The organism is Pseudomonas jessenii, assembly GCF_002236115.1.
GTDB classification, from domain to species: Bacteria; Pseudomonadota; Gammaproteobacteria; order Pseudomonadales; family Pseudomonadaceae; genus Aquipseudomonas; species Aquipseudomonas jessenii.
On sequence record NZ_NIWT01000010.1, the window covers coordinates 114352 to 171008 of the forward strand.

The 56657-nt window shown below is 61.3% G+C and carries 53 protein-coding genes (1 of these 53 running past the window's edge); 24 read left to right on the forward strand and 29 right to left on the reverse strand.

Annotation, left to right across the window (positions count from 1 at the left end):
- A protein-coding gene (locus PSJE_RS28995) for an MFS transporter (RefSeq protein ID WP_090451520.1) crosses the window boundary here: on the forward strand, positions 1-609 show its end. It extends 642 nt beyond the left edge of the window; only the last 609 of its 1251 coding nucleotides appear in the window; the start codon falls outside the window, past its left edge; it ends in the stop codon at positions 607-609.
- A gap of 6 nt (positions 610-615) precedes the next feature.
- Here the strand turns inward: PSJE_RS28995 and PSJE_RS29000 are convergent, their stop codons facing one another.
- Both PSJE_RS29000 and PSJE_RS29005 read right to left on the reverse strand, forming a co-directional pair.
- Positions 616-1167 carry a DJ-1 family glyoxalase III gene (locus PSJE_RS29000; protein WP_090451522.1) on the reverse strand — a complete coding sequence of 184 codons (552 nt, stop codon included), beginning with the start codon at positions 1165-1167 and terminating at the stop codon, positions 616-618.
- Positions 1168-1234: 67 nt separating this feature from the next.
- Positions 1235-1681: a DUF4879 domain-containing protein gene (locus PSJE_RS29005; RefSeq protein ID WP_057716560.1), complete on the reverse strand. Its 447-nt coding sequence runs from the start codon at positions 1679-1681 to the stop codon at positions 1235-1237.
- Positions 1682-1903: 222 nt separating this feature from the next.
- Here PSJE_RS29005 and PSJE_RS29010 point away from each other — a divergent pair, with 222 nt between their 5' ends.
- Together PSJE_RS29010 and trmA are read left to right on the forward strand one after the other, a co-directional pair.
- Positions 1904-3199 carry an NCS2 family permease gene (locus tag PSJE_RS29010; RefSeq protein ID WP_008050771.1) on the forward strand — a complete coding sequence of 432 codons (1296 nt, stop codon included), beginning with the start codon at positions 1904-1906 and terminating at the stop codon, positions 3197-3199.
- The gene (gene trmA / locus PSJE_RS29015; protein WP_090451524.1) at positions 3196-4275 is read left to right on the forward strand and encodes a tRNA (uridine(54)-C5)-methyltransferase TrmA; all 1080 of its coding nucleotides are present in this window, start codon (positions 3196-3198) and stop codon (positions 4273-4275) included. Before PSJE_RS29010 ends, trmA begins: the two co-directional genes overlap by 4 nt.
- Before the next feature lie 30 nt (positions 4276-4305).
- Here trmA and PSJE_RS29020 read toward each other — a convergent pair whose 3' ends face one another.
- On the reverse strand, positions 4306-4776 hold the full coding sequence (locus PSJE_RS29020) for a DUF2442 domain-containing protein (RefSeq protein WP_090451526.1): 471 nt from the start codon (positions 4774-4776) through the stop codon (positions 4306-4308).
- Positions 4773-5201 carry a DUF4160 domain-containing protein gene (locus PSJE_RS29025; protein WP_090451528.1) on the reverse strand — a complete coding sequence of 143 codons (429 nt, stop codon included), beginning with the start codon at positions 5199-5201 and terminating at the stop codon, positions 4773-4775. Before PSJE_RS29025 ends, PSJE_RS29020 begins: the two co-directional genes overlap by 4 nt.
- Before the next feature lie 226 nt (positions 5202-5427).
- Here PSJE_RS29025 and PSJE_RS29030 point away from each other — a divergent pair, with 226 nt between their 5' ends.
- The 3 genes from PSJE_RS29030 to PSJE_RS29040 all read left to right on the forward strand — a co-directional run bounded on the left by PSJE_RS29030 (position 5428) and on the right by PSJE_RS29040 (position 7780).
- Positions 5428-6339 carry a LysR family transcriptional regulator gene (locus PSJE_RS29030; RefSeq protein ID WP_090451530.1) on the forward strand — a complete coding sequence of 304 codons (912 nt, stop codon included), beginning with the start codon at positions 5428-5430 and terminating at the stop codon, positions 6337-6339.
- Positions 6340-6479: 140 nt separating this feature from the next.
- The gene (aroQ, locus tag PSJE_RS29035) at positions 6480-6920 is read left to right on the forward strand and encodes a type II 3-dehydroquinate dehydratase (protein WP_090451531.1); all 441 of its coding nucleotides are present in this window, start codon (positions 6480-6482) and stop codon (positions 6918-6920) included.
- 5 nt (positions 6921-6925) lie between these two features.
- Positions 6926-7780, forward strand: coding sequence for a shikimate dehydrogenase (locus PSJE_RS29040; RefSeq protein WP_057716559.1), 855 nt, complete (start codon positions 6926-6928; stop codon positions 7778-7780).
- Between the two features lie 44 nt (positions 7781-7824).
- On the opposite strand, the gene PSJE_RS29045 is transcribed toward PSJE_RS29040, so the two are convergent.
- Positions 7825-8502, reverse strand: a complete 678-nt coding sequence (locus tag PSJE_RS29045) for a TetR/AcrR family transcriptional regulator (protein ID WP_057713206.1) — start codon at positions 8500-8502, stop codon at positions 7825-7827.
- 102 nt (positions 8503-8604) lie between these two features.
- Positions 8605-10506 carry a 3-dehydroshikimate dehydratase QuiC gene (gene quiC / locus PSJE_RS29050; RefSeq protein WP_090451533.1) on the reverse strand — a complete coding sequence of 634 codons (1902 nt, stop codon included), beginning with the start codon at positions 10504-10506 and terminating at the stop codon, positions 8605-8607.
- A 505-nt stretch (positions 10507-11011) separates the two neighbouring features.
- Between quiC and PSJE_RS29055 the strand changes: the two genes are divergently transcribed.
- Positions 11012-12349 (forward strand): MFS transporter, encoded by a 1338-nt coding sequence (locus PSJE_RS29055; RefSeq protein WP_057713204.1) that lies wholly within the window; start codon positions 11012-11014, stop codon positions 12347-12349.
- Positions 12350-12461: 112 nt separating this feature from the next.
- Here PSJE_RS29055 and PSJE_RS29060 read toward each other — a convergent pair whose 3' ends face one another.
- The 4 genes from PSJE_RS29060 to PSJE_RS29075 all read right to left on the reverse strand — a co-directional run bounded on the left by PSJE_RS29060 (position 12462) and on the right by PSJE_RS29075 (position 16319).
- Positions 12462-13340, reverse strand: coding sequence for a DMT family transporter (locus tag PSJE_RS29060; protein WP_090451535.1), 879 nt, complete (start codon positions 13338-13340; stop codon positions 12462-12464).
- Between the two features lie 149 nt (positions 13341-13489).
- Positions 13490-14305: a sugar phosphate isomerase/epimerase family protein gene (locus PSJE_RS29065; RefSeq protein ID WP_090451537.1), complete on the reverse strand. Its 816-nt coding sequence runs from the start codon at positions 14303-14305 to the stop codon at positions 13490-13492.
- A gap of 2 nt (positions 14306-14307) precedes the next feature.
- On the reverse strand, positions 14308-15363 hold the full coding sequence (locus PSJE_RS29070) for a Gfo/Idh/MocA family protein (protein WP_090451539.1): 1056 nt from the start codon (positions 15361-15363) through the stop codon (positions 14308-14310).
- 179 nt (positions 15364-15542) lie between these two features.
- The gene (locus tag PSJE_RS29075) at positions 15543-16319 is read right to left on the reverse strand and encodes an IclR family transcriptional regulator (protein WP_090451541.1); all 777 of its coding nucleotides are present in this window, start codon (positions 16317-16319) and stop codon (positions 15543-15545) included.
- Positions 16320-16494: 175 nt separating this feature from the next.
- Between PSJE_RS29075 and PSJE_RS29080 the strand changes: the two genes are divergently transcribed.
- The 4 genes from PSJE_RS29080 (at position 16495) to PSJE_RS29095 (ending at position 21140) form a co-directional block, all read left to right on the forward strand.
- A complete protein-coding gene (locus tag PSJE_RS29080) occupies positions 16495-18243 on the forward strand; it encodes an FAD-dependent oxidoreductase (RefSeq protein WP_090451543.1) in 1749 nt (582 codons plus the stop codon).
- On the forward strand, positions 18227-19060 hold the full coding sequence (locus PSJE_RS29085; protein ID WP_090451545.1) for an aldo/keto reductase: 834 nt from the start codon (positions 18227-18229) through the stop codon (positions 19058-19060). Before PSJE_RS29080 ends, PSJE_RS29085 begins: the two co-directional genes overlap by 17 nt.
- A gap of 226 nt (positions 19061-19286) precedes the next feature.
- Positions 19287-20180, forward strand: coding sequence for a KPN_02809 family neutral zinc metallopeptidase (ypfJ, locus tag PSJE_RS29090; protein WP_090451547.1), 894 nt, complete (start codon positions 19287-19289; stop codon positions 20178-20180).
- Entirely contained in the window at positions 20181-21140 is a 960-nt protein-coding gene (locus PSJE_RS29095) for an alpha/beta hydrolase (protein ID WP_090451548.1), read from the forward strand. It begins immediately after the preceding gene.
- 143 nt (positions 21141-21283) lie between these two features.
- On the opposite strand, the gene PSJE_RS29100 is transcribed toward PSJE_RS29095, so the two are convergent.
- From PSJE_RS29100 to PSJE_RS29110, 3 genes are all read right to left on the reverse strand, one after another.
- Positions 21284-21877 (reverse strand): HAD family hydrolase, encoded by a 594-nt coding sequence (locus tag PSJE_RS29100; protein ID WP_008052432.1) that lies wholly within the window; start codon positions 21875-21877, stop codon positions 21284-21286.
- Positions 21874-22743 carry an acyl-CoA thioesterase II gene (tesB, locus tag PSJE_RS29105; RefSeq protein ID WP_090451550.1) on the reverse strand — a complete coding sequence of 290 codons (870 nt, stop codon included), beginning with the start codon at positions 22741-22743 and terminating at the stop codon, positions 21874-21876. Before tesB ends, PSJE_RS29100 begins: the two co-directional genes overlap by 4 nt.
- Before the next feature lie 106 nt (positions 22744-22849).
- Complete coding sequence (locus PSJE_RS29110; protein WP_090451551.1) at positions 22850-23419, reverse strand: GNAT family N-acetyltransferase; 570 nt, start codon at positions 23417-23419, stop codon at positions 22850-22852.
- Positions 23420-23498: 79 nt separating this feature from the next.
- Between PSJE_RS29110 and PSJE_RS29115 the strand changes: the two genes are divergently transcribed.
- Together PSJE_RS29115 and PSJE_RS29125 are read left to right on the forward strand one after the other, a co-directional pair.
- On the forward strand, positions 23499-24419 hold the full coding sequence (locus PSJE_RS29115; RefSeq protein WP_090451553.1) for a histone deacetylase family protein: 921 nt from the start codon (positions 23499-23501) through the stop codon (positions 24417-24419).
- A 292-nt stretch (positions 24420-24711) separates the two neighbouring features.
- Positions 24712-25953, forward strand: coding sequence for a TIGR03862 family flavoprotein (locus PSJE_RS29125; protein WP_090451557.1), 1242 nt, complete (start codon positions 24712-24714; stop codon positions 25951-25953).
- A 117-nt stretch (positions 25954-26070) separates the two neighbouring features.
- Here the strand turns inward: PSJE_RS29125 and rhlE1 are convergent, their stop codons facing one another.
- Together rhlE1 and yedA are read right to left on the reverse strand one after the other, a co-directional pair.
- The gene (rhlE1, locus tag PSJE_RS29130; RefSeq protein ID WP_090451558.1) at positions 26071-27411 is read right to left on the reverse strand and encodes an RNA helicase RhlE1; all 1341 of its coding nucleotides are present in this window, start codon (positions 27409-27411) and stop codon (positions 26071-26073) included.
- Positions 27412-27476: 65 nt separating this feature from the next.
- The gene (gene yedA, locus PSJE_RS29135) at positions 27477-28418 is read right to left on the reverse strand and encodes a drug/metabolite exporter YedA (protein ID WP_090451560.1); all 942 of its coding nucleotides are present in this window, start codon (positions 28416-28418) and stop codon (positions 27477-27479) included.
- A 165-nt stretch (positions 28419-28583) separates the two neighbouring features.
- On the opposite strand from yedA, the gene PSJE_RS29140 reads away from it, so the two are divergent.
- Complete coding sequence (locus PSJE_RS29140) at positions 28584-29036, forward strand: Lrp/AsnC family transcriptional regulator (RefSeq protein ID WP_090451562.1); 453 nt, start codon at positions 28584-28586, stop codon at positions 29034-29036.
- Positions 29037-29165: 129 nt separating this feature from the next.
- Here the strand turns inward: PSJE_RS29140 and PSJE_RS29145 are convergent, their stop codons facing one another.
- The 3 genes from PSJE_RS29145 to PSJE_RS29155 all read right to left on the reverse strand — a co-directional run bounded on the left by PSJE_RS29145 (position 29166) and on the right by PSJE_RS29155 (position 31167).
- Positions 29166-29771 (reverse strand): 3'-5' exonuclease, encoded by a 606-nt coding sequence (locus PSJE_RS29145; RefSeq protein WP_090451563.1) that lies wholly within the window; start codon positions 29769-29771, stop codon positions 29166-29168.
- Between the two features lie 22 nt (positions 29772-29793).
- Complete coding sequence (locus PSJE_RS29150; protein ID WP_007990686.1) at positions 29794-30273, reverse strand: LabA-like NYN domain-containing protein; 480 nt, start codon at positions 30271-30273, stop codon at positions 29794-29796.
- Positions 30274-30393: 120 nt separating this feature from the next.
- The gene (locus PSJE_RS29155; RefSeq protein WP_090451564.1) at positions 30394-31167 is read right to left on the reverse strand and encodes a DUF2076 domain-containing protein; all 774 of its coding nucleotides are present in this window, start codon (positions 31165-31167) and stop codon (positions 30394-30396) included.
- A gap of 178 nt (positions 31168-31345) precedes the next feature.
- Between PSJE_RS29155 and PSJE_RS29160 the strand changes: the two genes are divergently transcribed.
- Positions 31346-32020, forward strand: coding sequence for a YciC family protein (locus PSJE_RS29160; protein ID WP_057713185.1), 675 nt, complete (start codon positions 31346-31348; stop codon positions 32018-32020).
- 66 nt (positions 32021-32086) lie between these two features.
- Entirely contained in the window at positions 32087-33166 is a 1080-nt protein-coding gene (locus tag PSJE_RS29165; RefSeq protein WP_090451566.1) for an endonuclease/exonuclease/phosphatase family protein, read from the forward strand.
- A 144-nt stretch (positions 33167-33310) separates the two neighbouring features.
- On the opposite strand, the gene PSJE_RS29175 is transcribed toward PSJE_RS29165, so the two are convergent.
- From PSJE_RS29175 to PSJE_RS29195, 5 genes are all read right to left on the reverse strand, one after another.
- A complete protein-coding gene (locus PSJE_RS29175; protein WP_090451570.1) occupies positions 33311-34144 on the reverse strand; it encodes an ABC transporter ATP-binding protein in 834 nt (277 codons plus the stop codon).
- Positions 34132-34935: an ABC transporter permease gene (locus PSJE_RS29180; protein WP_007990681.1), complete on the reverse strand. Its 804-nt coding sequence runs from the start codon at positions 34933-34935 to the stop codon at positions 34132-34134. The genes PSJE_RS29175 and PSJE_RS29180 overlap by 13 nt, the downstream gene beginning before the upstream one ends.
- A gap of 8 nt (positions 34936-34943) precedes the next feature.
- Positions 34944-35930, reverse strand: a complete 987-nt coding sequence (locus tag PSJE_RS29185; RefSeq protein WP_090451572.1) for an ABC transporter substrate-binding protein — start codon at positions 35928-35930, stop codon at positions 34944-34946.
- A 390-nt stretch (positions 35931-36320) separates the two neighbouring features.
- Positions 36321-37691, reverse strand: coding sequence for an aspartate aminotransferase family protein (locus PSJE_RS29190; protein ID WP_090451574.1), 1371 nt, complete (start codon positions 37689-37691; stop codon positions 36321-36323).
- Between the two features lie 21 nt (positions 37692-37712).
- Positions 37713-39203 (reverse strand): aldehyde dehydrogenase, encoded by a 1491-nt coding sequence (locus PSJE_RS29195; protein ID WP_090451576.1) that lies wholly within the window; start codon positions 39201-39203, stop codon positions 37713-37715.
- A gap of 227 nt (positions 39204-39430) precedes the next feature.
- On the opposite strand from PSJE_RS29195, the gene PSJE_RS29200 reads away from it, so the two are divergent.
- On the forward strand, positions 39431-40351 hold the full coding sequence (locus tag PSJE_RS29200; protein ID WP_057713179.1) for a LysR family transcriptional regulator: 921 nt from the start codon (positions 39431-39433) through the stop codon (positions 40349-40351).
- 128 nt (positions 40352-40479) lie between these two features.
- Here the strand turns inward: PSJE_RS29200 and hrpB are convergent, their stop codons facing one another.
- On the reverse strand, positions 40480-42996 hold the full coding sequence (gene hrpB / locus PSJE_RS29205) for an ATP-dependent helicase HrpB (protein WP_090451578.1): 2517 nt from the start codon (positions 42994-42996) through the stop codon (positions 40480-40482).
- 109 nt (positions 42997-43105) lie between these two features.
- Here hrpB and PSJE_RS29210 point away from each other — a divergent pair, with 109 nt between their 5' ends.
- Together PSJE_RS29210 and PSJE_RS29215 are read left to right on the forward strand one after the other, a co-directional pair.
- Complete coding sequence (locus tag PSJE_RS29210; protein WP_057713177.1) at positions 43106-43525, forward strand: hypothetical protein; 420 nt, start codon at positions 43106-43108, stop codon at positions 43523-43525.
- A gap of 42 nt (positions 43526-43567) precedes the next feature.
- Complete coding sequence (locus PSJE_RS29215) at positions 43568-44464, forward strand: cation diffusion facilitator family transporter (protein WP_057713176.1); 897 nt, start codon at positions 43568-43570, stop codon at positions 44462-44464.
- On the opposite strand, the gene PSJE_RS29220 is transcribed toward PSJE_RS29215, so the two are convergent.
- Positions 44458-45501, reverse strand: coding sequence for a DUF6515 family protein (locus PSJE_RS29220; RefSeq protein WP_090451580.1), 1044 nt, complete (start codon positions 45499-45501; stop codon positions 44458-44460). The genes PSJE_RS29215 and PSJE_RS29220 overlap by 7 nt on opposite strands.
- Before the next feature lie 437 nt (positions 45502-45938).
- Between PSJE_RS29220 and PSJE_RS29225 the strand changes: the two genes are divergently transcribed.
- Both PSJE_RS29225 and PSJE_RS29230 read left to right on the forward strand, forming a co-directional pair.
- Complete coding sequence (locus tag PSJE_RS29225; RefSeq protein WP_007937367.1) at positions 45939-46418, forward strand: Lrp/AsnC family transcriptional regulator; 480 nt, start codon at positions 45939-45941, stop codon at positions 46416-46418.
- A gap of 213 nt (positions 46419-46631) precedes the next feature.
- Complete coding sequence (locus PSJE_RS29230; protein ID WP_015096955.1) at positions 46632-46841, forward strand: DUF2788 domain-containing protein; 210 nt, start codon at positions 46632-46634, stop codon at positions 46839-46841.
- On the opposite strand, the gene PSJE_RS29235 is transcribed toward PSJE_RS29230, so the two are convergent.
- The 4 genes from PSJE_RS29235 to PSJE_RS29250 form a co-directional block, all read right to left on the reverse strand.
- The gene (locus PSJE_RS29235; RefSeq protein ID WP_057713174.1) at positions 46836-47471 is read right to left on the reverse strand and encodes a pseudouridine synthase; all 636 of its coding nucleotides are present in this window, start codon (positions 47469-47471) and stop codon (positions 46836-46838) included. The two genes, PSJE_RS29230 and PSJE_RS29235, sit on opposite strands and share 6 nt — an antisense overlap.
- A 72-nt stretch (positions 47472-47543) precedes the next feature.
- Positions 47544-49043: an AMP nucleosidase gene (gene amn, locus PSJE_RS29240; protein ID WP_191622263.1), complete on the reverse strand. Its 1500-nt coding sequence runs from the start codon at positions 49041-49043 to the stop codon at positions 47544-47546.
- Between the two features lie 164 nt (positions 49044-49207).
- Positions 49208-50857, reverse strand: a complete 1650-nt coding sequence (locus PSJE_RS29245) for an acyl-CoA dehydrogenase family protein (RefSeq protein ID WP_090451582.1) — start codon at positions 50855-50857, stop codon at positions 49208-49210.
- 74 nt (positions 50858-50931) lie between these two features.
- Entirely contained in the window at positions 50932-53316 is a 2385-nt protein-coding gene (locus PSJE_RS29250; RefSeq protein ID WP_090451584.1) for a hybrid sensor histidine kinase/response regulator, read from the reverse strand.
- 395 nt (positions 53317-53711) lie between these two features.
- On the opposite strand from PSJE_RS29250, the gene PSJE_RS29255 reads away from it, so the two are divergent.
- Genes PSJE_RS29255 through hemL form a run of 3 tightly spaced genes read left to right on the forward strand, consistent with a single transcriptional unit; the run spans position 53712 to position 56458 of the window.
- Entirely contained in the window at positions 53712-54509 is a 798-nt protein-coding gene (locus PSJE_RS29255) for a hydroxymethylpyrimidine/phosphomethylpyrimidine kinase (protein WP_057713171.1), read from the forward strand.
- Between the two features lie 31 nt (positions 54510-54540).
- Entirely contained in the window at positions 54541-55164 is a 624-nt protein-coding gene (thiE, locus tag PSJE_RS29260) for a thiamine phosphate synthase (RefSeq protein WP_057713170.1), read from the forward strand.
- A gap of 10 nt (positions 55165-55174) precedes the next feature.
- Positions 55175-56458: a glutamate-1-semialdehyde 2,1-aminomutase gene (gene hemL, locus PSJE_RS29265; RefSeq protein WP_056728829.1), complete on the forward strand. Its 1284-nt coding sequence runs from the start codon at positions 55175-55177 to the stop codon at positions 56456-56458.
- Positions 56459-56657: the final 199 nt, after the last annotated feature.

The following is a 56657-nucleotide window of genomic DNA, read 5'->3' on the forward strand; positions in this document are numbered from 1 at the left end:
ATCCGCAGTCGTCCGGACATTCTCGGGGCGATCTCCCTCGATCTGTTTGCGGTGCTATTGGGTGGCGCCACAGCGCTGCTGCCGGTGTTCGCCAAGGACATTCTGCTGACCGGCCCGTGGGGGCTTGGCCTGCTGCGCTCGGCGCCGGCGGTAGGCGCGCTGCTGATGTCGCTGTTCCTGGCGCGGTTTGCCGTGGAACGCAACGTCGGACGGGTGATGTTCACGGCCGTGGGCATCTTCGGCGTGGCAACCATCGCCTTCGGCCTGTCGACATCGTTCTGGTTTTCCCTGGCGGTGTTGGTGGTGTTGGGCGCGGCAGACATGATCAGCATGGTGATCCGCGCCTCGTTCGTTCAACTGGAAACACCGGACGAAATGCGCGGTCGGGTCAGCGCCGTCAATGGACTGTTCATCGGTGCCTCGAACCAGTTGGGCGAATTCGAATCGGGACTGACTGCCCACTGGTTCGGCACCGTGCCAGCGGTGGTCATGGGCGGGATCGGCACGCTGGTGGTGACCGGGGTGTGGGTCAAACTGTTCCCGACCCTGGCCAGCCGCGATCGCATGCACGTGGCTAAAGATGAAGAGAAGGAAGAGGCGAAGGTCTGACACTCTCTAAACGAGCAACTCCCCCGCCACTGCCATACGAGTGGCTTTACCGCAGAGTTGCTCCACCAGCGCCAGGGCAAATGCCAATGCGCCAGCCGAGCCCTGGGCGGTGATGCAGTTGCCGTCGACCACCACCGGTTGATCGACGAAGGTACAGCCCAGCAGTTGATGGCTGGCCGAGGGCAGGCAGGTCATGCGCCGCTGACGCAATACGCCAAAGGCCTGCAGTGCCACGGCGGGCGCTTCGGCGATGCCGGCGAACAGGCGACCGGCCGCCGCCTGATCCTTGACCAATTGTTGCAGGGGTTGGTGGGCAGCCAGGTGCTGCGAACCCACCGCCCCACCGGGCAAGGCGATCAGGTCGAAGGGTTGCGCCAGCAAGTCCACCAGCATCGCATCGGACGTCAGGCGAGTGCCGCGGGCGCAGGTGAGCATGCGCCGTCCTTCGATACTGGCCACCACCACTTCTATTTTGGCGCGGCGCAGTACGTCGATCAGGGTCACGGTTTGCAGGTCGTCGGTGCCCTCGGCAAGGGCAATCAAGGCTCTAAAGGTCATCGGGTACTGTCCACGGAATGATCTTTTAAGCGTAGTCAGCTTTCTGACCCTTGTTCGATACGTGCGGTTACTGGATATAAAGCTGCGTCGACATCGTATTGCCGGGCGCGTTGATCGAGGTATTGCTGAAGGTCAGCGTGCCTTCCTGCTTGCCCGCCAGATCGAGGGCATACAAATAGCCGACGGTTTTTTCCCCGGGAGTGCAGCTGGTCAGGTTGCCGTTCTTGAACGCACAAACTGGTGTGCGGGTGCCATTCACCTCGAAACCGTCCAGGGCGACATGGGCCTCACGCCCATAACCCACTTCCAGCAAGTAGACCATGATGTTCGGGCCAATGTGATCGCAGCGAGTTCGGGTTTGCCCTTCGTCGATGCTCTCGACACCACAGGACGGCGACGCGACCTTGAGCACTTTCAATTGCGTCAGAGGTGGAGCCGAGGCCGCCACGGCCGTTTGCGCCCCGAGAAACAACGCCCCCCCTATTCCGAGGGCGGCAACCAGACGCTTTTTCATGCAGGACCCATCCACCCCAAAAAACCAGCGCGCAGTATGGCGCACTTGGCTTTGTCGCAAAACATCGACGACGATCACCGCCAAAGCAGCCATATTCCCAAGCTACTGGTATGATGCGCGGCTTTTTCCGGCCCACAGTAATTTCCAGGCGCGTTCTGCTGCCTGTGCTTTGCTGTTGAGGTCGATACATTCACGGCGCCCGGCGCGCCACGGGGAGCAGACATGCTGGAAAGGCTGTTTCAACTCAAGGCACACAACACCAACGTGCGGACCGAGATTCTGGCGGGCGTCACGACCTTTTTGGCCATGGCCTACATTCTGTTCGTCAACCCGAGCATCCTCGGCGAGACCGGCATGGACAAGGGCGCAGTGTTTGTCGCCACCTGTCTGGCAGCGGCCATCGGCTCGACGACCATGGGCCTGATCGCCAACTACCCGATCGCCCTCGCACCGGGCATGGGACTGAACGCCTTTTTTACCTACACCGTGGTCCTGCACATGGGCCATACCTGGCAAGTGGCGCTGGGCGCGGTGTTCATCTCGGCGGTGTGCTTCTTCCTGCTGTCGATCTTCCGCATCCGTGAATGGATCATCAACAGCATCCCGTTGCCGCTGCGCTCGGCGATTGCCGCCGGCATCGGCCTGTTCCTGGCGCTGATCGCCCTGCACAACGCCGGCATCGTGGTCAGCAACCCGGCGACCATGGTCGGCCTCGGTGACCTGAAACAACCGGCCCCGATCCTCGCCACCCTCGGTTTTGCCCTGATCGTCGCCCTCGAAGCCCTTGCCGTGCGCGGCGCAGTGCTGATCGGCATTCTGGTGGTGACCATCATTTCCATCGTGATGGGCTTCACCCCGTTCGGCGGCGTGATGTCGATGCCGCCATCGCTGGCCCCGACCTTCCTGCAACTGGACATCAAGGGTGCACTGGACATCGGTCTGGTCAGCGTGATCTTCGCCTTCCTGTTCGTCGATCTGTTCGACAACTCCGGCACCCTGATCGGTGTGGCCAAGCGCGCCGGTCTGATGCGCAAGGACGGTCACATGCCGAAAATGGGCCGTGCCCTGATCGCCGACAGCACCGCCGCCATGGCCGGTTCCCTGCTGGGCACCTCGACCACCACCAGTTACATCGAATCCGCAGCTGGCGTGAGTGCCGGCGGCCGCACCGGCTTGACCGCCATCGTGGTGGCGTTCCTGTTCCTGCTGGCGCTGTTCTTCTCGCCACTGGCCGCCAGCGTTCCGGCCTTCGCCACCGCGCCGGCACTGCTGTTCGTCGCCGTGTTGATGACATCCGGCCTGGCCGAAATAGACTGGGACGACATTACCGTCGCCGCGCCGGTGGTGATCACCGCGCTGGCAATGCCGTTCACTTACTCCATCGCCAATGGCATCGCCTTCGGTTTCATTTCCTGGACCGCCATCAAGCTGATGTCCGGTCGTGGCCGTGAGCTCAACCCGGCGCTGGTGATCCTGTCGATTCTGTTCGTGATCAAGCTGGGTTGGTTCAACGCATGACTTTTGATTCCCAGGCCTACGCCGTTCAGCTCGAAGAAAAGGTCACGCGTCTGCGTGACCTGCTGGCCCCGTTCGATGCACCGGAGCCAGCCGTTTTCGATTCGCCGCTGAAAAACTTCCGCCTGCGCGCCGAGTTCCGCCTGTGGCGCGAGGCCGGCGAGCGTCACTACGCGATGTTTTCCCAGGAAGACAAACGCACGCCAATCCTGATCGAAGAGTTCCCGATTGCCAGCCTGCGCATCAACCAGTTGATGCCGCAGCTGAAGGCAGCGTGGCAAGCCAGCGCGCCCCTGAGCCACAAGCTGTTCCAGGTGGAGTTCCTGACCACTCTGGCCGGCGACGCGATGATCACCCTGTGCTATCACCGCCCGCTGGACGAGCACTGGCATGCAGCGGCGTCGAAACTGGCGACGGACCTGAACGTCAGCATCATCGGTCGCTCCAAGGGCAAGCGCGAAGTCATCGGTCACGATTACGTGGTCGAGAAGCTGGAAGTCGGCGGCCGCACCTTCAGCTATCGCCAGCCTGAAGGCGCGTTCACCCAGCCCAACGGCACGGTGAACCAGAAGATGCTCAACTGGGCATACGATGCGCTCGGCGATCGCTCCGATGATTTGCTGGAGCTGTACTGCGGCAACGGCAACTTCACCCTGCCCCTCGCCACCCGCGTGCGCAAGGTGCTGGCCACCGAAATCAGCAAGACCTCGGTCAACGCGGCCTTGAGCAATCTCAGCGAAAACGCGGTAGATAACGTCACCTTGGTGCGTTTGTCCGCCGAAGAGCTGACCGAAGCCCTGAACGAAGTCCGTCCGTTCCGCCGCCTGCACGGTATCGACCTCAAGAGCTACGAGTTCGGTAGCGTCTTCGTCGACCCGCCCCGCGCCGGCATGGACCCGGACACCTGCGAGCTGACCCGGCGCTTCGACAACATCCTGTACATCTCCTGCAACCCGGAGACCCTGGCAGCCAACATCACCCAACTGCACGACACCCACCGCATCAGCCGATGCGCGATGTTCGACCAGTTCCCGTGGACCCACCACATGGAATCCGGGGTGATGCTGACCCGGCGTTGATGACACCTGCCAGGCACAAAAAAGCCGTCTTCACGACGGCTTTTTTGTGGGTACCGGCAAGACAACATCGACCTTGCGCGGGCGCCCGCCCTTCTTGCCATTGGCCCGCGCAGCTTCAGACTTTGCGGCGCTGCTCTGGCGACCATTGCGCGAAGCAACGACCGACGCCGCCATGGCCATCAGGGGCTTGCTCGCAGAAATCAACCCGGCAATAGATACATGCAGGTCCTTGCCTTCATGGCACAGGGCAGTACCCGCGTAGCCGACAGTCAGACTGGCAAGTTCCTCGCCCTCAAAATCATCGAACTCCGGATAGTTGGCTACGGGCAACAATACGCCGCTGCCGTCTTCGAAGCTGACGGCCAGACAGGGGGGCAGGTAGGTAACCGCCGTCGCTTGCAGGCTATTTTTTCTACGTAACTCGCCACGTTCAATGGCTTTGTCCAGGCTGCTTTCCGTTACGGGATTATCGGCCTGAACCTTGGCTTTTATCGTTTTCATAACTCGATCTCTACACTTTCCTGTGTGCCTATCAGGGACAGCAACGTCTTGTTCGATTCAGGTTCGTAGCAAGCCGACCCAATCATGTTGGTCGTACTGACAACCCTTTTCACCACAACGACTTCGTTGCTTTGCCAGTCCCATAATTGATTATCAAGACAAGCCGTTTGCAATTTTCGCCACCAGATGCCCCGGGCGCGCCGCAAATGGGCAGGCTGCTGGAGCGATTGGCGCAATCCCTCAAGCACTGCCAACGATGGCCGACGCGAAAGCGGAACTACATCCCAGAGCTCGACACCGTTGTGCCAAAAGCTGAACCTGAACCTCGCACTCCATGTACCCGCCTCCACATGCGCATGAGGCGGACAATGCTCGTCTCGCAACATGATCACCACCGACAGTCCCTTGTGATTACATACCTTCATGCTAACCCATCCGTTAGGTTTATGAGTCCGAGGATTCGACATTCCCTGGAGAATCCGACCGCTGGTATTGGCCGTCGAATCAATTCTTGCGTCCTCAGACTAGCGTCCTGGCGTTACCCGGCCCTGAGGAACACCGCGCGCAATGGTAAGAAATCCTTTCATTACGACGCTGGCACCTGATAAATACTGGTCCAGTTTCTTCATCTGATCCCCGGTGTAATCAATCATGCAGCGACAATTCGACGATCTTCAGTTGGGCAGCATCGAGCTGTTTTGCCTGGCCGCCGAGGCCGGCAGTTTTACTGCCGCGGCGCTGGTGGCCGGTGTCACCCCCGCTGCCGTGAGCCGTTCGGTGTCGCGCATGGAAGAACGCCTTGGTGTGCGCCTGTTCGCGCGCACCACGCGTAGTGTGAAGCTGACCGACAGTGGTCGCCGTTATTACGAAGAATGTCGCCAGGCCCTTGCTCAACTGGTCGAGGCCCAGCGCGAGGTGATGGGCCAGCAGCAAGTGCCGTCCGGTACGTTGCGCATCAGTATTCCGACCACCTACGCGCATCATCGAATTCTGCCGCTGTTGCCCGAATTTCGGGCGCGTTATCCGGCGGTGAAGGTCGAGTCGCACATCAGTAATCGCAACATCGATTTCGTCGGCGAAGGCTACGACATGGCGATTCGCGTGCGAGCCATCCCGGATTCCGGCCTGATCGCCCGACCGTTGGAAGATGCCGCCCTGGTGATGATCGCCAGTCCTGATTACCTGAAACGGGCCGGCACTCCGCAAACCCTCGACGACCTCGAAAACCACGAATGCATCCAGTACGAATTGCCCAGCAGCGGCCGACGCATTGCCTGGCTGTTCAACGATGAAGGCGTGCCCCGGGAGATTCTGGCCGAGGGCAACCTCAGTTGCTCCGACGATGTGCTGGGCGGTGTGACCTTGGCCAAACACGGGGCGGGGTTGTTTCAGACCTACCGGTTTATCGTGGAAAAGGAACTGGCCGACGGCTCGCTGGTGGAAGTGCTCAAGCCCTATGGCGGGCGCTCGCGGCCGTTTACCTTGCTGTATCCGCAAAGTCGCCATGTACCGCTGCGCTTGAGGGCGTTTATCGATTTCCTCGTGGAGCACCTGCCGCGCTGACCTGCGAAAGTGTCCGATCACCGCCCACAAACAGCCGGCATACCTTCACTTCAATTGACCAAATTAACCAGTTAGTACAATTTATCTCCACAGGCTGAAGCCCTCGGCCGATTCCAAAAATAACAAGTGGAGAGATTCCGATGCCCCCTATCGTTCTGGTGCTCAACGGCCCGAACCTGAACCTGCTCGGCACCCGTGAACCGGCGACTTACGGCCACGAAACCCTGGCAGACATTTCGGCCCTGTGCGCACGCGCCGCCGAAGAGTTCGGCCTGGCGGTGGAGTTTCGCCAGACCAACCATGAAGGCGAATTGCTCGACTGGATTCACGCCGCCCGCGGTCGCTGCGCCGGGATCGTCATCAATCCTGCCGCGTGGACCCACACCTCGGTCGCCATCCGCGACGCCCTGGTCGCCAGCGAACTGCCGGTGATCGAAGTCCACCTGTCCAACGTGCACGCCCGCGAGCCCTTCCGCCACCATTCGTTCGTATCCGCCATTGCAACGGCGGTGATGGCCGGTTTTGGCAGTCATGGCTATCGCCTGGCGCTGGAACACTTCAGTCATCGTTTGAAGGGGTGATCGCCGTGACTCAGAACCACGTGATACTGGCCGGGCTGATTGGCGCCGGCATCCAGGCGTCCCGCACACCGGCCATGCACGAGCATGAAGGCGATGCCCAGGGGCTGCGCTATCTGTATCGCCTGATCGATCTTGATCAGTTGAAGCTCGACAGCAACGCCCTGCCCGACCTGTTGATGGCTGCCGAGCGCATGAACTACACCGGGCTGAACATCACCTTTCCATGCAAGCAGGCGATCATCCCGCTGCTCGACGAACTCTCGCCGGAGGCCCGCGGTATCGGTGCGGTCAACACGGTGGTGCTCAAGGATGGCAAACGCATCGGCCACAACACCGATTGCCTGGGCTTTGCCGAGGGGTTTCGCCGAGGTTTGAAAGGCGTTGCCGTTGAACGTGTCGTACAGATGGGCGCTGGTGGCGCAGGTGCAGCGGTGGCCCACGCGTTGTTGAGCGAAGGCGTACAACAGCTGAGCATTTTTGACGTGGACATCCGCCGCGCCCAGGATCTGGCTGACAACCTCAATCAGCATTTCGGCGTCAGTCGGGCGGTGGCCGGGTATGACCTGCCCGATGCCATGGCACAGGCTGACGGCCTGGTGAACACCACGCCGATGGGCATGAAAAAACTGCCGGGCATGCCGGTGCCAGTGGAGCTGCTGCGGGCCGAATTGTGGGTGGCGGAGATCGTTTACTTCCCACTGGAAACCGAACTGCTGCGCAACGCCCGCGCCCTCGGTTGCCGGACACTGGACGGCGGCAACATGGCGGTGTTTCAGGCGGTCAAAGCATTCGAGCTGTTCAGCGGCGTAGTCCCGGATGCCCAGCGGATGCTTGAGCACTTCCAGAGCATGAATGACTGAATGACTGAATGAGTGAAGTGAGGGGGCAACCCCCTCACCTCGCCTCAGGCTTGCAGGTACCGCAGAACCGACTCGCAAATCATCTCCCGATGACGCTGCTTGATACGTTCGTCCGGCAGGTCGATCTGAAAAATCTCACCAAAGGTGTGGCGGTTCGAGACGCGATAGAAGCAGAACGAACTGATCAGCAAATGCACGTCCAGCGGATCAAGCCCGGTACGGAAAAGCCCCTGCTCGGCGCCGCGACGCAGAATCTCGCCCAGTGAATCGAGGATAGTGTTGTTCATCGCCTTGATCGCATCGGAGCGCTTCACGTACTCGGCGTTGTGAATGTTCTCGATACTGACGATGCGCACGAAATCGACGTTGCGATCATGGTGATCGAAGGTGAACTCCACCAGCCGCCGAATGGCTTCGACCGGCGCCAGCTCTGCCAGGTGCAGGCGATTTTCGGTGTTGCGGATATCGCCGTAGAGTTTCTCCAGCACCTCGACGTAGAGCTGCTCCTTACTGCCGAAGTAGTAATAGATCATGCGCTTGGAGGTGTGGATGCGCTCGGCGATGGCATCGACGCGGGCACCGGAAAGCCCCTGCTGGACGAATTCGACAATCGCCTCCTGCAGGATGTTTTCGCGGGTCTTTTCCGGGTTGTTCTTGCGACTCTTGCGCGGCTCGGCACCAGGTTCTACGGAGGCTGCGGGGAGTTCTGAAGTCATTGTCATTGCGGGCTCACGGCCATCACTGCACAGGCTGGCGATTATGGGCTGCGCGGCACAGTGAAGGAAGCCGCGCGGCCCACGTTTAATCCCGCGTTTACGAATTACCTACAACTTCGCCTGGCGCAATGCACCGCTACGGGATTTGGCCATGGCCGCCAGGCGCACCGCGACGTTGGCCGCGCCGTAGCCGGCATAACCGTTTTTACGCTGGATGATCTCGAAGAAGAACCGCCCCTCGAACGGCTCGGTATACACATGAAACAGTTCACCGCCCTGGGCGTCGCGGTCGTACAACACATTGTAGTAGGCCAGTTCACTGAGGAACTCGTCGTCGAAATCGAACCGCGCCGCCAGGTCATCGTAGTAGTTGAGCGGAATATCCAACAGCGGCACGCCCGCCTCTTTTGCACGGCTGACCTGGGCAAAGATGTCATCACAATCAAACGCGATGTGGTGCACGCCGGAGCCGCGATAACTCGACAGCGCGTGTGAGATCGCGGTGTTGCGGTTCTCGGAAATGTTCAGTGGCAGGCGGATCGAACTGTCCCGGCTACGCAAGGCACGGCTCTTCACCAGACCATAAGGATCCGGCAGCACGACTTCATCGTCTGCCTCGAAATCCAGCAGGCTCTTATAGAACAGCACCCAGCTGTCGAGGCTGTCGGCCGGCAGCGCCATGGCCATGTGGTCGATGCGCTTGAGGCCACCGCTGACCGGTGCATCCGCCAGCAGATTGAAGTCGGTACCGTAGACGTCGGCATCCTGGTCCACCAGATAAATCAGGCTGCCATCCGGCGCACGCACCGCCGCCAGTTCCAGTTCATTGGGGCCCACCAGCCCGCGATAGGGTTGACCCTTGTAGGCCACGGCTCGGGCCAGCGCACTGGCGCTGTCCTTGACCCGCACGGCGGTAGCGCACAACGAAGGGCCGTGGGCTTCGAAAAAGCTGTGGCCGAAGGAGTAAGGTTCGGAGTTGAGGATCAAATTGATATCGCCCTGGCGCATCAGGCTGACGCTCTTGGAACGATGCTGCCCGGCCTTGACGAAACCCAGTCGCTCAAGCCAATGCGAGAGCTTGGCGCCGAGGCTTTCGTCCACGGCGAACTCGAGAAACTCGATGCCGTTGTACTCACTGGCCTTGGGCGTTTCGAACAGAATTTCAGAGTTGGCCGCAGGCCTGGCTTCCTGGGCCAGACGCTCGCGGGTTTTCTCTTCCAGATACAGCAACGAACGCAAGCCGTCGGCGGCGTTGGCTCGTGGCGGCGCGGCGCGGAAGCCATCGTTGAAGATTTCCAGCGACAGAGGCCCGGTGTAGCCACTCTTGATGATCGGCGCGAGGAACCCCGGCAAGTCGAATTCACCCTGGCCCGGGAAGCAGCGAAAATGCCGGCTCCACTCCAGCACGTCCATGGCCAGGATCGGCGCGTCAGCCATTTGCACGAAGAAAATCTTGTCGCCAGGAATCTCGGCGATAGCACTTGGATCGCCCTTGAGCGACAGGGTGTGAAAGCTGTCCAGCAACACGCCGAGGCTTGGGTGATCGGCCTGACGCACGATGTTCCACACCTGTTGCCAGGTGTTCACATGCCGGCCCCAGGCCAGCGCTTCGTAACCGATGCGCAGGCCACGTGCCCCGGCGTGCTCGGCCAGAAGTCGCAAGTCGTCGACCAGAACCTGTTCATCACCGATGGACTCGGCCGAGGCATTGCTGCACACCAGCACCAGGTCAGTGCCCAGCTCCTGCATCAGGTCGAATTTGCGCTCGGCGCGTTCCAGGTTGCGCGACAGGCGATCGCGGCGGCAGCCTTCGAAATCACGGAACGGTTGAAACAGGGTGATGGCGATCCCGAGATCGGCGCACATCTGTTTAATTTCCCGTGGACTACCGTCGTAGTAGAGAAGGTCGTTCTCGAAAATCTCGACGCCGTCGAACCCGGCGGCGGCAATGGCTTCGAGTTTTTCCGGCAGGGTACCGCTCAAGGATACGGTGGCAATGGAACGCTGCATGTTTCGGCTCCCGATGGAGGCTTCGGCTACAGGGAATTTGCGCCGCTTTTGAAAGAGTGGACGGATTATTGAGCTGGTCGATGCATTGAGCAATTTAAAGTGTACTACCCAGTTAGTTTTGCGTGCGATTATCGAACACAATGGCCGATAGCGAATTGACGATTTTTTGTTCACTGCGCAACATCAACACCACATTGGGTCCGGTCTTGAAATCGTCGGCCCCGGTCAACAAGACCCAGAACACCACATAAAAATTTCAAAAAACGGGTATACGCTCATGCGCTCATTCAACGCCTTGCTCACTCGCTCTACCGTCATTACGCCTTGCCTGGCGTCCATCCGAACCCCGCGCTCCGCCGGCACAACCGTGCCGCTCGCTGAATAACCCGTCAGCCGACGAACACAGCCGATCAGCCCTTTCGCGCACGCCGCGACAGACCGATTGATCACGCGCCCTTGAAGTCACGACGAGCCCCGCTTGTCAGTCATTGAACGGATGGCACACATGATTCCTTCTCAAAGTTCTCGCATGGCACCTGCCATGAGCACCGCCACAGGTGGCATCGGCGACAAAATCCGCGGCGCCATGGCAGTCGGCAAAACCCGTTGGGGCATGCTGGCACTGGTGTTTTTCGCCACCACCCTGAACTACATCGACCGCGCCGCCCTAGGCGTGATGCAGCCTATCCTGGCCAAGGAAATGAGCTGGACGGCGATGGACTACGCCAACATCAACTTCTGGTTCCAGGTCGGTTACGCCATCGGTTTCGTGCTGCAAGGCCGTTTGATCGACCGGGTCGGCGTCAAGCGCGTGTTCTTCTGCGCCGTGCTGCTCTGGAGCCTGGCGACCGGTGCCCACGGCCTGGCCACTTCGGCGGTCGGCTTCATGGTCTGCCGATTCATCCTCGGCCTGACCGAAGCGGCCAACTACCCGGCCTGCGTGAAAACCACGCGCCTGTGGTTCCCGGCCGGTGAACGTGCGGTAGCCACCGGTATTTTCAATGCCGGGACCAACGTCGGCGCGATGTTCACGCCGATGCTGCTGCCACTGATCCTGCACGTCTGGGGTTGGCAGGCCGCGTTCCTGTGCATGGCATCACTGGGCGGGATCTGGCTGTTGTTCTGGGGTTTGAAGTACTTCAACCCGGAAGACCACCCGAGCGTGAAACAGTCGGAGCTGGACTACATCCAGAAAGAAGTCGAGCCGGAACAAACCCGCGTGCCGTTCTCGAAAATCCTGCGCATGCGCGGCACCTGGGCCTTCGCCCTCGCCTACTCGATCACCGCACCGGTGTTCTGGTTCTACCTGTACTGGCTGCCGCCGTTCCTCAACCAGCAATACAACCTGGGCATCAACGTCACCCAGATGGGTATCCCGCTGATCATCATCTACCTCACTGCCGACTTCGGTAGCGTTGGCGGCGGCATCCTCTCCTCGTTCCTGATCGGTCGCGGCGTCAACCCGATCAAGGCGCGACTGATGTCCATGTTCCTGTTCGCCTGCTGCATCATCGGCGTGATCATGGCGGCCGGTTCCAGCAACCTGTGGGTCGCGGTGGCCGCCATCTCCCTGGCCATCGGCGCGCACCAGGCCTGGACCGCGAACATCTGGAGCCTGGTGATGGACTACACGCCCAAGCACATGATGAGTACGGTGTTCGGCTTCGGTGGCATGTGTGCGGCGATTGGCGGGATGTTCATGACCCAACTGGTCGGCCACATCCTGACCATCACCAACAACAACTACACCGTGCTGTTCACCATGATTCCGGCGATGTACTTCATTGCGCTGATCTGGATGTACTTCATGGCACCGCGCAAGATTCCGACCGTCACCGAATAAAACATCGTCACCCTCTGTGGGAGCGAGCCTGCTCGCGAAAGCGGACTGTCATTCAACATTGATGTTGTCTGATACATCGCCTTCGCGAGCAGGCTCGCTCCCACAGGTTTTTTTACCGGCGGCTTTGCTGCCAGGCCGCCGCCAACCCGCTGCAGCAGATCACGGCGATGCCGAGCACGGTGGTCAGTGTCGGCGTATGGGAAAACAGCAGCCAGCCCAGCAGGCCGGCGAAGATGATCTGGCAATAGCTGAACGGTGCCAGCAGTGCCGGTGCCGCGAGGCGGAAAGCCTGGGTCAGGAACAGGTGAGCCGTCATCCCGCAGGCCCCCAGCGCCAGCATCATCGCACCATGCACCAGGTTCGGCGTCTGCCAGAAGAACGGCACCAGCGCACTCATCACCAGCGTGTTGCACAAGCCTGCGAAGAAGTTACTGGTGGTCGGGCTGTCGATCTCGCTGAGCTTGCGGGTCAGCAGTTGGTAGAAGCAGAAAAACAGCGCCGAGCAGAACGGCAGCAACACCGCCGGGGTAAACAGATCGCCCCCGGGGTGAACGATGATCAGCACTCCGCTAAAACCGAAAATCACTGCCAGCCATTGCCCCCGGGTCACCCGCTCGCCAAGCAGCGGTACCGACAGCGCGGTGACCAATACCGGTGCGAGGAAGTTGACCGACGTGGCCTCGGCCAGCGGGATGTACATCAGCCCCGTGGTGAAAAACAGACTGGTGCCCAGCAAGCAAAGCGCCCGGATCACCTGCAGCAATGGCCGTTTGGTACGCAGCACCCGCAGCCCGGACTGCGGCAGGAAAATCCCGGCCATCAACAAGGTGTGAACCACGTAGCGCGCCCAGACCACCATGACAATGGGATAAAAACCGGAGAGGTATTTGGAAAAGGCGTCGTGGGTGGAAAACAGGAAGGTCGCGACAACGATCAGCAGGATCCCTTTGAAGGGCTGATTGACGCCGGAAAGCGGGGTGCTGACGGTCATTGGGTTTCCTTTATTACATCCTTATTTTGTAGGAGCGAGCTTGCTCGCGATGAACCTGAGGGCGCCATGTTTTTCCAGGCAGCCTTCATTATCGTTGACGACCATCGCGAGCAAGCTCGCTCCTACCAGCGATAGGTGCGCAGCACCGATTACAGCCGCGCAAACAATTCCCGGGTTTTATCCAGCGCCATCTGCGCCCGCTCCAACCCACTCACGCCCTGCTCCAGCAACTGCACGGTGGGAATCTCCAGGCTCAATGGAATGTCAGCCGGCAAAATCCCCAACAATCCCTGCAGATCACAATCGCCATCGCCGGGAAAACGCCGTTCGTTACGCGCCTGGCGCAAGATCTCCGCCATTTCGGTCGGCCGTAGTCCTGCGACGTCACACAACTGTGCATACCGTAACCGTGAGGGAGCAACTTTGGCCAGATCTTCCAGGCGCGATCCCGAACGATCGAAGTGGAAGGCGTCCACCAGCACTCCGCCGTTTCCCCGCCCGGCGTTTTCTACAATACGCACGGCTTGTTGAAGATTGCGCGCATCGGTCCAGGGCATGAACTCCAGATGCGGGTGCAGCCCATAGAGTGCCGCCAGATCACAGAGTTCGGCAAAATGTTCCGTCAGCCGTTGTTCATCAGGGTCGTTACCGGCCACCAGCAACTCACTTGCGCCGAACTCGGCACCCACCGCCAGGACTTTTTCGAAATCGGCGACGACGGTTTCCGGTTTGAGCCGCAGGATTTCGACGTCCAGCACCCGAATACCGGTATCGCGCAGACGCGCCAAGGTCTGGCGCCGCAGTTCGTGGTCGGCCACCAGGGCAAAATGGTGCTCCTCCGGGGTTGCCGGTACCAGACGCAAGCCGACATGGCTGTAACCGGCCCGCGCGGCGACCTCGACCATATCGGGCGGTGACAACTCCAGCACGGTCAGGCTGGCCAGGGAGAAGATACGCTCGCTCATGCTCACCCCTCGATCATGGATGGCGTGCAGGCACGCCCGGTTTCGGCGGCTTCGCGGATGGCTTCGATCAGCGCCAACGTACGCGCGGCATCGGCGGCACTCACCAGCGGCTCGACCTCCCGGCGCGCAACTCGCACGAAGTGCTGCAACTGCAAGCGTAGGGCTTCATCGGCACTGAAGCTTTCCTGGGTTGCCAGCAACGGTTGATGCCAGCCGCCATCGACATCGTTGTAGTGCCAGCGTTTAAGCTGCGGAATGCTCAGCGCCCCACCTGTCCCGGCCAGCAAGTAGCACGGTTGATCAGGATGACGCGGATACACCGGGTTCTCCCCCGAATCCAGCTCCCAGCTCCAGGGCGCAGCCACCGCATCGGAGCCGGTCAGGCTGCCCAGTGCACCGTTGTCGAATTGCAGCAGTACCGCCGCGCAATCTTCGTTGGCAAACCCGCGAATGGCGTTGCTGGTGATGGCCTGAACCTGGCGCACTTCACCGCACAAATGCCGCAGCAGATCGAGGTCGTGGATCAGGTTGGTCAACAGCATCCCCGCGCCGGCCTCGCGGCGCCAGGGTGTTTCAAAATAGCTGTCGGGCTTGCGCAATTGCCAGAGCGCCGTGACCGTGGTCAACCGACCCAATGCGCCGCTGTGGACAAGCTCGTGGGCGCGGACGATCAGCGGATTGTGGCGACGATGATGTCCGACCAGTATCGGAACGCCACTGGCCTTCGAGGCAGTCACCAGCTCCCTGGCTTCATCCAGGTGCACGCCCACCGGTTTTTCCAGCAATACCGGCACGCCGGCCGCGAGGCAATCGAGGGCCGTGCTGACGTGCAGCGTGTTCGGGTTGGCAACTATCACGGCGTCTGGCTTCGCCTGCTCCAGCATCTGACAATGATCGGCGAAACAGGCTACGCCCCATTGCGCCGCAAGACTGGCCGCCTGCGGTCCCGGATCGGCCACGGCGCACAACGTCGCTTCAGTCAGGGATTGCAGATGCTGGTAGTGCTGCTGGCCCATGTTGCCAGCACCGATCAGGGCGATGCGAAGTGGCGAATTCAAGATACGGTCCTCTTGTGAGTGTTATTGGAGCGATGAACTCCAATAATTTAGAACCTGGTTCCAGATTCTTACACAGACCTATCCTGAAAGTGTTCGAACAGCGCACAGCTTCTCAAGCTGGACACTGTTCAAAATGTGGGAGCGGGCTTGCTCGCTCCCACAGTCGATTTGCACAGGCCTTAGTTGAACAACTCCGACGCCAGGCTCGCTGCACTCAACTCCTCGGTGTACGCGAGCAACAACGGCGCCAGCTCATGCAGCCGCGCCCCCGGCATCCGTGCACTCGGCCCGGCGATGCTGAGCACGCCGATCACCCGCCCATCGGCGGGATGGCGCACCACTGCCGCAATCGCCGAAGTGCCGATCGCCGAGCTCTCCTCGACCCAGGCGTAGCCCTGGTCCCGCGCCAGACGCAGGCGTTCGAGCAATTCGATGTTCGAGCGCGGCGCGTTCGGCCCCACATGTTCCGGCACTTGTGCGCCCTGTCGCTCCACCAGCGACAAGGCTTCGGCATCGCTCATGCAGGCCAGCCACGCATGCCCAGAGGCTGTGTAAAACAACGGCGCATCGCGGCCCATGTCCGGGTCGTAACGCAGACCGGAGCGCGCGCCCTGGGACTTGGCGATCCAGGTCTGACGCTCACCGTCGATCACCCCGAGACGCACCAGTTCGCCGGTTTCCTGCGCCAAGCGGTCAAGCACTGGCTGCACGATGTCGGCACCGCTGCTCGACAGGTAACGGAAGCCCATCGCCACCAGTTTGGTCGAGAGGTGATAACGCAGATTATCCGGATTCTGCCGCACGTAACCGAGGCGGATCAGCTCGGCCAGCAGGCGATGGGTCGCGCTCTTGGGGATATCCAGTTGCTCTGCCAGGGTCTGCATCGGCAGGCCACGGGGATCGCTGGTGAGGCTTTCGAGCACACTGAAAACACGTTCGATCTGACTGCCGGCCATGGTCGCTTCCACGCAAAATTTGCTCGATTCTAGAAGACATCTGAACGAATGCGAAATCTGGAACTGAACGTTCGATAACCGCCCGTTTTACACCCTCAAGACTTGTTCGGCTTCACCTGATTCTTATATTTTCTGGAACAAGATTCCAAAACAATAAAACACCGGAGTTCAAACAATGCCTGCCCAAGCGTACTTTCTTCCCGACATCGACTGCGATGTGCTGATCGTTGGTTCCGGTGCGGCGGGACTGTCGGCGGCCGTGACCGCCGCGTGGCATGGACTGAAAGTCATAGTGGTAGAAAAGGACCCTGTGTTCGGCGGTGCCACGGCCTGGTCCGGTGGCTGGGCCTGGGTGCCTTGCAACCCGCTGGCCCGGCGCGCAGGCATCGTCGAAGACGTTGAACTGCCGCGCACTTACCTGAAACACGAACTGGGCGAGCGCTTTGATCCGGCAATGATCGACGCTTTCCTGGAAGCCGGCCCGCGGATGGTGTCGTTCTTCGAGCAGCACACCTCGCTGCAATTCGCCGACGGCAACGCCATTGCCGACATTCATGGCGACACGCCGGGGGCCGGCACCGGTGGACGCTCGGTGATCGCCGCCCCGTACGACGCACGAAAAGTCGGCACACTGCTCAAGCGTCTGCGCAAAACCATGCGGGAAACATCGTTCATGGGCATGCCGATCATGGCGGGGGCGGACCTCACGGCATTCCTCAACCTGACCCGTTCACTGTCGGCGGCCTGGCACGTTACGCGGCGCTTCAGCCGCCACCTGTTCGATCTCGTCGTACATGGCCGGGCGATGCAACTGGTCAACGGCGTGGCCTTGGTGGCGCGCCTGGCGAAATCCGCCGATGACCTCGGTGTGTTGCTCTGGGAATCAGCGCCCGTGAGTCGATTGCTGCGCGAGAATGACCAGGTACGAGGTGCGGTGGTCAACACCGGCAAAGGCTCGGTGCGCATCCATGCACGCAAGGCCGTGGTGCTCGCTGCGGGTGGTTTCGCCAATGACATCGACCGCCGCAAGGCCCTGTTCCCCCGCACACCGACCGGGCATGAGCATCTGGCCTTGCCACCCCTCGGCGTTTGCGGCGATGGCCTGCGCCTGGGCGAAAGTGCCGGTGCCAGGGTGAATACCGACATGGCGTCCGCCGTCGCCTGGGCACCGGTTTCGCAGGTGCCGCACAGCGACGGCAGCACGGGACACTTCCCGCACATCATCGAGCGCGGCAAACCGGGCATCATCGGTGTGCTGAGCAACGGCCAGCGCTTCGTCAATGAAGCCAACGGCTACTACGACTACGTCACGGCCATGGTCGCCGCCGCCCCGCCGGGTGAGGAAGTGGCGTCGTGGTTGATCTGCACCCATGGTTTTCAGCGTCGATATGGCCTGGGCATCTCTCGGCCATTTCCGGTGCCGCTGTCATCCTTCATCCGCAGCGGCTATCTGAAAACCGGCAACACCCTTGAGGAATTGGCTGCAGCCTGCGGCATCGACCCGGTTGGCTTGCGCACCACCGTGTCGGACTACAACCGCCACGCGCGCAACGGCGAGGACCCGCAATTCGGCCGTGGTTCCACACCCTACAACCGCAAGCAGGGTGACGCACTGCAACAGCCCAACCCATGCGTCGCACCGATCGAACAAGGCCCCTTCTATGCCGTGAAAGTCCAGCCGGGCTGCTTCGGTACCTTCGCCGGGCTCAAGGTCAACCAACATGCCCAAGTCCTGGATGGCGCGGCGCAACCCATCGCTGGGCTGTACGCGGCGGGCGGCGACATGGCCAGCATCATGGGCGGTCACTACCCCGCTGGCGGCATCAATCTCGGCCCGGCGCTGACCTTCGGCTACATCGCCGCGCGCCATATCGCAGGTGTCACTGCTTATGAAAAGGAGATCGACCATGCAGCACATCATTAACGCTCAGGGTTTGAACATGCCGAAACTCGGCCTCGGCACCTGGCCAATGCTCGGCGAGGAATGCACCCGAGCAGTGGAGCAGGCTCTGGCCCTGGGTTACCGGCACATCGACACGGCAGCGGCCTACAACAACGAAGACGCTGTCGGTCAGGCGCTGGCGAACAGTCCGACACCCCGCGAACAGATCCACGTCACGACCAAAGTCTGGTGGGACCAACTGCAACCCGATGCCATGCGCCACTCCATGGACCGTAGCCTCGAAGCCCTGCGCAGCGAATACGTCGACCTGTTCATGCTCCATTGGCCAACCACCGATTGGGATTTGCCGCGCACCATAGAAACCCTGGTGTCGTTCAAGGAGCAAGGCCTGGCGCGCAACATTGGCGTGGCGAATTTTCCACTACCCCTGCTACGCAAAGTCGTCGAAGAACTGGGGGCGCCGCTGTCGGCGATCCAGGTCGAGTACCACGTGCTGCTCGGACAAAACGCCCTGCTCGACTACGCCCGTCAACAGGATCTTGCGCTGACAGCCTACACGCCACTGGCACGCAACAAGGTATCCGACATTCCGGCCATCCGGCGGATCGCCGCGAAACACGGCGTACTGCCGACGCAGGTCGCGCTCAAATGGCTGCTCGATCAACCCAACGTGGCCGCGATCCCCAAGGCCAGCAGCGAGCCCAATCAACTGGCCAATCTCGCGGCGCTGGATGTGCGACTGGATGATGAAGACCGTGCCTTGATCGCCAGCCTGTCCAAACGCGAGCGCCAGGTCAGCCCTGACTTTGCGCCGGTGTGGGATGCATTCGACGAATAATCCGCAGGACCGGCGATCGCTCTCACGATAAAAACCCATCGCCCGAGGGAATTCGATGGGTTATCCGTGTTCAATACAAGCCTGAAACCTTTTCGGCAACCCTTCACGGGTGGCCGGGAATCAACCTGTGCGCGAAAAAAAGACGGACGATCGGACTGGCGCCGCTCCCACTTGGCAGCAACACTCATCGCACGGAGCTTTACCCGGAACAGAAGAGGATTCCCACATGCTATGGAAAAAAGGCCGACGCAGCGACAACGTGGTCGACGCCCGTGGCGATGATGTCGGCGGTGGTGGCGGCGGCATGCGTTTTGGCGGTGGCAAGGGTTTGAGCCTGACGGCGATCCTCCTGATTGTCGGCATCGGCTGGATCACCGGCCAGGATCCACTGCAGATCCTCGGACAACTGACCGGGCAAATGGAGCAGCAATCGGCGCCCGCCACCAACCAGAGTCGCCAGGCACCTCCGGCCAATGATGAGAGCGCGGAATTCGTGCGCTCGATCCTCGGCGATACCGAAGACACCTGGGGCGCGATATTTCAGCAGGCCGGTCGCCAATATAAGGACCCGACCCTGGTGCTGTTCAGCAACCGCGTGAATTCGGCCTGCGGTCTGGCCACCTCGGCGACCGGCCCCTTCTATTGCCCGGCCGACCAGAAGGTCTACCTGGACATGGCATTCTTCCAGGAGATGTCCCAACGCTTTTCCGCCGCGGGCGACTTCGCCCAGGCCTACGTGATCGCTCACGAAGTCGGACACCACGTGCAGACCCTGCTTGGGGTGTCCACGAAAATTCAGGCAGCGCGCCAACAAGGCCGGCAAATGGAAGGCGACGGTGGTTTGCTGGTTCGCCAGGAACTTCAGGCCGATTGCCTGGCCGGCGTCTGGGCCAACAATGCGCAGAAGCGCCTGAACTGGCTGGAACCGGGCGACATCGAAGAAGCACTGAACGCCGCGAACGCCATCGGCGACGATCGTTTGCAGCAACAGGGTCAGGGCCGTGTAGTCCCGGACTCCTTCACCCATGGTACGTCGGCGCAACGGGTGCGCTGGTTCAAAACCGGTTTCGCCCAAGGCCAGGTTGGCCAGTGCGATACCTTTGCGGCGAAAAATCTGTAAATGAAGAAGTGGTTGTTGGTTGTTCTGTTTACTTGCGCAACGTCCCAAGCCGCCGAGCATGGGGTCAAGGAACTCAGCTCAGGGCGCCTGCTGTTGAAGTCAGGTGAAATCGCGGTGGGCATCAGCCCCGCCCCGGCAAAAATCGAACGGGTGCTGATCATCCTCCACGGTCGCTTGCGCAATGCGCAAACCTATCTGCAGAGTGGTGAGCACGCGGCCGAACTGGCGGGGCAAAGCGCAACGACCCTGGTGATCGCCCCGCAATTCCTCAATGAAACCGACGTTGCGGTCCATCCGGTGGCCGACACCGTTTTGCGCTGGCAAGGCAATGAATGGATGGCTGGTGGCGAATCCACGGCACCCTTTCGGCTGAGTTCCTACGCGGCGCTCGACGAAATCATCGCCCGCTTGGGTGACCGTCAGCAGTTTCCGGATGTGAAGCAAATTGTCATCGCCGGGCACTCCGGCGGCGCGCAGGTGGTTCAGCGCTATGCGTTGCTCGGTCACGCGCAATCCGACCTCGATGCAGCCGGCGTGCAGGTGCGCTACGTGATCGCCAATCCGTCCTCCTACGCTTATTTCGATGAGCGCAGGCCCGTGGCGTTCAGCCACGCCGGTTGCCCGAATTTCCATCGCTGGAAGTACGGGCTGGCGGATTTACCGGCTTACGCCGAAGGACAAACCGCAGCACAGTTGCAGGAAAGTTACCTCAAGCGTGAGGTCGTTTATCTGCTGGGGCAGCAGGACACCGACCCGAATCATCCGGCGCTGGATAAAAGCTGTGAAGCCAGGGCGCAAGGGCCGTCTCGATTGGCCCGCGGGCGTTTTTACTTCGATTATCTGAAGCGGCTGCAACCGCAAGGGTTGAAGCAGCAATTGGTTGAAGTGCCCGGGGTCGGGCATAACGGGGATGGGATGTTTACCTCGCCAGAGGGACAAAGGGCGTTGTTCAGTCAGTAAGTTTTGCAGTGCCGCATCTGACGCCATCGCGAGCAAGCTCGCTCCCACATTGGAATCAATGTGAACACATGATTTGTGAACACCAGGGAATCATTGTGGGAGCGAGCCTGCTCGCGATGGCGATTTACCAGGCAACCACCTGATCAGGCTGAAAGCATCTGCCGTAACTCGACACAATCCGCCGCATGCCAATCGGTCAATTCCGGCCATGGATTATCCGGCAGATTCACCAACACAGTCCGCGCTCCCGCCGCCCGCCCACAATCGAGATCGAAGCGGTAATCACCGACCATCACCATCTCGCTCGCCGGCACCTTCCATGCTTCGGCCAGTTTCAGCAACCCGCCCGGATGCGGCTTGGGCGGAGCATCATCGCGGCCCAACACATCCTCCAGCGCAAAGCAGTCGGCCAGGCCAATGGCCTCCAGCGTGACATGCGCCAGCTCCCGGGCGTTGCGCGTGAGAATGCCCAGGCGATAACCACGCCCGGCCAGTTCGCGCACCAGTTCCACCGCGCCCGGCGCCGGTTGCGAACCAAGGGCCAGGTCCCGCTCGTGCTCCAGCAGCCATGCATGTTTGGCTGCGGCTTCATCGGCCGGCAGTGCGGCGAGGTGGGTCAGGATGTCGTGTTCGGCAGGAATCGCCAACGCCACGCGAATCGCCGCGAAGTCGTGCACGGCCACCGTCAGGGTGCCGTCCATGTCGAACACCCAGTGACGCACGTCGGCCAGGCTCATGCCCAATCCTTGCGGTGACGGATCAAGCCTTCCTGGGTGACCGAGGCCACCAGTTGCCCGGCGCGGTTGAACACGCTGCCACGGGAGAAGCCACGGGAATTGCCCGCCCACGGACTGTCCATCGCATAGAGCAACCAGTCATCGGCACGCAGATCCTGGTGGAACCACAGCGCGTGATCGAGGCTGGCGACCTGCATGTCCTTGTGCCACACCGACTTGCCGTGGGGCTGCATCGAGGTAACCAGCAGACCGAAGTCCGATGCATAGGCCAGCAGATATTTATGCAGCGCCGGCGAATCGGCCAGCGCCCCGTCGGCGCGGAACCAGACGTACTTGACCGGATCGGAGGGCAGCGGGTTGTAGGGATCTTTCTCGGTCACCGGGCGAAATTCGATCGGCTTCGGGCACAGCAGTTTTTCGCGCATTTTCTCGGGAATCAGGTGCGCGCGCTGCTGGGTGATTTCCAGTTCCGATGGCAGGTTTTCCGGACCGACCACTTGCGGCATTTCGGTCTGGTGCTGAAAGCCTTCTTCGTCGTACTGGAACGACGCACTGCACGTGAATATCGGGTGGCCCTTCTGGATCGCCGTCACCCGACGCGTGCTGAAACTGCCACCGTCACGCACCCGGTCAACCTGATACACCACCGGCAACCCGGCATCGCCCGGGCGCAGGAAATAGCCGTGCATCGAATGCACATGGCGCGCCTCTTCAACCGTCTGACTGGCCGCCGACAGCGACTGACCGAGCACCTGACCACCGAACAGCTGACGAAAACCCAGGTCCTGGCTACGGCCACGGAACAGGTTTTCTTCGATCGGCTCCAGCGTCAGCAGGTCGACCAGATCTTCCAACACTTGGCTCATTCAGACTCTCCTCACACAACGCAATACCGCGCAGTCTTGGCTGCGGCGGTCGATTCAGTTTCTGGCCCGGGCCAACATGTGGTCCATTGTAAACGTCCGTGTCAGGTTATCCATGCAAGGTTTGCAGCCATTGTTCACGGCTGATGCGGTACAACACGTGGTGATGCAGGGGATGATCGACGGAGAGCTTGGGATGATCGAAGTCATCGGCCGGATCGTGATGCATGCCAATCGCCTGCATGACTTTCTGCGACGGCAGGTTACTGTCAGCGGTAAAGGACACGACTTCGCTCAGCAGCAAACGGTCAAACCCGCAGCGCAGAGCGGTCCACGCCGCTTCACTGGCGTAACCCAACCCCCAGTGCTCGCGGGCCAGGCGCCAGCCGATTTCCGTGGCTGGGGTGAAAGGCGCGTCGAAACCGACCACACCGAGCCCGGTAAAACCGATGAATTGGCCGGTGTCCTTGCGTTCCAGAGCCCATAGGCCGAAACCATGCTCGGCGAAATGACCACGGATTCGCCCGATCAATGAGGCGCTCTCCAGCCGACTCAAGGCTGCCGGGAAATAGCGCATCACCTGCAGATCGGCGCACATCGCCGCAAAGTCAGGTAAATCTTCATCGCGCCACTGGCGCAACAGCAGCCGAGCGCTTTCAAGTTCCAGTATTGGCTCCATCGTGCCCCGCCCCTCCATTTCAATGTCGCCAGTCTACAACGCTGGTAGGATCCGTCTCTCATTCCTACATGAAATGACCATGCCACTGCCGCTGATTTATCACGAAGACTACAGTCCAGAGTTTCCGGCGGATCACCGCTTCCCCATGGACAAGTTCCGCCTGTTGCGCGATCACCTGGTGGGCAGCGGCCTGACCCGCGACGCCGATCTGCTGCGCCCGGACCTGTGTCCCGCAGAGATTCTCGCCCTCGCCCATGACCCTTCGTATATCGAGCGTTACATGAGTGGCGAATTATCCCGCGAAGACCAGCGCCGCCTCGGCCTGCCCTGGAACGAAGCCCTGGCCCGACGCACGGTACGGGCGGTGGGCGGCTCGTTGCTGGCGGCCGAGCAGGCGCTGGAGCATGGTCTGGCCTGCCACCTCGCGGGCGGCACCCACCATGCGCACTACGATTACCCGGCCGGGTTCTGCATCTTCAATGACCTGGCGGTGATCAGCCATTACCTGCTGGAAAGTGGTCGGGTGAACCGCGTGCTGATCTTCGATTGCGACGTGCATCAGGGCGACGGGACTGCACGAATACTTCATAACACCCCGGAAGCGGTGACCGTTTCCCTGCACTGCGAGAAGAACTTTCCCGCACGCAAGGCCGAAAGTGATTGGGACATTCCACTGCCCAAAGGCATGGGCGATGCCGACTACCTGAAGGTGGTGGACGATGCACTCAACTACCTGCTGCCGCTCTACCAACCGGATCTGGTGCTGTATGACGCCGGGGTCGATGTGCATAAGGACGACGCCCTGGGTTATCTGAAGCTGACAGACGAAGGCGTCGCCGCCCGCGATGAAAGCGTGATGCGCCATTGCCTGGGCCGTGACATTCCGGTGGTCGGGGTAATCGGCGGCGGCTACAGCAAGGACCGCCAGGCCCTGGCCCGCCGACACGGCATCCTCCATCACAGCGCGCAGCGCGTCTGGCAGTCATCAGGTTGTCACTGAGCTGTGGATGCTTTACCCACAATGCCTGTGGAGCTGCCTGTGGATAACCTGAGTGAAAGGGCCTGCAGCCCATGCGGAGCTTGAGCTACAGAGCGCTGATTGTTTTTTAACCAACCCTCGAATTCACCAAAGATCCCTGTAGGAGCGAGCCTGCTCGCGAAAAACGCAACGTCGCCGCCGGGCATCCGGTTTCCCGCGTAATCGTTCAAGAGCATCGCGAGCAGGCTCGCTCCTACAGAGGTCTGGGCTGATAGAATGCCCGGCTTCATTCGCCAAAACCGCAGCGCACTCCATGACCCGATCTTCGACCTCCTCCCCTTCCCGCGTCGCCATCATCGGCGGCGGCCCCGCCGGTCTGATGGCGGCCGAAGTGTTGAGCCAGGCCGGGATCAAGGTCGACCTGTACGACGGTATGCCTTCAGTGGGGCGAAAATTCCTCCTGGCCGGCGTCGGCGGCATGAACATCACGCACTCCGAAGCCTACCCGGCATTTCTCTCACGCTACGCCGAACGCGCCCCGCAGATCGCCCCGCTGCTGCGCGGCTTCGGCGCCGAAGCGTTGTGTCAGTGGATTCATGAACTGGGCATCGAGACCTTCGTCGGCAGCTCCGGCCGGGTATTCCCCACCGACATGAAGGCCGCACCGCTACTGCGCGCCTGGCTCAAACGCCTGCGCGACAGTGGCGTAGTTATCCACACCCGCCACCGCTGGCTCGGATGGGACGAGCGTGGCGGATTGCGTATCGACAGCCCGGAAGGCGAAACAACCGTGCAAGCCGATGCCACCCTGCTCGCCCTCGGTGGCGGCAGTTGGTCGCGCCTGGGTTCGGACGGCGCGTGGATGCTGCCACTGGAGCAACGCGGCGTAGGACTGGCGCCGTTGCAACCCAGTAATTGCGGCTTCGAGGTGCAGGCCTGGAGCGAATTGATGGTCAGCAAATTCGCTGGCGCGCCGCTGAAAAACATCGCCATCGGCCTTAACGATGACGTGCCGCGACTCGGCGAATGTGTGATTACCGCCACCGGAATTGAAGGCAGTCTGATCTACGCCCTGTCGGCACCCATCCGCGAGGCAATCAACCGGCACGGCTCGGCAACCATTCATCTGGACCTGTTGCCGGGCCGGCCTGTGGATAAAGTTGCAGCGGCGTTGAGCAAACCCCGGGGATCGCGCTCCATGGCCAAGCACCTGCACAGTCAGTTGGGCATCGATGGGGTCAAAGCGGCGCTATTGCGAGAACTGACCAGCGCCGACTGCTTTGCCGACATGGCCTTGCTGGCCAACGCGATCAAGGCATTGCCACTGACACTGGTGAAAACCCGTCCACTGGACGAGGCGATCAGCAGCGCTGGCGGGGTGTTGTTCGAGGCGATGGATGAACAATTGATGCTCAAGCAACTGCCTGGCGTGTTCTGCGCCGGGGAAATGCTCGATTGGGAAGCGCCGACCGGTGGCTATCTGCTGACCGCGTGTTTCGCCAGTGGACGAGCGGCGGGGTTGGGGATGGTGGAGTGGTTACAGCGCAAAGATTGAAGACCGCAGCGCGCCCATCGCGAGCAAGCTCGCTCCCACATTGGAATTGTGTCGATCACAAATCCCCTGTGGGAGCGAGCTTGCTCGCGATGGCGGCTTAACAGACGCCGAAGTTAATCAAGGCTTACGCTTACGCGGCCCGGTATTGAACACCGGCACCTTGCGCACAGGCTTGATCGAAGGCTCCGCCGGCGCAACCTCACCGCTATCAACCCACCGACCCAGATTGCGTTTACCACCGCCACCACCGGAAGCCTTGGGCTTCTTCGGTTTTTTCGGCTTTTTGACGACCTGGCCACTGGCATCGGTGTCCGGCACGCGGTGCTCGGGTTCGAAGTCCGGCTCGTTCTGCCGCTTCAAAGTCTGGCGGGTCAGCATCTCGATGGCCGACAGCAGATTCACTTCATCGGCGCAGACCAGGGAAATCGCCTCGCCGGTCGAACCCGCGCGACCGGTACGACCGATGCGGTGGATGTAATCCTCAGCGACGATCGGCAAGTCGAAGTTGACCACCAACGGCAGGTCTTCGATGTCCAGGCCACGGGCTGCCACGTCGGTAGCGACCAGGATCTGCACTTCACTCGCCTTGAAGCGGTCCAGCGCACGCTGGCGGGTCGCCTGGGGTTTGTCGCCGTGGATGCCGTCGGCGTTGATGCCCAGACCCTGAAGTTTCTCCACCAGCGCGTCCACGCCGTTGCGGGTCTTGGCGAACACCAGCACCTGCTTCCACTTGCCCTTGCGCATCAGGTGCACGAACAGTTCCGGCTTGCGCTTCTTGTCCACCGTCACGATCCATTGCTTGACCGTATTGGCTGCGACGTTGCGCGGGCTGACTTCGATAGTCAGCGGATCGTTGAGCATCTGCCCGGCCAGCAGGCGGATGTCATCGGAGAAGGTTGCGGAGAACAGCAACGTCTGACGTTTCTTCGGCAGCGCACGGTAAATGTTCGCCAGCTCCTCGGAAAAGCCCAGGTCGAGCATGCGGTCGGCTTCGTCCAGCACCAGGGTTTGCAGCTGGTTGAACTTCAGCGCGTTCTGGCGGAACAGGTCGAGCAAGCGGCCCGGAGTCGCTACCAGCAAGTCGACGCCACTGCGCAGCTTCATCATTTGCGGGTTGATGCTGACGCCGCCGTACACCGCGTAAGTGCGCAATGGCAGGTTTTCGGCGTACTGGCGCACGGCTTCGTGAACCTGCTCGGCCAGCTCGCGGGTCGGCACCAGGATCAGTGCGCGAACCGAGTTGGCGGTGACTTTCGGCCCTTCCATGGCCAGCAGTTGCAGCAGCGGCAGGGCGAAACCGGCGGTCTTGCCGGTACCGGTCTGGGCCGCGGCCATCAGGTCACGACCGGCCAGCACTGCCGGAATGGCTTGCGCCTGAACCGGCGTCGGAGTCTGGTAGCCGAGCTTCTCGAGAGAGCGCAGCAAGGGTTCGATCAGGCCAAGGGTGGCGAAAGTCATGGGAGTACCGTAGGAAAATTCAGCGCGGTTGTGCGAAACAAGAGTGCAATGGCGCGCAGTTTACCCTAATTCACACGGGATTCTGTCGGCACTACCGTCGGCACGACCTTCTCCACCGGCTGCTGCGGCTTACGACGCCACTGCGGCAAGCCAATCAGCACCACGGCACTGATAATCACCAGCATGGCCAGTGCTTCCTCGACTCCAATGGTCTCACCGACAAACACGATCCCCAGCAACACCGCCACCGCCGGGTTGACGTAGGCATAACTGGTGGCAGCGGCCGGACGCACGTGCTTCAACAGGTACATGTAGGCGTTGAAGGCGATGATCGAACCGAACACAGTCAGGTACGCCAGCGCAGCCCAGCCTTCAATCGGCGGAACCTTGTCCAGATGCTCACCGCTGACCGCACTGCCGATCAGCAACACCACGCCACCCACCAGCATTTCCACGGCACTGGCCATCGCCCCTTGAGGCAACGGTAAATGCTTGCTCCACACCGAGCCGAAGGCCCAGGTGGCCGCCGCAAAAATCAGCAGGGCTGCACCCAACGGGCTCGATTGCAGGTTGGAGCCGAGGTTGAGCATGACGATGCCGATCATTCCGAGCGCAACGCCAGCCCATTCGAGACGGGTATTACGCGCGCCCCAGAAATAGCCACAGAGCAAGGTAAACAGCGGCACCGTTGCCACCGCCAAAGCGGCCACTCCAGAAGCCACGCCGGTGTGTTCGGCCACGCTGACCGCTCCGTTACCGCACGCCAGCAGCAATACGCCAATGATCCCGGCAGCCTTCCACTGTGCCCAGGTCGGCGCCGGCGCCCCGCGCCAGCGCAGAAAGGCGTACATCAAAGTCCCGGCAATGACGAAACGGATACCGGCGAGCAACAACGGCGGCCAGTACTCCACGCCGATGCGGATCACCAGGTAGGTCGAGCCCCAAATCACATACAAGGCGAAGAAGGCAGCGATCAAGGGTAAAGGAAAGCGACGAAAGCCGGACATGGAGGCAGCTCACAGGCAAGTACAAGTGAACGGCTATTCTAGAAAGGCTAGCGCCGGAAAATAAGTTACAAAACCTGTTTAAAGCGCCGGTACACTTTTCAAAACACGGAGTTCAGCGCTATAAACCGTGATTTCGAAAGTTGGCTATTTTCAGGAGTCACCCCGATGGATAAGTACGACCGCATGCTGCTCAGCGCCCTGCTGGAAAATGGTCGCGCGTCCTACGCGGACCTGGCGCGCAAGGTCAACCTGTCCGCCCCGGCTGTGGCCGAGCGCGTGGCCAAGCTCGAAGCCAGCGGCGTGATCACCGGCTATCAGGCAAAAGTCGACATGGCCAAGCTCGGCCTGCCGATCCAGTGCGTGATCGAACTGCGCCTGAACCAGCACGGCAACCAGAAAGCCTACAACGACCTGATCAAAATCCCGCAATTGACCGAATGCCATCGGGTGACCGGCGATCCCTGCGTGATCATGCAAGCGGCGGTGGGCTCGATGCCGGAGCTGGAAGAGCTGATCAACCGGATCGCCACGTTCGGGTTCAGCAAGACGTCGATTGTGTTGTCGAGTGCGATAGAGAAGCGGGTGCCGCTGGGGCAGTTGGAGGCGAACGGCAAATAACTTTTCTGTAGGAGCGAGCTTGCTCGCGATGGTCGCCAACGATAACGCGGGAAACCTGACACCCCGTGTTGTTCTCGGGTTCATCGCGAGCGGGCTCGCTCCTACAGGGGACTTGCGGTGTTTTCGGGATCAGCGATAGCGCTTGAGGTGTTCGTTTACCTTCGCCGCCGGCACTTTCTGCAACTTGCACAGCAAGTCATGGGACAGCTCGCGCAAGCCGTGTTTCTGGCGCAACTCTTCGGCCAGATGTGCCGTAAGGTTGGCCGCCATCTCGGCGTCGGCCATGGCCCGGTGGGCCTTGCCGGTGTGGGGCAGGTTGGCGAACGTGGTGAGGGTGCCGAGTTTGTGGTTCGGCGCGGCGGGCATCAGGCGGCGAGCCAGCAGCAGCGAGCAGGCAAAGTTCTGCAGGCGGGTGCGTTTGATTCGCCCCAGTTCGAAGTCCCAGAACTTCTGGTCGAACGCGGCGTTGTGCGCGAGCAACGGCGTGCAGCCGACGAATTCATTCACTTCGTTCATCACCTGCTCCGCCGACGGCGCGGTGCGCAGCATGGAGTTGCTGATGCCGGTGAGTTGTTCGATGAAGGCCGGGACGCGCACGCCGGCATTCATCAGGCTTTGGTAACGCTCGACGATGCGCCCCTGTTCAAGGATCACCACGGCGATTTCCGTGGCCCGGCAACTGCTGCTCGGTGAGATCCCGGTGGTTTCAAAGTCGATGACTGCGATGCGTTCCAAACCTGGTTCAACTCCGTAAAAATCAATTCTTGAGCAGCAACGCGCCTTCGATCGGCACGTAGCGGCTGGCGGCGCGTATCAGCGAGTTGGCGGTCAGGCCCGGCACGCCGTAAGCCACTGCTTGTACGCCGTGTTTGCTGATAATGCGTTCGAGCAGCATGTCGAAATCACCGTCGCCGGAGGCCAGGACGATTTCATCGACATGGTCGGCGGCATCCATGATGTCGAGGGTGATGCCCACGTCCCAATCGCCCTTGGCTGAGCCATCGCTGCGCTGGATATAGGGTTTGAGCTTCACGGTGAAACCGAGGTTGCGCAGGATCTGTTGGAACTGCTGCTGTTTGCTGTCGCCACGGTCGATGGCATAGGCGTAGGCTTCGACGATCTCGCCCTGCTTGCTGATGTCAGCCCACAGTGCGGCGTAGTTGAAGTGACAACCATAAGCCTGACGCACGGTGTAGTAGAGGTTCTGGACATCGGCGAACACTGCGATTTTTTTCACCGGCTTTCCTCAGGGCTGAATCAGGCACCAGGCCCGAAAAGTCGCCCAGTATGCCAGCCCTGAGGATTGTTCCGCGAATAATCGGCCCGGGGCGCGGTTGCGCTCCGGACGAATGGCGTATCAGACGAAGGAATCGTCGTCGCCGAATAACGAGTCATCGCTGTAGTCAGCGTCGCTGAACCCGCCCTGATCGTTGCTGTAGGAGTCGTTACCGGCCATGCGCTGGTCATCGCCCCAGCCATTGTTGCCCTGGTCGTTGACCTGGGCCGGCTCTTCCTTGATGACTTCGACGACTTCCGGTTGCTGATTGTGATGGAACAGGCTGCTGATGCCTTGTGCCAGCATCACGCCACCCGCCACGCCTGCGGCGGTTTTCAGCGCACCACCGAGGAAACTGCTGCCGGCCGCTGCCGGAGCCTGTTGCTGTGGTGCATAGCCCTGCTGGGGAAAGTTCTGCGGCGGCGCGCCGAAGCTCTGCTGTGGCGGTTGCGAACCGAACGACGAGCGTCCCGGCTCGCGCCAGCCACCGCTCGAGGGTGGTGAGCTCTGGATGGGTGCAGGCTGTGGCTCACGAGAGTTGCCGCCAAAGATGCTCGACAAAAAGCCACCGCTGCTCGGCGCTGGAGCCGGGGTCGCCTGGGCCTTGGCCTGTTGCAGTTCGGCCTGCAACTGCTGGACTTGCTGGGTCAGTTGCCTGTTCTGTTCATCGAGGCTCTTGATCGCCGCCTCTTGCACCAGAATCGCCTGGGTCATGAAATAACCTGCTGCGGGCTGGCGCGTCAGGTGTTCCTTGATCCGCGCCTCGGCCTGGGCGTCGCGCGGGGCTGAGTCCGTTTCGGCCTGCTGCAGCCGGGAAAACAGTCCATCGATCAGGGTTTGTTCTTCGCTGTTCATGGCGACCTCGTAGATTGCCGGGAAAATCGTTGCCTTTATCCAATGAGGATAAGGTGCCCGACCTTAATGGAGGCTGAAACAAGATGTTTCAATGACATTTACCGAACGTTTACGTTTGCGTCTACGAGCGCTTGATCGGTTAAAGTGAGCCACTGCTTCCAACCTGCGATACCCACTGATGAATCCGTTAGATGTCCTGCGTGACTCGCTGTATTTCTTCAAGCGCAATCTGGGCCAGATCGTGCAGCTGTGCCTGCCGCTGGTGATGCTTGAGGCGCTGCTGCAACAAGTGGTCGACCACTCCACCGAGCCGGACAGTTTCCCCGGCATCAGCGTGATAGTCGGCTTGCTGGTGTACCCGCTGTACACCGCCGCGCTGATCCTGTTTCTCGACGCCCGCAGCCGCGGCGAGTCGCCGCGCAACCGCGACCTGCTGGCGATGGCGGCGAGCCTGTGGCCGCGCTTCGCCCTGCTGACCGCGCTCAATACCGTGCTGATTCTGCTGGGCCTGTCGCTGTATTTCCTGCCGGGTATCTACCTGATGGTGACCCTGGCGTTTGGCGAATACCTGCTGGTGTTGCGCGGCCTGGCGCCACTGGCGGCCATGAAGGAAAGCCTGCGCATGACCCAAGGGCATTTCTTGCGCATCCTGCTGTGCATTCTGTGTGTGATGGGGCCGTTGTGGCTGCTCAAAGGCGTGACGCTGGCGGCGTACCCCGAACCTCAGAACCCGGTGGTATCCATGCTGATCGACAGCGCACACAGTTTCCTGCAGCTGTTTACCAGCGTGGTGCTGTTCCGACTGTTCATGCTGATCAACCCGTTGCCTGAAAGAAATGACAACTCGCTCTGACCTTAGGCGCGACCCTCGCTCTCGGGTATGCTCGGGAACAATCCTGTAACGCTAATAAGCCGAGCCATGACCCGTCTACTGCGCTACATCCTGCCGGGCCTGCTGATCGTGATCGGCCTGATCGCCGCGATGATCTACAGCCTGACCTGGCGCCCCGATGCCAAAGAATTGTTGCCCGTCAGTTGCAGTGCCCAGGCCCCCTCCCTGGTCCCCGGGCAGGCGTTGAAGGTGATGACCTGGAACGTCCAGTACCTGGCCGGCAAGCGCTACGTATTCTGGAATGACCTGGCCGCGGGCACCGACGAACGTCCCACAGCGGAAGACATGGCTTTCAGCCTTGACGAAGTGTCGCGGGTGATTCGCGACGAACAACCGGACATCGTGTTGTTGCAGGAACTGGACGACGGCGCCAAGGCCAGCGATTACCAGCACCAGTTCAAGCTGCTGCAGGAGCGGCTCGCCGACTTGTATCCGTGTGGCACCAGCGCGTTCGACTGGAAGGCCGACTTCGTGCCGAATCCGTACATCTTCGGCAGTGTCGGCCGGCAACTGGCAACCCTGAGCCGTTACCGGATCGAACATGCCGAACGGCTGCAACTGCCAGTCGCCTCGGGCAATCCGGTCAGCCGCCAATTCAAACCCAGAGACGCCTTGCTGGTGAGCTACCTGCCATTGAGTGATGGCGGGCAAATAGCGGTGCTCAATACCCATCTGGAGCGCGCCAATCGAGCCGACAACACCTTGCAAAAACAGGTGAACGCCGTGGCCAGGGCCCTCGATAAACTCGAAAGCCGTGGCACGCCGTGGTTGATCGGTGGGGATTTCAACCTGCTGCCGCTGGGCCAGTATCAGCGCCTGCCCGATGCACAACGCGCGCCCTACTCCGCCGACAGCCTGTTACACCTGCTGTGGGACAAGTACCCGATGATCCCGACCAACAACGAAGCCAGTGGTATCGACCGCGAGCGCTGGCTGACCCACTACCCGAACGATCCCGGACTGAACGGCCCGGACCGGACCGTCGACTACCTGTTCTACAGCCCACGGATCAAACGGGTGGAGGCGATGGTGCGGCAGGACGATACATTGCGCATCTCCGATCACCTGCCGGTGATTGCGCGGTTTCTGTTGCCAGCTGTGCCCTGACACCTCACTCCAGCCAAACACAAAACCTGTGGGAGCGAGCTTGCTCGCGATGGCGTCGTGTCAGTCGACATCAATGCTGAATGACAAATCGCAATCGCGAGCAAGCTCGCTCCCACAGGGATGGTGCACGGGCTGGAATCGGGTTTAATGCACCTCTTCCAGATCATCATGCAGCAGCCCGAAGATCTCGCGCTTCATCTCGATGAACGAGCGCTCCATGACCATGTCCAGGTTGCGTGGACGCTCGATCGGCACATCCAGAATCTGCTTGATCCGCCCCGGCCTGGCACCCATCACATACACCCGGTCGCCCAGCAGAATCGCCTCGTCGATGTCGTGGGTCACGAACAACACAGTCTTCTTGCTGTTGCCCCACACCCGCAGCAACAGCTGCTGCATTTGCAGGCGCGTCTGGCTGTCGAGAGCGCCGAAGGGTTCGTCCATCAGCAGGATCTGCGGGTCATTGGCCAGTGCGCGGGCAATGGCGACACGTTGCATCATCCCGCCGGACAACTGTTTGGCGTAGTTGTCGGCAAAGCCGCTCAGGCCCACTTCGTTCACGTAGTAATCGACGATGTCCTTGCGTTGCGCCGCCGGCATGCCACGCCGCTTGAGGCCGAACTCGACGTTCTGGCGCACTGTCAGCCACGGGAACAGCGTGTAGCTCTGGAACACCATGCCGCGGTCCGCGCCGGGGCCTTCGACCTGCTGGCCGCCAACGTAAATCTCGCCCGAGGTCGGTTCGGCCAGGCCGGCGGTGAGATACAGCAGGCTCGACTTGCCGCAACCGGAAGGCCCCACCAGTACGGCAAATTGCTGGTCCGGCACTTCGAACGACACTTCCTCTAACGCGGTAAAGGTACCGCCATCGGGTTTCTTGTAACTCAGGCTGACCTTGTCCACCTTCAGCCGGGGGGCGTTCACCGGGGCAGCCTGAGGGGCGACAAAACGATGAGTGGCGGCGGTTACTGAGCCCATGCGGTGATCCTCAGACGTAGGAAACGGAACAGTTGATCGGTGACCAGGCCCAGCAGGCCGATGATCGCGATGGCGAGGAAAATCACATCCACCTGGAAGCCACGCATGGCCTTGAGGCTCAGGTAACCCAGGCCACTGGATGCGGCCACCAGTTCAGCCACCACCAGGTAAGTCCAGGCCCAGCCCATGGTCACCCGCAGGGTGTCGAGCACGCCCGGCAAGGACGCCGGGGCAATCACATGCAGCACCGCGTCACGACGGTTCGAGCCAAGGGTGTAGGAGGCGTTGATCAGGTCCTTGGAGATGCCTTTGGACACGTCCGCGATCATCACCAGTTGCTGGAAGAACACGCCGAAAATGATCACCGACACCCGTTGCTCCAGACCGATGCCGATCCACAGGATGAACAGCGGCACGAACGAGGTCACCGGCAGGTAGCGAATGAAATTCACCAGCGGCTCAAGGAAGGCCTGGACGATGCGAAAGCTGCCCATCAACAAGCCCAGGGGCACCGCCACCAGGGACGACACGATGAAACCGACCATCACCACTTCGACACTGGCCCACACATGTTGGCCAAGGGTGCCGTCGCGGCCTAACCGCACGGCGGCCTCGACCACCGCGCCCGGCGTCGGCAGGAACATGCCCGGCACCACGCCACCGTAGGACAACCCGGCCCACAGGCCGACCAACAGCACCCAGGCCAGGCCACTCGCGCTCCAGATCACCGAGACCGGTAATCCGGTCTTGGGCGTGATGCAGCGGCTCAGCCATGAATTGCGCTTGAACATGCAGCCTCCTAGAGCGGGGTGACGAAGTGGTTGTCGATCAGGTCGTCATTGCTGACGTTGTAGGGCTTGCCTTGCAGCTCGCTGGCGGTCTCGTTGGCCAGCTTGATCAGCGGTGCGCTGTCACCCGGTTTACCCGGCGAGCCCAGCAGTTTTTCGCTCATGGCCTGATCGTAGAAACGCACGCCCTGTGCGGCCGCTTCCATTTCCTTCGGATCGGCCAGGTAACCGCCGACACCCTTGGCCATGATTTTGTAGGCTTCCTGTGGATGATCCTTGGTGTACTGCACAGCTTTGTACAAACCGGCCACCAGGGCCTTGACGTCTTCAGGCTGTTTTTCGATCACGCTGCAGTTCAGTGCGACCACATCGACAATCACCCCCGGTGTGCTGCTGCTGTCGATCAGCACCTTGCCCTGCTTCTTGTCGCGAACCATCGACAGGTGCGGCTCCCAGGTCACGGCGGCCGGTACGCGACCGGCGATGAACGCGGTGGCGGCGTCGTCGGCCGTCATGTTCTGCACGGTGATGTCGCTCATGCTCATGCCGTGTTTTTTCAGCAGATAGGACAGCCAGAACTGCGAGGTTGAACCTTCGTTGACCGCAACGGCCTTGCCCTTGAGTTCCTGCAGGCTCTTGACGTCCTTGCCCACCAGCACACCGTCGCCACCATGGCTGTCGTCCAGCGCGGCCACGGCCTTGAAGCAGAATTGCGGACGGTACTTGAGCACCTCATCGATGGTCGACGCCGAGCCGGACAACTCGCCGGAAGCTTGTGCGGCCATGTACATCGCCGCTTCCTCGACCACCGGCAATTCGACGGTCAAACCGTTTTCCTTGAAGTAGCCAAGGTCCTTGGCCAGGTACAGGGTGCCGTAGCCGACCCAGGTGGTATGACCGATGGACAGGGTGCCGGCCTGGGCGCTGGTGGCGACCGTCGCGGCGATGGCGGTGACCGCCAGTGGATGGGCAACGCGGGTAAGCAAGGACTTGATCATGGAGCACTCCCAAAGCTGTTGATTTAGTTTTGTCATGGGCAGTACGGCGAGCCCTGAATCGGCTGCAACCTGTGGTCTCTCGGGGACCCTTCGGCGGGCAGCGTTCGGTGGGCTGGCGAGATCGATGTTGGCCCAAGGGCGGGATTAGGAAAATGAGGAAATATGTGGATGCGAACGATGAAAAAACTCGTTAGCGCGCACCGCGAAAGGGCGCTGTGGGCGGGGATGCACAGGGTGAGAGCAAGACTTGGGAAATGTGTTGTTTGAGCAATAGCTATCGCGAGCAAGCTCGCTCCCACAGGGTTTGTGCCAGCCACAATATTTGGGCATTACACATAACCTGTGGGAGCGGGCTTGCCCGCGAAGAGGCCCGCAAGAACGCTACAAATGTCAGAGCCAGCCGTACTCCTGCGCCGTACGATCCACCGCTTTCAAGGTCTTGGCGATCAGCTCATCAATCTCTTCACGGCTGGCAATCAACGCCGGCGCCATGATCATCCGGCCCAAGGTCGAGCGAATGATCACGCCCTCTTCAAAACCGATCGTACGGCAACGCCACGCAATGTCGTTCTCATTGGCAAAACGCTTGCGGCTGGTTTTGTCTTCGGCCAGTTGCAGCGCCGCAACCATGCCGGTGCCCTGGATGTCACCCACCAGCGGGTGCTTACCGAACACTTCGCGCAGGCACTGTTGCAGGTACGGGCCGATGTCATCCTTGACCCGCGTCACCACGCCTTCATCGCGCAGGGCCTTGAGGTTGGCAATCGCCACAGCCGCCGCCACCGGGTGTCCGGAATAGGTCAGGCCGTGGGCAAACACACCGCCCTGATCCACCAGCACCGAGGCCATTTTCTTCGACAGGATCAAGCCGCCCATGGGGATGTAGCCCGAGGTCAGGCCCTTGGCGATGGACAGGGTGTCCGGCTCGAAACCGAAGTACTCGTGGGCGAACCATTCGCCGGTGCGACCGAAGCCGCCGATCACCTCATCGGCGCACAGCAGCACATCGTACTTGCGGCAGATGCGCTGGATTTCCGGCCAGTAGCTTTCCGGCGGGAAGATCATGCCGCCGGCGCCCTGGAACGGTTCGGCGATAAAGCCCGCGACCTTGTCAGCACCCAGTTCGAGGATCTTCGCTTCCAGTTGCTGCGCCGCGCGCAGACCGAATTCGGCCGGAGTCAGGTTGCCTTCGTGGGCGAAGAAGTACGGCTCGTCGATATGCTCGATGTCCGGAATCATGCCGCCCATTTCGTGCATGAACTTCATGCCGCCCAGCGCCGTCGCGGCCAGGGTCGAACCGTGGTAACCGTTCCAGCGGCCGATCATGATTTTCTTCTCGGGCTTGCCGAGCACCTGCCAGTAACGACGCACCGTGCGGATCAACACCTCGTTGGCTTCAGAGCCTGAGTTGGTGTAGATCGCGTGGCTGTAGTGAGCCGGCAGCAGGCTGAACAGCAGCTCGGACAGCTCGATCACCTGCGGGTGGGTGGTGTGGAAAAACATGTTGTAGTACGGCAGCTGTTCCAGCTGCCGGCTCGCCGCGGCGGCCAGGTCCTTGCGCCCGTAACCGAGGTTGGTGCACCACAACCCGGACATGCCGTCGAGGTAACGCCGGCCATCGTTGTCCCACAGGTGCAGGCGCTCGCCACGGACCATCACCCGTGGCCCCTCGTCATTGAGGGCTTTCTGATCGACGAACGCATGGATGTGGTGCGCAGCGTCGGCGGCCTGGTAGTCGCGGGTATCACGTGGTGTGGTCATCGCCAGTTCTCCGTTTTGTTATCAGCGCAATTGAAACCAGGTGGTCTTCAACTGGGTGTATTTATCGAATGAATGCAGGGACAGGTCGCGGCCGAAACCCGACTGCTTGCCACCGCCAAAAGGCACGGTCACGTCCAGCGCATCGACGCTGTTGACCGACACCGTACCGGCCCGCAATTGTCGCGCCACACGGTGGGCGCGGTTGAGGTCGTCGGTCCACAGCGAAGCCGCCAGACCGTAGACACTGTCGTTGGCCAATTGCAAGGCGTGGGCCTCGTCGTCGAACGCCGTGACGGCCAGAACCGGGCCGAATACTTCATCGCGAAACAGCGGCATGTCCGGCGTCACGCCGGTGAAAATCGTCGGCTGGATGAAGTTGTCCGAGCCGTTGATGATCGACTGCCGACCGCCACAGATCCTGGTCGCGCCTTGCTGTTCGGCTTGCTGGATGAACTTCATGATGCGCGCGGTCTGACGGCTGTCGACGATGGCCCCGGCGGCGCTCGACGGGTCCAGCGGATCGCCCGGCAACCAGCGTTCGGCCTGGGCTTTGAGGCGTTCGACAAACTCGTCATGGATCGAGCGCTGCACCAGCAACCGCGAGTTGGCCGAGCAGACTTCGCCCTGATTGAAGAAGATACCGAACGCGGCTTTCTCGGCCGCCAGGTCCAGATCCTGACAATCGGCAAACACCAGGTTGGCGCTCTTGCCGCCGCACTCAAGCCACACCTGCTTGAGGTTCGATTGCGCCGAGTACTGCATGAAATATTTGCCGACCTCGGTGGAGCCGGTGAACACCAGGCAATCGACGTCCGGGTGCAGGCCGAGGGCCTTGCCGGTCTGCTCGCCGAGCCCCGGCAGCACGTTCAGCACACCCGCAGGTACACCGGCTTCCAGCGCCAGCTCAGCCAGGCGCAGGGCAGAAAACGGCGACTGTTCGGCAGGCTTGAGGATCACCGAGTTACCGGCGGCCAGGGCTGGGGCGAGTTTCCACGCCGCCATGTCCAGAGGGAAATTCCACGGCACCACCGCAGCCACCACGCCCAGGGCTTCGCGAGTAATGGTTGCCAGCACGTTCTGCGCACTCGGCGCGACCTGATCGTAGAGTTTGTCGAGGCTTTCGGCGTACCAGCGGAATACTCCCGCGGCACCCGACACGTCGATGTTGTAGGCATCCGCGACGGGCTTGCCCATGTTCAGCGAGTCGAGCAGCGCCAGTTCTTCACGGTTTTCGAGGATCAAATCGGCCAGGCGCAACAGTACTTGCTTGCGTTCGGTCGGTGAGCGCGCAGCCCAGGTGCCTTCCTCGAAAACCTGCCGCGCATTGTGTACCGCCGCGTTCACGTCTTCTTCGCCGCAGGCGGCAACGTTGGCCAGGCATTGGCCGGTGGCGGGGTTGATCGCGGCGAAAGTCTGCCCCGACTGCGCCGGGCGGCACTGGCCGTCGATCACGGCCTGGTCGGGAAACCGCAGGGAAGCGGCCTTGCGTTGCCAATACTCAAGCTCGAACACGTTCAGATGCTCCAGAGGACATTCTTGTGTATTGGATAGTCGCTCAGGCCCAAGCGGTGGAAAACCAGTAAAAATGTGTTCGCAGGCCAAGAAAAAACTACGTAGCCAATCTCCCTTCTGGCGCAGCATGTGGTTATTGTTCAACCACAACAAATCGCTACCCGAGCGGATAGGGGTGGCGCGCAAATTGCCAGGATGCCTGATCCGTTCTCCCCCCGAGGTTCGCTGTGGCTGCCTACAATCTGCGTCAACTGAAATACTTCATCACCACCGTCGAGTGCGGCAGCGTGGCCGAGGCCTCGCGCAAGCTGTACATCGCCCAGCCCTCGATCTCCACGGCCATCAAAGGGCTGGAAGACAGCTTCGGCGTGCAGCTGCTGATTCGTCACCATGCACAGGGCGTGTCATTGACCCCCAGTGGTGCACGCTTCTACCGCAAGGCCCAGGAACTGCTGCGCATGGCCAAGGAGTTCGAACAGAACGCCCTGGCCGACAACGATGTGGTCTCCGGGCAGATCGATATCGGCTGCTTCGAAACCGTCGCACCGCTGTACCTGCCGCAATTGATCGCCGGATTTTCGGCGTTGTATCCGGGGGTGGAAATCCGCATCCGCGACGGCGAGCAACAAGAGCTGGTGCAGGGCCTGACCTCCGGCGCTTTCGACCTGGCGATCCTTTACGAGCACGATCTGGACGGCACCATCGAGACCGAACCGCTGATGCCGGCGCAACGACCTTACGCGCTGCTGCCAGCCGATCACCGTTTTGCCCAGCAGGCACAGGTGTCGCTGCGGGACCTGTGCCTGGAGCCAATGATTCTTCTGGACGTGCAGCCGAGTCGGACCTACTTCGTCAGCCTGTTCGATGAGCTAGGCCTGACGCCACGCATCGCCTTCAGCTCGCCATCGATCGAGATGGTGCGGGGCATGGTTGGCCAGGGGTTCGGGTTCTCGATCCTGGTGACCAAACCGCATTCGGAGTGCACCTACGACGGGCAGAAAGTGGTGTGCGTGGACATCGCCGAAGACGTCACCGGTTCAGGGCTCGTGGCGGCATGGCTCAAGCGTGGGCAACTGACCAAACCGGCGCAGTTGTTTGCGGACTACTGCCGCGAACAACTCACCGCCAAATCCGAAAGATCGCAGTAACTTCATGTGGCGAGGGGGCTTGCCCCCGCTGGGTCGCGCAGCGGCCCTAACTCTTCATCTGAAAAGCAGGGCCTGCTGCGCAGTCCAACGGGGGCAAGCCCCCTCGCCACAGAGTCCGGTGTTAACCGTTATTTACGGGGTTTGATCCGCGCAGTTGCTTCGGCCACCAGCGGATCATCCGGCCAATAATGCTTCGGATAACGCCCCTTCAAATCCTTCTTCACTTCGGCGTAGGTGCTGCGCCAGAAGTTGGCCAGGTCCTGAGTCACCTGCACTGGTCGCCGCGCCGGGGACAACAGGTGCAGCTTGACCACCTGCCGCCCCCCGGCAATGCGCGGGGTCTCGGCCAGTCCGAACAGTTCCTGCAAGCGCACCGCGAGAATCGGCGGCTGTTCGCTGTAATCCAGACGAATCGACGAGCCTGACGGCACGCTCAAATGATGGGGCGCCAGCTCGTCCAAGCGTTGTGGCAGCGGCCACGGCAGCAGGTTGTGGACGATGCTCGACAGATCCAGGTTGGCGAAGTGACTGAGCCGCGAAACCTTGCCCAGATACGGCATCAGCCAGTGCTCCAAACTCTTGAGCAATGCCACGTCGCTGACATCCGGCCACTCGCTCTCGCCCTTGCTGGCCAAGTCCAGTTGCCGCAACAAGGCGACCCGCGCCTGCCACTGACGCAGCTCCGGGGTCCACGGCAACAGCTCCAGGCCTTTGCGCCGCACCAGGTTCACCAGCGCCTGGCTGCGGGCGGTTTCATCGAGACCGGTCAGCGGTTCACGACTGAGGATCAGCTCACCAACCTTGCGCTGACGCTCGGCCCGCAGTACGCCTTCACGTTCATCCCAATCCAGTTGATCGACGCAGCGAACCTGCTCGGCCAGCACTGAATCGAAGAGTGCCGGATCGAAGTCCGTCGCCAGATAAATCCGCTCCTCACGCTGACCCTGGCGACTGCCCAGATCGGCGATCACCAGCCACGGCTGCTTCATCAGGCTATCGGCCTCGGCGAACAGTGCGGCACGTCCGTTGGCCAAGCGATATTCCGCACCACCGGCGCGCCGTTGCTGAGCGACCCGGTCGGGATAGGCCAGCGCCAGCAACGCGCCGAGCCAGCGCGGGTGATCTGGATCGCTGACCGGCTCCGCTGCTTTGCCCCGTAGGTAACCACGATACTGCCGCGCCAGTTGCCGTGCGCGCTGCACCCCACCCTGGGCACCCCGTGCGGCGCGTTCTTCGCCAGACAGCAATACCAGTCGGCTGTGCAAGTCCGCCCCGGCGCCGCGCAAGATATCGCGCTCGCCGAGCAGTGCCGCGACGTCGCAGGCCATGTCCGCCAGTCCCAGCGCCTGGCCGCGCAACAGCAAATGCGCGATGCGCGGATGCGCCGGCAGTTCGGCCATGGCCTGACCGTGACGGGTCAGCGTTTCGCCATCCAACGCTCCGAGGCGTTCCAGCAAATCTTGAGCCTGTGCATAGGCGGCGGCAGGCGGCACGTCGAGCCACACCAACTGTTCGGGTTTTACGCCCCAACGTCCCAGTTGCAAGGCCAGCCCGGCGAGGTCCGCCGAAAGGATTTCCGCACTGCCATAGGCCGCCAGTTGCTCGTGCTGATCCTGGGACCACAAGCGATAACACACGCCCGGCTCCAGGCGCCCGGCCCGGCCCGCGCGCTGGGTGGCGCTGGCCTTGGAAATGCGCTGGGTGTCGAGACGGGTCATGCCGCTGCCGGGGTCGAAACGCGGCACCCTAGCCAGCCCGGCATCGATCACCACGCGCACGCCATTGATGGTCAGGCTGGTTTCGGCGATGTTGGTGGCCAGCACCACTTTGCGCTTGCCCGCCGGTGCCGGATCGATGGCTGCCCGTTGCGCGGCGAGGTCCAGTTCACCGTGCAATGGGCACAGTAGAACCTGAGTGTTTTCGCCCAAGGCATCGGCCAGTTGCTGATGCACACGTCGGATTTCCGCCTGTCCCGGCAGGAACACCAACACACTGCCGGTTTCGTCGTTCAAGGCTTCAAGAATGGTTTGTACCAAGCGCGGCTCGATGAATTCACCGGACTGGAACGGTCGGCCCCAGCGCATCGCCACCGGGAACATGCGCCCTTCGCTGCGCAGGATCGGCGCGTCGTCGAGCAACCCGGCCAAGCGTTCGCCTTCGAGCGTGGCGGACATCAAGAGGATTTTCAGCGGCTGATCGTCACGGAACAGTTCCCGGCCATTGAGGCTCAGGGCCAGGGCCAGATCCGAGTCGAGACTGCGTTCATGAAATTCGTCGAAGATCAGCAGGCCCACGCCCTCAAGCGCCGGGTCGTCCTGCAAACGCCGGGTGAGGATGCCTTCGGTGACCACTTCAATGCGGGTGTTGGGACCGACCTTGCTGTCGAGCCGAATGCGATAGCCCACGGTTTCGCCGACCTTCTCCCCCAGTTCACTGGCCAGCCGCTCCGCCGCCGCCCGCGCCGCCAACCGGCGGGGTTCGAGCATCAGGATGGTCTGCCCGGCCAGCCACGGTTCGTTGAGCAAGGCCAAAGGCACGCGGGTGGTTTTACCGGCGCCGGGCGGCGCTTCGAGCACGGCTTCGTGGCGTGTAGCGAGGGCTTCACGCAAGGCGGGTAAAACTTCATCGATCGGCAAAGAAATCATGCTGGCTCCCAAACAGAGCGGCGAGTATAACGGCGAACTGCAAGGCGTTCGTCAGGGTCTTAATTCATACCGACGACGTTTCGTTTCGAGATTACTCAGGAGATTTCATATGCGTGCTCCCTTTCGCCTGATTGGCGGTGTTCTGGTCGCAACCTTGCTGACTCAGGTGACCGCCTGCGGTTCGATCTTCTACCCGGATCGCCGTGGCCAGATCGAAGGCAAGATCGACCCGGCCATCGCCGCGCTCGACGCCGTGGGCCTGCTGTTCTACATCATTCCCGGCCTGATTGCGTTTGCCGTGGACTTCGCCACCGGCGCGATTTACTACGCGCCGGGAGAGACCGCACAAGTTGCACCGGAAAAACTCAAGGAAGCCATCGGCGCCGACGGCAAAGTCGATAACCGCAAGTTGCAGACTATTCTGGAAAGCGAACTGGGTCGCAGCTTCCCGCTGGACGATCCACGCCTGATCCAGAGCAAAGGCAATGCCCAGCAACTGGCGATGTTCGGCCTGCAACCCGCCGCGTAAATCCCTACGCGCGAAAGGACTCTTCAAGGAACGATGGCCCCTATGACCTCCAGCTCCGAACACGCCCGCCTGCTGCGGCTGGCGACCCGTGCCTCGGTGGCGGTGGCATGCATCCTGATCGTCGCCAAAGCCATCGCCTGGTGGTTGAGCGGCTCGGTGAGCATGCTCGCCGGGCTCACCGACTCGACACTCGACGGCGTCACGTCATTGCTCAACCTGCTGGCGGTGCATTACGCCCTGCGCCCCGCCGACAATGATCATCGCTACGGGCACGGCAAGGCCGAGTCATTGGCGGGCATGGCCCAGGCGTTGTTCATCGGCGGCAGTGCGGTACTGATCGCGTTGCAGGCCTACGATCGGTTGAAGCATCCCGAGCCCGTGGGCGCGCCGTGGATCAGTATCGGCGTGATTGTGTTTTCCCTCGTGCTGACCCTGGCGTTGTTGATGTTTCAACATCGGGTGGTCAAGGCCACCGGCTCCAACGCGGTGCGCGCCGACTCCCTGCACTACCGCTCGGACATGCTGCTCAACGGCAGCATTCTGATCGCGCTGGTGTTGGCCGGGTTTGGACTGCATCAGGTCGACCCCTGGTTCGGCCTGGGAATCGCCGTCTACATTCTGTGGAGCGCGGTGCAGATCGCCCGGGAGAGCTTCGCCGTGTTGATGGATGAAGAACTGCCGCCGGAGGTCAGCCAGCACATGCTGGAATTGGCGTGCAGCGTCCCCGGAGTATTGGGTGCCCATGACCTGCGCACGCGGATCTCCGGCAACCAGTGGTTTGTGCAGTTGCATCTGGAGCTGCCGGGGGAGCTGACGCTATCCGTTGCCCATGGCATCAGCGATCAGGCTGCCGCCGCCATTCACACCGCCTACCCGCGGGCCGAAGTGCTGGTGCACGCCGACCCTCAGGAAGTGGTGAAAGCCGCGCGGGATCAGTAAGTCACCTGATAACCGCGACTGCTCAGGCAGTTGCCCTGGGCCTGTCGGTAGGCTTGCACCACCGACGGGTCTGGCTGGTAGGTGGCGGTTCGTGGATCGAAACCACTCTGCTGCACCGCGTATTGATAACACTCGTAACCGTCCCGACTGACCTGCTCCGGCGACTGACCGTTGGCTGGATACGCCTCCACGTCATAACCGCTGTTGCCAGCGGGTGGTTGCGGTTGGCCAACCGGCGGTTCGACCACGACGTAGTCCTGAGTGCTTTGCTGATAGGCGTAATAGGAACCGGCCGCCAGGAACAGCAGCGCCCCGCCGATCCATACCTGCTCGGCGTAATCGGGCAGGTACCTGACACGAATCCCGCGCGGTGGCTGCACCACCACGTAACGCGGGCCCAGCGGGCGATACCAGTAGCCACCGGAATAGAAGTAATCCATGCCACGGTAAGGCACGCGGTAGTCGCGCTCGGGAAAGCGGTCGATCACTTGACCGGGACGATACCTGGGGCCAGGCCCCCAGCCGTTGCCGCGTCCACTCGGGTGCCCCTGCCCGTGATTGTCATAGGACGGTGCGACGGTGTAACCACTCCAGCGCTGTTTGTCATCGTTGCGACGTGGCTGGTCCTTGTAGTAACCGCGCTGCGGCTCCTGGGTCTGGCGCACGGTGTCGGGCCGGGGCTGGATTGGCATGTCAGTGGCCGGCATCTGCGGCGGTGGCGGCGGCGAGCGCACCTGGTTGTTGAAATCCGGCGCTGGACGGCTCTGCCTCTGGTCATTGTCCTGACGTTGATTCTGGCCGCCGTGCTCTTTCTGGCGGTTGTCCTTGTTCTGCGCCCGGGGCTGATTCTGCTGCTGGTCGTTTTGCGGATGCGGCTGGTCACCGCCACCACGGCCCTGGTTATCGCCCTGATGCCCACCCTGGCCGCGTTGCCCGCCATCATGGCCACGGTTTTGCGGCTCATCGGCCATCGCTTGCACCGAGACACTGACACACAACAAACCAACACCGGCCAAACGCCAGATGCGCGATTTCATGCTTTACCTCATTGCGGGTAAGGGCCTGTACTTAAGACTGGGAAAGCGCTGGCCGGTTCTGCGACAGGTTATCTGTCACGCAACTTATTTATTGAGGCCAGCGGGTCAAATTCCACGCAAGAAAAAAGGGAGACCCGTCGGCCTCCCTTTAGAGAACTTCGTCCTGGCTCGACACTTGTGGCGTCGGCTCACCTCACGCCGTCTTCTGGACAGTGTGTAGCTCGGGGGCCGGCACATCCCCGGTGGGGGTGGCGACCGCGGCGGGCCTGATTCGGCGAGCCGCACTGGACTGTTTGTCCGAGCAGTGATTCTGGTGATAAGAATAGGCCGGGAGCGCCGGCAGAGGATTGCGAAGATTGCTGAATTAAACATCACTTGCGCAATTTTTAACCCTAGATACATAATCCTCCGCAATAGTTACGACAAAGGACCGATTGATGAGCAAGCTCGACCGTTACGACCTGAGTATTCTGGCGGAATTGCAGCGCGACGCACGCATCTCCAACCAGGAGCTGGCCGAGCGCATCGGCCTGTCGCCTTCGCCGTGCTCGCGGCGGGTCAAGCAACTGGAAGACGACGGCTACATTTCCCGCCAGGTCGCCCTGCTCGACCGCAAGATGCTGGGCCTGAGCCTGACCGCTTACGTGCTGATCGGCATGGACCGTCACACGCCGGAGCGTTTCGAGAATTTCGAAGCGGCCATCCGCACCCTGCCCCAAGTGCTCGAATGCAGCCTGGTGACCGGGATGGATGCCGACTATCAGCTCAAGGTCGTGGTGCCGGACATGGATCACTACCAGAAACTGCTGCTGGGGCATCTGACGCGGATTGAAGGCGTGACCAGCGTGCGCTCGAGTTTTGTGTTGAATCAGGTGTTGAATAGCACCGAACTGCCTTTGACTCATCTGCGCAGCTGAGGACGCCATCGCGAGCAAGCTCGCTCCCACAGGTTTTGTATGGATCACGATACTGCGGTCAACACAAAACTTTGTGGGAGCGAGCTTGCTCGCGATGGGGCCGGCACAGGCGACGAATGACTGCGACACACCGACGCAGGTCAATACTGCACGAAGCCAGTGCGGCGTATACTCGCCGCGCCCTTTTAGCCTCGCCTGTGCTGGAGATATTCGATGGATCCTGCCGTTTTCGAAGAATGGATGATGACCGGTCTGGTCACGATCCTGATCATTTTCATGGGTTTCATCGTCTGGGATCTGGCGAAAAAGTCCAAGGCCGGGCGCTTTGGCTCGTTCATTCTGTTTTTCGTGCTGGGCTTGGGCGTGGCGGCGTTCATCATCAAGAGCGTGGTGATCGGCCTGATCGAATCCGGCACTTTATAAGCGCGCCGGTACTTCTTTCCACTGTCCCTGATCGAGCCCTTCGATCGTCCAGTCGCCGATCCTGACTCGCACCAGGCGCAAGGTCGGCAACCCGACCGCAGCGGTCATGCGCCGCACCTGCCGGTTGCGTCCTTCGCGAATCACCAACTCCAGCCAGCTGGTCGGCACGCTTTTACGAAAGCGAACCGGTGGATTGCGTGGCCACAGCTCAGGCTCGTCCAGTTGCCGTGCCTCGGCGGGCAAGGTCATGCCGTCATTCAATTCGACGCCGTCGCGCAAGCGCTGCAACTGTTCGGTGTTCGGCTCGCCCTCGACCTGCACCCAATAGGTCTTGGCCAGCTTGTGTTTCGGGTCGGCGATCCGCGCCTGTAGCTGGCCGTCGTTGGTCAGCAGCAACAAGCCTTCGCTGTCGCGGTCCAGCCGTCCGGCCGGATAGATTCCCGCTACATCGATGTAATCCTTGAGGGTCGCGCGCCCTTCGCCGTCGCTGAATTGCGTCAGCACATCGAAAGGTTTGTTGAACAGGATCAGCTTCGGCTCGGCTGGTGGTGCCTTGGCGACACGACGCGGGGCTGATGGGGATGGCTTCGCGCCGGGGCGACGGGAAGGTGGACGAGATGGACGCGACATGGGCAAAACAACATCTAACGGTCAGGGCTGCTAATGCTAGTGCCCTGACCGCCAAATGACCATGACAAACCGTTAGCGGAACGGCGGCTCGTCGAAGCTGCGCAGTTTGCGCGAGTGCAGCGAGTTGAGTTCGGTGCGCAACAGATCCACCGCCTCGATACCGATCTTCAGGTGCTGGCTGACCGCGCGCTCATAGAAAGCGTTGGCCGAGCCCGGCAACTTGATTTCGCTGTGCAGCGGCTTGTCCGAGACGCACAGCAACGTGCCGTACGGCACTCGCAAGCGATAACCCTGCGCGGCAATGGTGCCGCTTTCCATGTCCACCGCCACGGCGCGGGACAGGTTGATCAGCGGCCGTTCCTGCGCCCAGCGCAGCTCCCAGTTACGGTCGTCGTAGGTCAGCACGGTGCCGGTACGCAGGCGTTTCTTCAGTTCGTCGCCCTTCTCGCCGGTGACGTTGGCCGCCGCTTGCTGAAGCGCGAGCTGCACTTCGGCCAACGCCGGAATCGGAATGTTCGGTGGTACCACCCGGTCGAGAATCCCGTCGCGACGCATGTAGGCGTGGGCCAGCACGTAGTCGCCAATGGTCTGCGACTGACGCAGGCCGCCGCAGTGACCGATCATCAGCCAGCAGTGCGGGCGCAGCACGGCCAGGTGGTCGGTGATGTTCTTGGCGTTGGACGGGCCGACACCGATGTTGACCAGGGTCACGCCGTGGCCATCGCTGGCGATCAGGTGATAGGCCGGCATCTGGTAGCGGTGCCAGACCACCCCGGCGGCAATCGCCGAGGCTTCGCCGTGATCCATGCTCTTTTCGATGATCACGTTGCCCGGCAGCACCATGCGCACGAAACGCGGGTCGTTGCGCAGTTGCTCCAGACCATGGACGATGAACTGATCGACGTAGCGGTGATAGTTGGTCAGCAGAATCCACGGCTGCACATGCCGCCAGTCGCTGCCGGTGTAATGCACCAGTCGGCGCAGGGAGAAATCCACTCGCGCGGCATCGAACAGCGCCAACGGCAGCGGATCGGTGTTTTCCCAATCGTACAGACCGTCGGCAATGCCGTCGGTCGCCGCCGACAGGTCGGTACTCGGGAACACCCGCGCCAGCACGGGGGCAGTGACACCGGAACCCGCCAGCTCATCACCCTGCTCGACCACATACGGATACGGGATGTTCTGCTGGCTGACACCGACTTCCACGGTCACGGTGAAGTCGTGCATCAGCGGAACGAGCTGTTCCAGCAGGTACTTACGGAAAGCCGAGGGATGGGTGACGGTGACGCTGTAGGTGCCCGGCAGCTGAACCTTGGCGTAGGCACGGGTGGTCTGCGGGACTTCGCCCTGGCAGTGATAGGTCAGGCGCAATTCGGGATAGCGGAACATCGAGCGCTGTTCTGCATCGGGCTCGACGCGATCCTTGAGGTAGCGCTTGAGCGCCTGGCTCAGCGCGGTGGTTGCACGATTGTGCAAGAGTGCAAGCCGATCCACGGCTTGCTCGGCGGTTTGAACGACAATAAAAGCTTCGGTCACGATCAGCATCCTGTGTTCTGACTTGCAGACCTTCATCTTGCCTGCATCGTCGCTTCACGGGAACAGTGGCATTGACTGAGTACAGAGAACAACTGTGGGAGCGAGCTTGCTCGCGATAGCGGCGCATCAGTCAACATCACTGTTGAATGTTGATCCGTCATCGCGAGCAAGCTCTCTCCCACAGGAGTTTACGGCGCTGATCAGAAGCCTTGAGGAGTCGAACGGGCGACAATCGCTTCCACGTCCAGGCCTCGTGGTAACGCGCCGTACACTCGGCCGCCGCCATTCAGGCGACTGGCGATGAAGGCATCACTGACCACCGCATTACCGGCTTCCAGCAACAGCTTGGCCTGCAGCCCCAGGGCAATGTCTTCAGTCAGTTGCCGGGCGCGGTACTGGATGTCGCTGGTGTCCTTGAAGGCCGCCTGCAATTGATGGATGTGCGCAGCCAGGCGCTTGTCGCCATGGCCATCGCCCAACTCGCTGAACAGCGCATCGAGCACGCCTGGTTCTTTCGACAGGGCACGCAGCACGTCGAGGCACTGCACGTTACCGGAGCCTTCCCAGGTCGAATTCACCGGCGCCTCGCGGTAAAGCCGCGGCAGGATGCTGTCTTCGACATAACCCGCGCCGCCCATGCATTCGGCCGCTTCGTTGATCATCGCCGGCGCCCGTTTGCAGATCCAGTACTTGCCCACCGCCGTCACCAGGCGGGCGAATTTGGCTTCCTGCGAATCATCCAGATGATCCAGCGCCCGGCCCATGCGCAGGCTCAACGCCAGGGCCGCTTCGCTTTCAAGCGCCAGATCCGCCAGTACGTTCTGCATCAACGGCTGTTCGCTGAGCAGTTTGCCGCCAACCGATCGGTGAGCGCAGTGATGGCTGGCCTGGGTCAGCGCCTGACGCATCAGCGAACTGGAACCGACCATGCAATCGAAGCGGGTCATGGCGACCATCTCGATGATTGTCGGAACGCCACGGCCCTCTTCACCGACCATCCACGCCAATGCTCCACGGAACTCCACTTCGCTGGAAGCGTTGGAGCAGTTGCCGAGCTTGTTCTTCAGGCGCTGGATATAGAACTGATTGCGCGTGTCGTCCGGACGATGGCGCGGCAACAGGAAACAGGTCAGGCCCTTGTCGGTCTGCGCCAGTGTCAGGAAGGCGTCGCACATCGGCGCCGAGCAAAACCACTTGTGCCCCACAAGTTCATAGGCCTGGCCCGGACCGCTGGCGCCGACCGGATAGGCCTTGGTGGTATTGGCCCGCACGTCGGTACCACCCTGCTTCTCGGTCATGGCCATGCCGATGGTGACTCCGGCCTTGTGGACCATGCCGACATTGCGCGGGTCGTATTCGGTGGCGAGGATTTTCGGCAGCCACTTTTGCGCCAGGTCCGGTTGCAGGCGCATGGCCGGAACGCTGGCGAAGGTCATGGTCAGCGGGCATCCACTGCCGGCCTCGGCCTGGCTGTGCAAATAGGTCATGGACGCGCGGGCGACATGGGCGCCGTCCTGCGGGTGCGCCCAGGGCAGCGAGGTCAGGCCGTGTTCGACCGCCGTGCGCATTAATTGATGATAGGCCGGATGAAACTCCACCAGATCAATGCGATGACCAAACCGGTCATGGCTGTTGAACACCGGCTTGTTCTGATTGGCCAGGAACCCGGCCTCCATCAACGGGCCACCGGCCAGCGCGCCATAGGCGTCGATCCGCGATTCGGCCCAACCGGCCCCGAAGCGCCGCGACCATTCCTGCAACGGCAAGTCAATGCGGTACAGGTTGGCGCCGTCCAGTGACGGTGGCTGGTTGGTGACTTCGTGGGTTTCGGCGAACTGATGCAGGTTCATGACAGGGCTCCTTTGGTCGGCCAAGGGACTTCAGTTAAGCACCGCCCCTCGGCCGATCAAAGTGTCATATACGCCTAACTGTCGGCGCTTTCGCCCTGTTGCGGGCAGAGCACACGGCGGTAGAGCGCGGCCTGCAAGTCTTCGAATTTCACCGGTTTGCTCAAGTGATCAATCACTGCGCCGGTCGGGCAGCGCTCACGGTCACCGCTCAGGGCGATCATGAACAACGGCAGCTCGGCATAACCGGGTAACGCGCGGATCCGGCAGCACACCGACTCACCGTCCGGCAGCGGCAACTGACAATCGACCAGCACCGCGTCAATCACTTCGCGCTGCAACAGATCGAGCGCGACATCGACGCTGTTGGCTGTACGTACGCGAAAGCCCAGCTTGAGCAACATGCCGCGCATCACCAACTGGCTGATGCTGTTGTCATCCACCAACAGCACGGCACAATCCTGGGGCAAGCGCAGGCGCGGAAAATCCCGGGTCATCAACGGCGTCACCGGACGTTCGGCCGCCGGCAACCCGACTTCCACATCCAGCTGAAACCGGCTGCCGCGCCCTGGCTCGGAGCGATGAGTCAGTCGCCCACCGAGCAATTCGACCAACTGTCGGCAAATCGCCAGGCCAACCCCCAGGCCACCGTATTCACGGGTCATCGAGCCATCGAGCTGGAAGAACCGTTGATACATCGTGGCCTCCCCTAGATCGGTGAAACCAATGCCCGTGTCGATCACCGCAAAGGTCAACGCCAGCCGGTCGGGCTCGATGGTCTTGCCGGTCACCCGCAGCGCCAGACCGCCGACCTTTGTGAATTTGATGGCGTTATCCAGCAGGCATTCCAGGCACTGCGCGATCTTGACGTTGTCGCCGAGCAAGCGATCCGGCACACCTGGCGCGACATCGACCTTGAAGTCCAGCGACTTGCTCGATGCGTTGCCCTCGAACTGCGTGCGCAGTGCCTCGACCACGCCACGCAAGCTGAAGGTGTCGGCCGAGGCCTTGAGTTTGCCGGCCTGCAATTCGGTGAGGGTGAGGATGCCGTTGACCATGCGCATCATGTCCCGCGCCGACCCCGAAGCCGTCTGCTGGTAGTACTCGAGTTCCGGGTCCATCTCGACCGTCTGCATCAGCTCCAGTGAACCGATCACACCATTCATGGGCGTGCGCAACTCGTGGGTCAGGGTGGCAAGGAACTCGTCCTTGAGCTTGTTACTGTGAGCCAGTTGCTGGTTGAGGACTTCAAGCTTCTGGCTGGCGTCGAACAGGGTTTGAGCCTGCTGCTCGCGCATGGCGTTGATGCGGTCGGCCAGCGCCAGGGACAGCAACGCCACTTCGATGGCCGAGCCGATCTGACTGGAATACATGGTCAGGAACACGTTCGGCAGGTATCCAAGCACCATCAGCGTATTGACGATGCCACCGAGTAAAAACGCCGACCAGGCAATGATGAAATACCGCGCCACCCGCAGGCCCCGCAGCCAGGCAAAGATCCCGGCGGCAAAAATCACCACGGTGAATGTCAGCGCCAGGGCCGTGGCCAGGCGCAAGGCCAGGGCATAGCTGGTCATCAATGACAGGCCGATCACCAGCGCACTGAAGGCAACCAGCGCCAGCAACAAGCGGTCAAGCCAGCGACTGTGGGTAGCCATCTGCAGGAAACTGCGGGCGAACTGACTGCCGAACAGCCCCGCACAGCCGATGAAAAACGGCGTCGCAGCGTTAGCCCACCACGGATTGTCCGGCCAGAAATACTGCACGGCCGCACCGTTTACCGACAGCTGATACAAGCCGAACGAGGCGATATAAAAGATGTAGTAGAGGTAACTGGTGTCGCGCACGCTGAGGTAGATGAACAGGTTGTAGACCAGCATCCCCAGCAGTACGCCGTAGATCAGCCCCAGTACGTAGAGGCGCACGGGCTGCTCTTCGAGGTAGGCGGTGCTCGACCACAAGGTTACCGGCGCCTGGATCGAGCCTTCGCTTTGCAAGCGCATGAATACGGTTTCGGCCTGGTCCGGCTTGAACGTCAGGTCGAACAGATAGTTGTTCTGACGAATCTCGCGGCTGGCGAAGGGCAAGGCATCGCCGGTCTGCCTGACCAACTGATAGTTACCGGCCGCATCAGGCAAATAGAGATCGAGATGATCGAGGGGCGGATAGGCCAGTTCCAGCAGCCAGGTCCTTTGCGCCGCCGGATTGGCTGGACGGTAATGCAGGTCGATTTTCAGCCAGAACACCGAACGCGAGTACCCGGCGTTAAGCGTATCTTTGTGGTGCGGCTTGAAGTTGCCGGCCGCCGCTTGCGCACGGATATCCGCGATGGTCGCCTGACCACCTGCGTCCTCATAGACCTGCAGGGTTCGGCCCAAGGGGAGGCTTTGAGTGAACTCATCGAACTCGACGGCGTTTGCCAGGAGGGGCAAACACAACAGCAACATCAGCAAATAGCGCATTGAAGCCCCAGCGTGGCCTGTCCGGTTCTGTCAGGAAGCCCCCCATTCCTTTTGAGCAGACGTAAAACCGGTATCACCTGTTATTGGTTTGGATCCACTCTAGCATAGCCGTTGATGGCCAATGAGAACCACAGAAATTTTTCCTACAAAGGCTCTAGAACGGGCGTTCCAGCAACACCAACGAACGATTATCAATGACAGGAATATCAATGTGGCGAGGGGGCTTGCCCCCGTTCGGCTGCGAAGCAGTCGTAAAACCAGCCGACTCGATGAACCTGACGGGTCACTGGGGCCGCTTCGCTGCCCAACGGGGGCAAGCCCCCTCGCCACAATGTATCGACCAAACACACTGCCACAACACCCGAAAAACAGGTTTGGTGGTAAGCTCGCGCACCATGAATATCTACAGCTCTCGCCCCGTTGTCCTCTGTCTCTCCGGCCACGACCCAAGTGGTGGCGCCGGCTTGCAGGCAGATATCGAAGCCCTGCTCGCACAGGGTTGCCATGCGGCTCCGGCCGTCACCGCCCTGACCGTGCAAGACACCGTCAATGTCACTGACTTCCGCGTCCTGGACCGTGAGTGGGTACTGGCCCAGGCCAATGCCGTGCTCAACGACTCCGAAGTCGCCGCCGTCAAACTGGGCATGCTCGGTTCCCTGGAAATGGTCGACACCGTGGTCGAACTGCTTTCGGCGCACCCGCACTTGCCGGTGGTCTGCGACCCGGTGCTGCGCGCTGGCGGCGGCGGACGCCTGGGCAAGGACGAGGTCGGCTACGCCATGCGGGAACGCTTGCTGCCCCTTTCGATCATTGCGACCCCCAACCTACCCGAAGCCCGCATCCTCGCCGAACTGCCCGAAGGCACCGCGGACGAGTGCGCAGAAAAACTCCTGCCGTTCGTCAAACACCTGCTGATCACCGGCGGCCATGGCGACGAAACCGAAATCCACAATCGCCTGTACAGCCGCGACGGTCTGCGCGAAACCTTTACCTGCCAGCGTTTGCCGGGCAGTTATCACGGTTCCGGTTGCACCCTGGCCAGTGCGCTGGCCGGTCGTCTGGCCCAGGGCGAAAACCTCGCCAGTGCCGTGCAGACCGCGCTTAACTACACATGGCGCACCCTGCGTGATGCCGAGCAACTAGGCAAAGGCCAGTTCGTGCCGCGCCGCTTGCCACTGGATTTCTGCTCGTAACTTCTATTTGTAATGCGGTGAGGCTTGTCCGATGAAACTACGTGGCCTGTACGCCATTACCGACAGCCATTTGCTGGACGGTAAGCTGCTCAAGTACGTGGAGGCGGCGCTGGAAGGCGGCGTCACCTTGCTGCAATACCGCGACAAGAGCAGTGACGAAGCCCGTCGTCTGCGCGAAGCCGAAGCCTTGCGTGATTTATGCGAACGCTACAACACCCGGTTGATCATCAATGATGACGCTGAGTTGGCCGCACGCCTGAATGTCGGCGTGCACTTGGGTCAAACTGATGGTCCATTGTCTCCGACCCGCGCCCTGCTGGGTCGCGATGCAATCATCGGTTCGACCTGCCATGCGCAACTCGACCTCGCCGAACAGGCCGTCAAAGAAGGCGCCAGCTACGTCGCGTTCGGCCGCTTCTTCAATTCCAACACCAAACCCGGCGCCCCGACCTGCAGTCTCGACCTGCTCGACCAGGCACGCAGCAAACTGCACCTGCCGATCTGCGCGATCGGCGGCATCACCCTGGAAAACGCCGCGCCGCTGGTGGCCCATGGTGTCGACCTGCTGGCCGTGGTGCATGGCCTGTTTGGCGCCGAGAGCACGGCTGAAGTAACCCGCCGCGCCCGCGCATTCAATGAATTACTAAAAGTCTGAGAGCCCGATCATGTCTCGTTCCGAAACGCTGTTTGCCAATGCCCAGAAACACATTCCCGGTGGCGTGAACTCGCCGGTTCGCGCGTTCAAGAGCGTCGGCGGCACACCGCTGTTCTTCAAACACGCCGAAGGCGCCTACGTCACCGACGAAGATGACAAGCGCTATGTGGATTACGTCGGCTCCTGGGGTCCGATGATTCTCGGCCACAGCCACCCGGACGTACTGGACGCCGTGCGCAAACAGCTTGAGCACGGCCTGTCCTACGGCGCCCCGACCGAGATGGAAACGCAGATGGCCGACCTGGTCTGCTCCCTCGTGCCATCGATGGAAATGGTGCGCATGGTCAGCTCCGGCACCGAAGCGACCATGAGCGCCATTCGCCTGGCCCGTGGCTTCACCGGCCGCGACAGCATCATCAAGTTCGAAGGCTGCTACCACGGTCACTCCGACAGCCTGCTGGTCAAGGCCGGTTCCGGCGCACTGACCCAAGGCGTACCGAGCTCGGCCGGTGTACCGGCGGCATTCGCCAAACACACCCTGACCCTGCCGTTCAACGACATCGACGCGGTAGAAACCATGCTCGCCGAAGTCGGCCAGGACGTGGCCTGCATCATCGTCGAGCCAGTTGCCGGCAACATGAACTGCGTGCCGCCGGCACCGGGTTTCCTCGAAGGCCTGCGGACCCTGTGCGACAAGCACGGCGTGGTGCTGATTTTCGACGAAGTGATGACCGGTTTCCGTGTCGCCCTCGGCGGTGCCCAGGCGTACTACGGCGTGACGCCGGACCTGACCACCTTCGGCAAGATCATCGGTGGCGGCATGCCGGTTGGCTGCTTCGGCGGCAAGCGCGAAATCATGCAGCGCATCGCCCCGCTGGGCCCGGTGTACCAGGCCGGTACGCTGTCCGGTAACCCGCTGGCGATGGCCGCCGGCCTGACCACCCTGCGCCTGATCAGCCGCCCGGGCTTCCACGCCGAGCTGACCGACTACACCACTCGCCTGCTCGACGGCCTGCAACAGCGCGCCGATGCGGCCGGCATTCCGTTCGTGACCACCCAGGCCGGCGGCATGTTCGGCCTGTACTTCAGCGGTGCCGACGACATCGTCACCTTCGATGACGTCATGGCCAGCGACGCAGCCCTGTTCGGCCGCTTCTTCCACCTGATGCTCGAAGGTGGCGTGTATCTGGCACCGAGCGCATTCGAAGCCGGTTTCACTTCGATCGCCCACGGCGAAGCTGAACTGAAGCTGACCCTGGACGCCGCTGAGCGCGCCTTCGCGGCCTTGAAGTAACGTTCAAATGCTGACGCTGGCCCTTGCCAGCGTCAGCTTTCGCCTACGTTCCCACGATTTTTCCTACTCATCTGCTAATAATCCCCCGCAAAGTGGGCGATAAATTTCCCGTGCAGCAGAAAAACGAGTAAAGACTTTGTAAGGTTGGCCCTGCTTATTTCATAATGCGCGCTTATTGGATCCCTCGATGGGTCCGCGC

Coding starts and splice junctions, on each gene's coding strand:
- PSJE_RS29000 (WP_090451522.1), bottom strand. CDS start 1,167: ATGACCTTTAGAGCCTTGATTGCCCTTGCCGAGGGCACCGACGACCTG.
- PSJE_RS29005 (WP_057716560.1), bottom strand. CDS start 1,681: ATGAAAAAGCGTCTGGTTGCCGCCCTCGGAATAGGGGGGGCGTTGTTT.
- PSJE_RS29010 (WP_008050771.1), top strand. CDS start 1,904: ATGCTGGAAAGGCTGTTTCAACTCAAGGCACACAACACCAACGTGCGG.
- trmA (WP_090451524.1), top strand. CDS start 3,196: ATGACTTTTGATTCCCAGGCCTACGCCGTTCAGCTCGAAGAAAAGGTC.
- PSJE_RS29020 (WP_090451526.1), bottom strand. CDS start 4,776: ATGAAAACGATAAAAGCCAAGGTTCAGGCCGATAATCCCGTAACGGAA.
- PSJE_RS29025 (WP_090451528.1), bottom strand. CDS start 5,201: ATGAAGGTATGTAATCACAAGGGACTGTCGGTGGTGATCATGTTGCGA.
- PSJE_RS29030 (WP_090451530.1), top strand. CDS start 5,428: ATGCAGCGACAATTCGACGATCTTCAGTTGGGCAGCATCGAGCTGTTT.
- aroQ (WP_090451531.1), top strand. CDS start 6,480: ATGCCCCCTATCGTTCTGGTGCTCAACGGCCCGAACCTGAACCTGCTC.
- PSJE_RS29045 (WP_057713206.1), bottom strand. CDS start 8,502: ATGACAATGACTTCAGAACTCCCCGCAGCCTCCGTAGAACCTGGTGCC.
- quiC (WP_090451533.1), bottom strand. CDS start 10,506: ATGCAGCGTTCCATTGCCACCGTATCCTTGAGCGGTACCCTGCCGGAA.
- PSJE_RS29055 (WP_057713204.1), top strand. CDS start 11,012: ATGATTCCTTCTCAAAGTTCTCGCATGGCACCTGCCATGAGCACCGCC.
- PSJE_RS29060 (WP_090451535.1), bottom strand. CDS start 13,340: ATGACCGTCAGCACCCCGCTTTCCGGCGTCAATCAGCCCTTCAAAGGG.
- PSJE_RS29065 (WP_090451537.1), bottom strand. CDS start 14,305: ATGAGCGAGCGTATCTTCTCCCTGGCCAGCCTGACCGTGCTGGAGTTG.
- PSJE_RS29075 (WP_090451541.1), bottom strand. CDS start 16,319: ATGGCCGGCAGTCAGATCGAACGTGTTTTCAGTGTGCTCGAAAGCCTC.
- PSJE_RS29080 (WP_090451543.1), top strand. CDS start 16,495: ATGCCTGCCCAAGCGTACTTTCTTCCCGACATCGACTGCGATGTGCTG.
- PSJE_RS29085 (WP_090451545.1), top strand. CDS start 18,227: ATGCAGCACATCATTAACGCTCAGGGTTTGAACATGCCGAAACTCGGC.
- ypfJ (WP_090451547.1), top strand. CDS start 19,287: ATGCTATGGAAAAAAGGCCGACGCAGCGACAACGTGGTCGACGCCCGT.
- PSJE_RS29095 (WP_090451548.1), top strand. CDS start 20,181: ATGAAGAAGTGGTTGTTGGTTGTTCTGTTTACTTGCGCAACGTCCCAA.
- PSJE_RS29100 (WP_008052432.1), bottom strand. CDS start 21,877: ATGAGCCTGGCCGACGTGCGTCACTGGGTGTTCGACATGGACGGCACC.
- tesB (WP_090451550.1), bottom strand. CDS start 22,743: ATGAGCCAAGTGTTGGAAGATCTGGTCGACCTGCTGACGCTGGAGCCG.
- PSJE_RS29110 (WP_090451551.1), bottom strand. CDS start 23,419: ATGGAGCCAATACTGGAACTTGAAAGCGCTCGGCTGCTGTTGCGCCAG.
- PSJE_RS29115 (WP_090451553.1), top strand. CDS start 23,499: ATGCCACTGCCGCTGATTTATCACGAAGACTACAGTCCAGAGTTTCCG.
- PSJE_RS29125 (WP_090451557.1), top strand. CDS start 24,712: ATGACCCGATCTTCGACCTCCTCCCCTTCCCGCGTCGCCATCATCGGC.
- rhlE1 (WP_090451558.1), bottom strand. CDS start 27,411: ATGACTTTCGCCACCCTTGGCCTGATCGAACCCTTGCTGCGCTCTCTC.
- yedA (WP_090451560.1), bottom strand. CDS start 28,418: ATGTCCGGCTTTCGTCGCTTTCCTTTACCCTTGATCGCTGCCTTCTTC.
- PSJE_RS29140 (WP_090451562.1), top strand. CDS start 28,584: ATGGATAAGTACGACCGCATGCTGCTCAGCGCCCTGCTGGAAAATGGT.
- PSJE_RS29155 (WP_090451564.1), bottom strand. CDS start 31,167: ATGAACAGCGAAGAACAAACCCTGATCGATGGACTGTTTTCCCGGCTG.
- PSJE_RS29160 (WP_057713185.1), top strand. CDS start 31,346: ATGAATCCGTTAGATGTCCTGCGTGACTCGCTGTATTTCTTCAAGCGC.
- PSJE_RS29165 (WP_090451566.1), top strand. CDS start 32,087: ATGACCCGTCTACTGCGCTACATCCTGCCGGGCCTGCTGATCGTGATC.
- PSJE_RS29175 (WP_090451570.1), bottom strand. CDS start 34,144: ATGGGCTCAGTAACCGCCGCCACTCATCGTTTTGTCGCCCCTCAGGCT.
- PSJE_RS29180 (WP_007990681.1), bottom strand. CDS start 34,935: ATGTTCAAGCGCAATTCATGGCTGAGCCGCTGCATCACGCCCAAGACC.
- PSJE_RS29185 (WP_090451572.1), bottom strand. CDS start 35,930: ATGATCAAGTCCTTGCTTACCCGCGTTGCCCATCCACTGGCGGTCACC.
- PSJE_RS29190 (WP_090451574.1), bottom strand. CDS start 37,691: ATGACCACACCACGTGATACCCGCGACTACCAGGCCGCCGACGCTGCG.
- hrpB (WP_090451578.1), bottom strand. CDS start 42,996: ATGATTTCTTTGCCGATCGATGAAGTTTTACCCGCCTTGCGTGAAGCC.
- PSJE_RS29210 (WP_057713177.1), top strand. CDS start 43,106: ATGCGTGCTCCCTTTCGCCTGATTGGCGGTGTTCTGGTCGCAACCTTG.
- PSJE_RS29215 (WP_057713176.1), top strand. CDS start 43,568: ATGACCTCCAGCTCCGAACACGCCCGCCTGCTGCGGCTGGCGACCCGT.
- PSJE_RS29220 (WP_090451580.1), bottom strand. CDS start 45,501: ATGAAATCGCGCATCTGGCGTTTGGCCGGTGTTGGTTTGTTGTGTGTC.
- PSJE_RS29225 (WP_007937367.1), top strand. CDS start 45,939: ATGAGCAAGCTCGACCGTTACGACCTGAGTATTCTGGCGGAATTGCAG.
- PSJE_RS29230 (WP_015096955.1), top strand. CDS start 46,632: ATGGATCCTGCCGTTTTCGAAGAATGGATGATGACCGGTCTGGTCACG.
- PSJE_RS29235 (WP_057713174.1), bottom strand. CDS start 47,471: ATGTCGCGTCCATCTCGTCCACCTTCCCGTCGCCCCGGCGCGAAGCCA.
- amn (WP_191622263.1), bottom strand. CDS start 49,043: ATGAAGGTCTGCAAGTCAGAACACAGGATGCTGATCGTGACCGAAGCT.
- PSJE_RS29245 (WP_090451582.1), bottom strand. CDS start 50,857: ATGAACCTGCATCAGTTCGCCGAAACCCACGAAGTCACCAACCAGCCA.
- PSJE_RS29250 (WP_090451584.1), bottom strand. CDS start 53,316: ATGCGCTATTTGCTGATGTTGCTGTTGTGTTTGCCCCTCCTGGCAAAC.
- PSJE_RS29255 (WP_057713171.1), top strand. CDS start 53,712: ATGAATATCTACAGCTCTCGCCCCGTTGTCCTCTGTCTCTCCGGCCAC.
- thiE (WP_057713170.1), top strand. CDS start 54,541: ATGAAACTACGTGGCCTGTACGCCATTACCGACAGCCATTTGCTGGAC.
- hemL (WP_056728829.1), top strand. CDS start 55,175: ATGTCTCGTTCCGAAACGCTGTTTGCCAATGCCCAGAAACACATTCCC.